Here is a 57,671-nt window from a genome sequence, read left to right as displayed (position 1 = left end):
GAAAGCACAATGCGCATTCATATTTTAGAAGAACCTGAAGCAGAAATCATTTCTTCTGATCTTACACTATGTGAAGGGGAATCAACAACCATTATGTTTTCTGGAACACCAGGTGCTAGAATAAGATATAACGACGGTTCTGGAAATACAAATGTCAACTTAAATGCAAGTGGTAATTACGCTTTAGCAGTATCACCTACTACAACCACAACTTATACATTAAATAGGGTCCGCTACACCAATGGCGCTTTCCCTGGCAACGGAAACAACTGTAATGTATATCTTAACGAATCCGTAACCATTACTGTTAATGAACCTCCAACAGTAACTGCACCAAATGATATTACTATATGCGAAGGTGATACTGTTGATTTATCTTCAGCTAGTATAAATGGCACCAATCACGTAGGTAGCTGGAGTTCTTCTGGAACAGGAACTTTTGGAAGTGGTATGTATACACCTAGTGCGGCCGATATTTTTAACGGCTCTGTGACATTAACCTATACAAATACACCTAGTGATGGCATTTGTCCAGCTGTAAGTGATTCAATGGTAGTAACCATTAACCAACTTCCCATTGTTAATGCAGGCATAAATCAAACTATTTGTAGTGATGGTAGTATTATTTTAAACGGAACGATTGGCGGTAGCACATCTGCTGTTACATGGAGTGCTCCTAGTGGTGTTTTCTCAAACATCAATGACTTAAACGCAACGTACACACCTGCAATTTCAAACGGAACAGTTACACTAACATTAACATCTAATGATCCTGCTGGTCCTTGTGGCCCAGACATTGACACAGTGATTATAACAGTAAACCAAGCTGCTACAGTTTATGCTGGTATTGACAGTGTTATTTGCTCTGAAGACACTGTAGATTTATCAACTGCTAACTTTGGTGGAAGCGCAACATCTGCTACTTGGTCAACAAGTGGTAATGGTATATTTTCTGGATCAGCTTACACACCTAGTGCTGCTGACATATCCAATGGTTCTATAATTTTAACCTATACCACTAATAATCCTGCTGGTGTTTGTGGAGCCGTTTCTGATAGTATGATTGTTACTATTAATGCTATACCAACTGTAGATGCAGGTGTTAACCAATCTATTTGTGAAATCGATACAACCATTAGCCTTAATGCAAGTTTAGGAGGTGGTGCGAGTTCAGGAACTTGGACAACATCGGGCAATGGTACGTTTAACAATAATAATCCAAATGCCATCTATACGATTGGAAGCAACGATATTAGTAACGGTTCTGTAACACTTACATACACAACTAATGACCCTATCGGCCCTTGTAGTAGCGCTGCTGATTCAGTAACTTATACTATAGCATCATATTTAAGTGCTTCGGCGAGCAACTTAACAACTATCTCTGACTGTAGTGATACAACCATCCAATTGCAAGCTAATGGCTCTGGACAATGGACAGCTACTTCTATTCCTGCTGGTAGCGGATATACTTTCTCTAACCCCAATGACCCTAATACAACTTTTACTGGGGAAAGCGGCATTGATTATAATATCACTTGGACTATAGATAATCCATCGCCTTGCTCTGATTCTAGCGATTCCTTTGTAGTATCATTCCCTAATTGCGGTAATTATATAGATTTTGATGGTGTTGATGACTATGTTAGCTTTGGAAATAACCATGACGTATCTGGATCTTTTAGTTTTGAATCTTGGATTAAACCTCATTCAATAAACGGGCAAATACAAACTATTTTCTCCAAAAGAGATGCTAATAATTTATCAACTGGATACGATTTAAGATTAGTAAACAATACCATATCATTTCATGCAAATGGCACATCTATTTCCGCAAATGGTATAACATCAAACAGATGGCATCATATCGCTGTAACATTTGACGGTAGTAACTACAAACTTTATGTTGACGGTATCGATATGAATACAAAGCATGGCCCTAACCCAACACCCAACCCATATGCTATGTTATTAGGTGCTATGTATCAAATTAATGATACACCAACAAATCATTTTAATGGTTGGTTAGATGAAATTCGAGTTTGGAATGTTGCTCTAACAACTGCTCAAATTAGAGAAATGATGAATCAAGAAATAGAAGCAAACGGAACTTCTGTAAGAGGTACTGTTTTAGGATTAGATATTTCAGGGGTAACTTGGACTAATTTAACAGCTTACTACCAAATGAATCAAGGTATTGATATTAATGCTGGAAATTTAGCAGATAACAGCGCTACGTCAACATTAGGAAACCTAGTTAATATGACAACGTTACAAGACGAAACAGCACCTTTACCATATATATCAAACCAAAATGGAACATGGAACAATACTAACACCTGGTTAAATGGTTATGTACAGTCAATACCAAACACAAACGGTATTAATGGAAGTCCTATAAACTGGAACATTGTGCGAGTTCAGCACGATGTTACTTCTGGTAACAGAGCGACAACTGTTTTAGGATTATTAGTAGATGCAAATCGCTATTCAATTACTAATAATCAACGCTTGGATGTTACTAAATATCTTAAAATTGATGGTGTTTTAGATTTAGTTGACGAATCACAATTACTACAACCAAACGGTAGTATGGTTGATTATTCTGCTACCGGATATATAGAACGTGATCAACAGGGTACAAACAATGTATTTAACTATAATTACTGGGGTAGTCCTGTGAGCTCTGCTGGCACAAATAGCGCACGCACATATACAGTTGGAGACATACTATACGACGGTAGCACACAAGCTTTATGGACAGGTGGTAATAATGGCTCGTCATCTCCTTTAACAATAAGTAACCGATGGATTTATGCTTTTGCTGAGGGCTCCGAAAACACTTATTCTGATTGGATTTATAAAGGACAAAATGGATCTTTTGATGCCGCATTAGGATTTACTATGAAAGGTAGTGGAACTGCAACAGCAACTCAAAACTACACCTTTAGAGGACTTCCTAACAACGCTGATATTGAAACTAGTGTATCTGCCTCGGCAACTATAAACCACCAAACACTGGTTGGAAACCCATATCCTTCAGCTATTGATGCCCAAGCATTTATTAAAGATAATATCCCTGGAGGAAATGCTGGAACAACTGGTAGTATTGATGGAACTTTATACTTCTGGAAACAATCATCAACAAATAATACACATCTTACAGTAGACTATCAAGGTGGTTATGCAACATACAACCTATCAGGAGGAAATCCGGCTGTTTCTCCTCCGGAGATAAATGGTGTTGGTGATGCCAGTGCTACCACGCCAAAACGTTTTGTTCCTGTAGCGCAAGGTTTCTTTGTAACCTCTGCCAATTTAGGAGACCAAATTACTAACACTGTTAGATTTAAAAATACCCAACGTGCTTTTGTAAAAGAAACTTCTGGAAATTCAGAGTTCTTTAAAAACGCTCCTGCAGTACAACAAAGAAATGAAACCGATGAAATTACTGATGATATTCAGCGTGTACGCTTACAATTTAAAACCCCTGAAGGTGCTACAAGGCCGCTTCTATTAGCATTTACTCCTGATAATGCTGCTTCTGATGGTTTTGATTATGGATATGACGCCGAAAACGCAGATTTTGTTCCAAACGATATGTCTTTTGTCATAGAAAACAAAAAATACGTAACCCAAGGTGTTGGCAGTTTTGATTCTGAAAAAAGATATCCGCTAGCTATTGATTTAACTAGTAATGGAAACATTGAGGTATCGCTGGTTGACCTTGAAAACTTTGATGAAACCATTACCGTGTATTTACATGATGCACTTTTAGGAACTTATACCTTATTAAACACTATAGATTACAACATAAACCTTGATGCAGGAAATTATGAAAACAGGTATTTTATAACGTTTGAAGAAGATCAAACATTACATGTAACAGAAACGAGTATAGATGATACTATTGTTAATTACTTAAATAGCACTAATGAAATATACATTAAGATACCAAATACAATGATGGTAAAACAAGTATATCTAATTAATATTTTAGGTCAGACTGTTAAATCATGGAATGCAAGTAATGCGCCTATTTCTAATGAATGTAAACTTCCTGTTGAATATATATCTGAAGGAAATTATATTATTAAAGTACAAACCAATAATCAAGCAACAATAAATAAAAAAGTTATTGTTAAGTATTAATCTTTATTAAAAATCATATTGTAAAAGCTCTCAATAATTATTGAGAGCTTTTTTGTTATAAAATAATTCTAAAAATGCATTTCAGCGATTTTTTTTGCATTTCATAGATTTTTATAAAACATTTTTTTATATTGTCACACCCAAACAAATAAAACATTCATTTAAACCCTAAATAAAATGAATAAAACTACCTACTTATGGATCATGGCATTAGCCTTAATTTTGCCATTTACGCAACCTACTCTAACAGCAAAGACTCAAGAGACCATTACAAATAACGTTACACAACGTGTAAGAATTGATTTTACAATGCCAAATGGGTATGTAAGACATTTGTTATTAGCATTTACTCAAGATGGTTCAGCCACAGATGGATTTGATTACGGCTATGATGGGCGCAATATTGATAACTTCCCGGATGATTTAAATTGGATGATTGGAGATGAGCGTTTTGTCATACAAGGCGTTGGTGCTTTTAATGAAAATAAACAATATCCTCTAGGAATGTTTTTAACCAACCCCGGCGAAATTCAAATCTCTTTAAATAGTCTTGAAAATTTTAATTCTGAAATAGATGTATTTGTTTATGATTCTTTAAACAACATTTCAACACGACTTCAAGATACTAACTTTGAAGCAATTTTGTCTTCAGGGACATATCTTAATCAATTCTATATTACTTTTAAAGATAACACTTACCAAAATGCAGCTGCTTTATCTATAAATGAAAATACATTCAGTAACGTTTCAATAAATTACATCATAAACTCAAAACAACTTAATATTAAAACAAAAGAGGATTTTAATACAATAACACTGAATAATATTAATGGACAGAAAATAAAAACTATATCAGTGTCTCCTACTCAAGAAATAAAAATTCCACTTTACAATATATCAGAAACTTATCTAATTGTTACCATTTATAATCAAAATAAAAGCTCAAGCAAGGTAATTATTAATCCATAACCATAATTTTTCACAACTGAAAAGTCCGATAAAATGTAGTAAAATCGTACAAAATTGCATTTCATCGGATTTTTTTTACACTTTATGGATTTTTTAAAAAATTTTATTCTATATTAGCACCATTCAAATTCATTAAAACAAAACATGATGAAAAAAAATACTCTTCTTTTTGTAATAGCATTGCTAGCACTACAAATGTCTTTTTCTCAAGAAGTTTACAAAAAAGTAAGCATCTCAAACACAAACCCTTCTGTAATTCATATTTTAGATATTGAAGGTATAGACTTAACATGTGGAGCTGTTTTTAAAAACAACACATTAGAAATAGAACTTAATGAACATCAATTAATAAAACTAGATGAAAATGATATTAGCTATAATGTGCTTATAGAGAATATGGAACAATTTTATAGCCAACGCGCTATAGCCAATCTTCCGCAAGCTAGTTTAGAATTGCAACAAATGAAACAAGAACAGCAAACCATGTTGCGTTCGTATAGTGTAGACGAAATATTAAATAACGTTGGTCAACATGATAGTTGTGATGAAATAGATTGGAATATTCCAAACAACTGGAGTATTAATGATGCTATAAACTACCCATCAGAGAGTAATCATTTTGGAGGTTGCTTAACCTATGATATGATTTTAGATGAATTAGATGCTATGAAAACCCAGTATCCTAATTTAATATCAACTAGAGCTAATGCCTCACCATCAAACCAAAAAACCTATGAAAATAGAACCGTTTGGATGGTTCGTATTTCTGACAACCCTGAAATTGATGAACCAGGAGAACCTGAAACCTTGTATCAATCACTAATTCATTCACGTGAAGCTGCAACTGTAATGAATCAGTTGTTCTTTATGTGGTATTTATTAGAGAATTATGATTCTGATCCTGCAATTAGAAATTTGGTAAACAATCAAGCTTTATATTTCATCCCTGTTTTTAATCCTGATGGATTTGTACATAACCAAAATGCCTCTCCTAATGGTGGTGGCGAACAACGTAAAAACAGAAACTCTTCTGCTTCAGGATCTTGTTCTACGTATTTAGAAGGTATTGATTTAAATAGAAATTCAGCATATTATTGGGGTAACGGAGGATCCTCTACAAATTCTTGTAGCGATACATATATGGGAACTGGACCTTTCTCTGAAAATGAAACACAAATTATGCGCGATTTCTTTTTAGAACATGATTTTAAAATTGCTTTAAATCATCATTCATATAAAAATGCTGCGTTACATGCCTATGCAGGAATAGATCAAGTTAATACTAGAGCAGATGAATACTCAAAGTACAATTATGATATGACTTATTATAATAGATTTGCTCATGGACCAAGTACCTATATTAGCTACCTAAATAGTGGTAATATGAACGACTGGATGCAAGGCGGTCCTGCTGGAACAAGTGCAAATGGCACACCTAGCGGAACAGGGTCTGGAAAAAACACACTATCGTGGACTCCTGAAAACGGATTATCATCTCAAGGAATAGGTGGAAGCTATGGTGGCTTTTGGCCACAGCCATCACAATATGTTCATATTGCTAAAAATGCAATGCGCATGAATTTTATGGCTGCATACTTTAGTGGTAAATATGCTAAGCTTCATGACTTTAACCAAAGTAATATTGCTAACCTATCAGGTGATTTAAAATTTGCTGTTGAAAATTTAGGACAAACAGCAAGCAACTTCACTGTTACCGTTACACCTGTTTCTTCAAACATACAATCTGTAGGAGCTCCTGTTGTGCTTTCTGGTATGACTGTATTACAACAAAATGATGTGACCATTAACTACACATTAAGCCCTAGTATTCAAACAAATGATAAAATAGAATTTAAAGTTGTACTAACAAATGACTATGCTTCTGACAATGTTTTATACGAAGCTAATATTGTAAAACATTACACACCAACCGTTTTATTTAATGGAGACGCATTGTCTAACTGGAGCCAAACCACAGGAACATGGTATAGCACTTCAAATGCTTATTCTGGCACCGCTATAACATCAACAAATGGAGGTTCTTACAGCAACAATTCAACAAAAAGAATTCAAATGAATGGTTCTGTAGACTTAAGCGGACTTCCTAGTTCTGTTATTCAATTTTATGCAAAATGGGATTTAGAGCGTAGTTTTGATTATGTACAACTAGAAGGGTCTACAGATGGCACAAACTGGACACCACTTTGTGGTAAACTTACAAAGCCAGGAGCACCTGATGCTAATAACACATATTCAGGAAAGTCATCAACTAATAATGATTTTCAACCAGACGGAGAGCCTCTTTATGATGGTGACACTCAAGACAGATGGAATATGGAAGAATATGTTATTGATGCATCAAACAACAGCTTTCTTTTTGAAGAAAACACCGTTTACTTAAGATTTGAGTTTAGAACAGACGGCAGTAACAGACAAGACCGTTATGCAAACATGAACTTTGAAGGGTTTACTTTTGATGAGTTTAAAATAATAGGTATTCAAATTCCTTGTGAAACAACAGTTCCTACAGGATTAATGGCTACAAGTGTTACTGCTAGTTCGGCTACATTAGGCTGGGACAATGTTCCTTCAGCAACCTATACATTACGATATAGAGTTGCAGGCACATCAACTTGGACAGAAGTTACAAACTTAAGCAGCCCAGATAACAACCTAATAAACTTATCGCCTGAAACAATTTATGAATATCAAGTACGCACACACTGTAGCAGTAGTTTTTCTTCATATTCTAGTTTAGAACAATTTACCACAACTGCTATTAACTATTGTGATGCAGAAGGAGGTAATATTAATTATGAATACATTAGTAATGTAAATATAAATGGAACAAATAACAATACCCAATCGTCTACATCTTCTGGATATTCAGACTTAACAGGCACAGTTTTTACATTAGATTTAAATACTTCTGAAAACGAAAACGATATTAGTGTTACCAAATATTGGAGAGGTACTCAATACAGGGAAGCCGTATCTGTGTGGATCGATTTTAATCAAAATGGCACCTTTGAATCGTCAGAAAAAATAATGGAAAGTGAATCTTCTTACACGACACCTGTAAGTACAACCTTTACAGTACCAAACATACCAGATGCTAAATTAGGCACAACTAGAATGCGTGTTATAATGAAGTATTATAGTAGTGCTGGAAATACAGCAGATGACCCATGTGAAACATTTAGCTACGGAGAAGTTGAAGATTACACGGTAGATATTATAGATTCTACATTAAACACAAATACTTTTAGTGAAAGTGATATTTCAATATATCCAAATCCTTTTAATAATACGATACAAGTAAAATTAAACAATATAAATACAAGTGTTGGAATAAATGTATATGACATTAGCGGCCGATCTGTATTAAGTTTAGAAAATCAATCGCCTATAAACAATGAGATTTTGGTAACAAATTTAAGCTCATTATCTAGCGGCACTTATTTTATAAAAGTGACCGAGAATACTACACAATCTCATATTATAAAGAGAATCATAAAAAAATAAGAGGAGTAAACAAACAAGGCTGAAAAAGCATTTTTTCAGCCTTTAAACACCTAAAAAACATAAATTTAAAAACCTAATTGCATTTCATCGATTTTTTTTGCATTTCACGGATATTTTTATTTATATTTGTCTAATTATTAATCAATTAATTAGTCCCAAACACTAAATTAATCTGCTTATGAAAAATTTTACTTACCCAATAAAAAAGTACCTTATACTATCTTATGTACTTTTAATATCAAGTTTTGCTTTTTCTCAAGATTTCAATGTGCAACATCTTGATAGAAATGTGCCAAGAACAGGAGCTACATCATCAATAACAGCTGTTTCTTCTCTAAATAATGCCTTTGTATTAAATAACAACAACAGATTAGCTCAAGCTGGTAGATCTGACGAAAATTCGTCAGCTGCTCCAGGAAGAGATGTATCTGGAGCTGTGAGATTAACAGCAACCAATATGGTTACTTATTACAGAGAAGGTAATTCAACTAACAATATCACTAAATTTAACGCATCTGTTTGGGAGTATACTGGATCTCCAGGAGGTGCTAATGAATTTATAGTTAGAGGTCGATATACTATTACACTAAATGGAAGCACAAACAATGTTACTCAAGCTTTAACAGGTATTAGTAACGCAAACGATTGCATTCCTTTTATTACTGGTATTATAAACAGTGCATCATCGGCTGGTTCAGATTCTGGTTCAGCAATTGCGTATCTTGAAAACGCATCCACGATGCGTGTACAGAAAGGTTCAAATGCTGATAATGTTACTGTTTATATCACTTTGGTAGAATTTACTGGTAGCAATTGGACTATACTTCATGGTGATTCTGGAAGTGTAAATGCAGATACTGGTAGTATCACTTTACGAACGAATGCTAATGGAAGTTCTGGAGGAGCTGCTAGTGTTTCTGATTGGGGCGAAGCTATGATTTTTACGCACCATAGAGGAAACATGAGTGATAATGGTACTGACGAAGCTATTGCAGACAACTGGCCAGTTATGAGTCCAGGAGGCACTAACCAAACTGTATCTTGGACATTTGACGGACAACATGATGCTCGTACCAATGGCAATCGCCAATTTGTTCATGTAGCAAACAACCCAAATTTTCAAGTTACAAGATATACCAACACGAGTAATACTTCTGGAGAAACAAGCATTAATATTTCATCTGCTGGTTTAAGTAGCACTAATGAAGCATTAATCATTGGTACTTCTACCTCTAGTGGTGGTGGTACAGCCTATGGTAGAGGTTGGCGTAACTATTACTTTAACTCAACCACGCAAGCAGCACATTGGGCTCATAGAAATGGTAATACTATGGCTCATGAAATTCAGGTAGTGAATTTTAGCCCTTCAATTACGTATTGTGCCTCTAATGGAATTAGTACAAATGATGAATATATTAGCCGTGTACAATTAAATACTATAGACAATAGCTCTGGAGCTGGTGCTGGTGGGTATTCAGATTTTACTTCTCAATCAACCACACTAGACCAGGGAAATTCATATACAATAACGGTAACACCTACTTGGCCTAATTATACTTATAATGAAGGATATTCGGTATGGATTGATTACAATCAAGATGGCGATTTTCAAGATACCGGAGAACAAGTATGGACACAAACAGCGACAATGGCATCTCCTGTTTCAGGCTCATTCACTGTACCTGTAACAGCAACCACCGGAAATACAAGAATGAGGGTTAGTATGAGCTACAATGCAGAGCCTCCTTTTTGTAATTCTTTTAATTATGGTGAAGTAGAAGACTATACTATAAATATCAATTCAGGTACACCACAACCCGAAATTAACTTAGTTGGAAATGGTAATACCATAAACAACAATGACATAACACCATCGACTACTGATGACACTGATTTTGGAACTATAAATGAAGGCGCTACAAGAACCCATACATTTACAATTCAAAATTTAGGAACTTCAACCTTAAATATTGGCACAATTACAAGTAGTAATAGTAATTTTATTATAACATCTACACCATCAGCTACAATTGCAAGTGGAGCTTCCTCTAACTTTTCTGTACAATATGCTCCTAGCACCTCTGGCATAGTAACATCTGTAATACAAATTGCAAATAATGATAGTAACGAAAACCCATATACATTCACAGTACAAGGCAATGCAAACCCTTTACCACCTATGTATACGGCGTACTATGAAAATTTTGATTCTAATGATGGAGGTTGGACAAACACAACAAGCACCAATGATTCATGGGTATGGACTAATGGCTTTGGAACAGCAAATGAAATGGGAGAAGGTTATTTCTGGAGAAATACAAACTACAATAACTATAGCAACAATACTAATATTGTTGTTCAAAGTCCGGTATTAAATTTTACAGGATTAAAAGATCTTAAATTAAGTATTGACATTAAATATAACACACAAAGTAATACAGACGGAATGCGAATATTGTATTCTGTTAATGGTGGCCCATTTGTTCTGCTGGGCTCAAGCGGTAGTGGGACAAAATGGTATGGCGGCAATGTTAGTGCATTAAGTTCTGATGGATGGAGCGGAGACGGACATTCAGCATCTCCTGCCTTTAGCCCTCATAGTCAATTTGAAAGATCTTCAATACCACTACCTAACGGAACATTCTCTAATGTATCTAATGTAAGGTTTAGAGTTCAATTTAGATCTGACAATAGCACAAATTATGATGGTGTCGCTTTTGATAACGTATTAATTGAAGCCAACCCTATCGCAGCGTTATCAGACGCAACAGTTGCTCCTGCTAACCTTACAGGAAACTTAAGATTATGGCTTAAAACCAATACAGGTATTTCTGTTACAGATGGTAGCAAATTAACTAATTGGGAAGATCAAGCTTATGATACATCATTAGATAAAGAAGATGCTTACGCTTCAAGTGCACTAGCTCCAACATACAGGGATAATATAAATAGAAATATGAATTATAATCCTGTAGCAGACTTTGACCATGACAACATAGAATATATGAATGGTAAAGGCGGATACTTTGCTCAAGATTATTTTGCTGTATTTAGAAGTGATGATGAAGTAGACACCAATACCGGAAGCTATTCTCCTGGTAGAGAATTTGTAATTGGTGGAAGATTCTCAGACGAAGCTTATCACGAAGATGCAACTGGCTTAGCAATGGGAAGTTCAACAGCTCGCTACAACAATGAAGTATTAGCACACAATATTAGTTCTTTTCCTAACGCTTCAAATGCAGGCCCTAATGACACGTCTTATGGTAGAGCTTTTACTTCAACAAGTACTACTTATAGAAATCACCCTATAATAGTTAATGTTAAAACCAACGCTTCAGGTACTCTGTCTGAAATTTATAAAAACGGTAAACGTATTGATAACACTACTGGTCAAGCTGGTAATGGTACTAACCTAAACTTTAATGAATTTAATAATTTACAATTTCTTATAGGTACAGGACGAAGTGGTATCACAGGAAGAACAACATCTCAAATGAATGGAATGATAACCGAAATTATTTCATACACATCGCCAAACTCTGCTATTAATCAACAAAAGATACAAAGCTATTTAGCTGTAAAATATGGAGTTACACTTCAAGATGCATCAAGTGGATTAACAGATCACAGATTAAATGATGTAGATTACATAGACTCTCAAGGGGCTATAATTTGGGATACAAGTGATAATGTAGGCCACAACTATGATGTTGCTGGTATAGGTCGCGATGATGCTTCTTTATTAGATCAACGACAATCGAGAAGTCAAAATGACGAAGCTGATGGATTAGGACCAACAAGCGGATTCTTAACCATGGCACTCACCGACACATACAATACAAACAAAGAAAATATAGCAAATACAACAACATTAAATGACAGAGAATTCTTAATGTGGGGAAATAATAATGCAGACATAAACGGTACTCCAACTGTTGTTAATGTTGATATGAGTGCCAATATAGGAGATCCTTCATTACAAACAATTGTTACCTTTACTGCAATACCACGTATTTGGAAAGTAAAAGAACATGGTGGAGATATCCCAAAAGTTGAAGTTTCTATTCCTGTGAGTGCTGTAAGAACAGCTACGCCTCCTAATGGTAAATATTTAATGTTTATATCTCAAAATGGAATTTTTGATCCTTCTGCAGATTATAGAGTAATGACAGAATCTGGAGGCTATTTATATGCAGACTATGATTTTGATGGCACAGAGTATATCACATTTGGCTGGGCTCCTGAACGTAAATTTATAAGATCTATTTACTTTAACGGCACTACTGATTATGTAGATATGGAAGATGCCTTAGATCTAAACCCAACAGGATTTACAATTTCTGCATGGGTAAACGCAAACACTAATTCGAACAACACCTCTATTCTTTCTAAAAGAAATGCAGCATATACTGAAGGATACGACTTTAAAATAACAAGTACCGGAAAATTCCAAGTATCTTGGAAAAGAGCTTCTGGAAGCATGCAATCAATAACTTCTAATACGACAATTCCAAAAAACCAATGGCATCAATTAGCTGTTATTTATAACGGTACGCGAGCCTACTTATACATTGATGGAATATTAGACAACGAGGCTAACTTATCTGCTCCTGAAGACACAAACCAATCTTTTTATATAGCTGCTGCTGATAAAAATACACCTCAAGCATTTTTCCACGGAAATATTGATGAAGTTCGCGTATGGAATACTGCTTTAACATTAGATCAACTTCATTATATCATGAATCAAGAAATTGAAGAAAATTCAAATTTTGTTAGCGGTTCCTACTTTGAAGCCAGGAGTATCACACCAACAAAAAATGATATTGCAACTTTACCTTGGAGTGATTTAGCAGGATACTACCCTATGTCTATCTATACCTACACAAATACAAAAGATGAATCTGGCAACGGTAATCAAGGCGCTTTAAGAAACCTAAAAACCGTTGATAAACAAACAGCGCCACTACCATATACTTCTACTAATAATGGCTCATGGGATGCAGATGCTACTTGGGAAAATGGAAGCATGCAAACGAAACCGGGTGCAAACTCTATTGTAGACAACACAATAACAGTAGACTGGAATATTGTTGAAACCAACCATAATATTACTATGGATAATAGCGGACTTGCTTCAGGAAATGCTGGAAACAGAAACTTACTAGCTTTATTTGTTGACAATAATGAACTAACAGTAGATGGAGACAATGCAACCGAAAACGGTTACGGTGTTACAATTTCTCATTACCTTAACCTAGATGGCAAAATAGATCTAGAAGGAGAATCTCAACTTATTCAAACTTTAGATAGTGATTTAGTCGTAGGAACTTCTGGGAGCCTAGAAAAAGACCAACAAGGAACACAAGATTTTTATACTTACAACTATTGGTCTTCTCCTGTTGGTACAGGAACATCTGCGTCAAACAACTACAGTTACTCACTAAATAACAACATATTAAAAGACGGAACAACACCTGCTACACCTTCAAACATCACGTTTGTTAGTGGTTATAATGGTGCTACATCACCAAGCTTGAGTATTGCTCATTATTGGATTTGGAAGTTTGGAAATTTACCAAGTGGTGACTATTCTTCTTGGCAACACGTTAGAAATACTGGAACTATTTTAGCGGGCGAAGGATTTACTATGAAAGGTGTTGCTGATACAGGCGGAACAGTGTCATTAGAACAAAACTATGTGTTTGACGGAAAACCTAACAACGGCGATGTTAACCTAACTATAAACGCTGGTAACGATTACCTTGTTGGAAACCCTTATGCTTCTGCCATAGATGCCGAACAATTTATAATTGATAATGGTGCTAGGTTAGATTACACAGACCCATCAGGTTCAGGAACTTACCCTGAAATAGATCCATCTATAAGCGGAACATTATATTTCTGGGAACATTGGGGCGGCGGTTCTCATGTTACTGCTGAATATCAAGGCGGTTACGGAACATACAATTTCTCTGGTGGCGTACCTGCTGCAGCTTATGGCACACCAGACCCTGATGTAGCACAAGTAGGAACCGGAACAAAAACACCTGGACGTTATATCCCAGTAGGACAAGGGTTCTTTGTAACAAGTGACAACTCTGGAACCATAAACTTCAATAACGGTCAACGTGTATTTCAAAAAGAAGGAACTGCTGCCTCTGTATTTATGAGAAACAGCAATTCTACATCTACCACTGAAAACAACACAGAAATTGTTGATGAAAGAATGAAACTGCGCATTGGTTTCAACTCTGTAAACACCATTCATAGACAGTTATTGGTTACAGTTGATGATAGAGCCACAGCTGGTGAAGACTGGGGATTTGATGCTGAAATAACTGATGATAAAGAGTATCAAATAGACGATATGGCTTGGTTAATTGAAGATAAAAAATATACCGTACAAGGTATCAATGAAATAAACCAAGCAACAATTCTGCCTCTGGAAATTCATACAAGTACTGACGGAATGAATAATATCACAATTGATATTTTAGAAAACGTACCTAATGATTTAAATATTTATGCACATGATAAAGAGTTAAATATTTATCACGATTTAAGAGAAAGCAACTATGAAATTTTCCTTTTAGCTGGAGAATATTTAGATCGTTTTGAAATTACATTTCATGATGACAATCTATTAAGTGTTGATGAAAATGAAATTGCAGATACACTGCAAGTTTTCTATGCAAACAGTAAAGAAAGTATTGTTATTCAAAACCCTAAATTAGTAGATTTAAAATCTGTTGAAATATTCAATATTTTAGGACAATCTATCTATACTTTTGATGATTTAGAAACAGCAAATCATTTAGAACTTAAAACAAATAAAATTAGTACAGGAACATACATATTACATCTTAAAACAAATGATGATAATACCACAATCACTAAAAAAGTATTGGTAAAGTAATCCTGACTAAAGTATTTATATTAAAAAAGCCTGAAACTTACATTTCAGGCTTTTTTGTTTTTTTATGATAATTGAGATACTAATTGTGTGAGCGTTACTGATGATTGTTCTCCAGAAACCATATGTTTTAATGCATACGTATTTGTTTCTATCTCCTTTTCTCCTACTATAACAACATAAGGAATATTACGCTTATTAGCGTGATTCATCTGTTTTTTCATTTTTGCTGCATCAGGATAAAGTTCTGCGTTTATGTTATTTGCTCGCAACTCTTTAATAGCTTTCATGCTAAACAAAGCTTCTTTATCTCCAAAATTAATAAAGAGTACATCGATATTTTTGGTAACAGTTTCTGGAAATAAGTTTAATTCTTCTAGAACTAAATAAATTCTGTCTAAACCAAAACTAATACCAACACCACTTACATTTTTTAAACCAAATATACCTGTTAAATCGTCATAACGGCCACCGCCACCAATAGATCCCATGGCTACTCCTTCTGGTGCTGATACTTCAAAAATTGCTCCTGTGTAATAATTCAGTCCGCGAGCTAATGTAACATCTAACTGTAGTTTGGCTGTACTTAAACCTAATTCAGAAATTGCAGCATCAATAAATTCTAATTCTTCAATACCTTTTTTTCCTTCATCAGATGTATTTAATATAGTTTTAAGCTGATTAATTTGTGTTGCAAAATCACCACTTAACGAAAATAAAGGTTGTAATGCATCTATTCCTGTTTGCGGAATACCTTTGCTCAACATTTCTTCTTTTACCTTCTCCTCGCCTATCTTATCAAGCTTATCAAGCGCTACAGTAAAATCTATAAGCTTATCACTTGCACCAATAACTTCAGCAATACCTGAAAGAATTTTTCTGTTGTTAATTTTAATAGTAGCTCCATCTAGCTTTAAAGCAGTAAATACGGCATCATACAACTGTACAAACTCAACTTCTTGCCACAACGATGTAGAGCCTACAACATCTGCATCACATTGATAAAACTCTCTGAAACGCCCTTTTTGTGGTCTGTCGGCACGCCAAACAGGTTGCATTTGATAGCGTTTAAACGGAAACTCAATCTCGTTTTGGTGCTGTACCACATATCTTGCAAAAGGTACGGTTAAGTCATAACGAAGTGCTTTTTCAGATATTTTAGGTGTTATTCTACCAGAATCTTTTTCTGCATAAAGCGTATCATTTACTTTATTTAAAAAATCTCCTGAATTCAATATTTTGAAAATCAAACGATCACCTTCATCTCCATATTTTCCCATTAAGGTATCAGAATTTTCAAAACTTGGTGTCTCAATAGGTTGAAATCCAAAACGTTCAAACTGTGCTTGAATGGTATTAAAAATATAATTGCGTTTTGCTACTTGTTCTGGATTAAAATCTCTAGTACCTTTAGGGATGCTTGGTTTTTGTGCCATAGTAATTTTTCACGTAAGTGAAAATCTCTTTTTATATTATTAAATATACATACCAAATTTGATGTTTCTTGGTATGATAAAACAAAAATAATGGTTTTAATTTGAAAATAGGCGTTTGCCTATTCAGGAATAAGTTTATTAGTTTATAAGCTTATTAAGGTACTTGTATAAGTCGCCTTTTGTAATGACTCCACCTTGCTGAATAAGTTTAAACTTGTCGGCATGTTTATCTTCAGAATAGTCTTTTTTTGCTTGTAAAAACTCTACATTTTCATCCATTAAATTTTCTCGTAGCCAATCAAAGCCTTCTTTAGTTGTTAAGTCTATTGGTGTATTAAGTTTTACGGCAATAACGTGCATGTGAGAGTCTTTCAAGTTAAACAAATGCATTTGTTGTGGTGAAATATGCTCTATATAAGTCACTTTACTTAATACGCCTTCCCAAACCAAATCACTAAAAACGTCTAGTTCTTGCTCTGCAACCTCTGGTTTATTGGTTTTAATATCTTCCCATTCCTCTGCGGTGATAGATTGTGTTGCTAGAAAGTTTATAAATTCTTTATGTAACTCTTCAAATTGTTCTTTGGTAAGTCTTGAATACTTCATGAAAATTTATTTACTATGATTATAGAAATTACGTTAAAAAAAAAGCCTCAACAAGGTTGAGGCTTTTCATATAATGTAAATTGCTTAAGCTTGAGCAATAACCTCGAATGGTAATTCAAAAGTTACTTCTCTGTGTAAACGTATAACAGCATTGTACTGTCCTAAACGCTTAATGTTACCACCAGTGATGCTTATGAATTTCTTGTCAATAGTATGACCTTCTTTTTCAAAAGCCTCTACAAGATCTAATTTAGTTACAGAACCAAATAATTTATCTCCTGCAGATGCACCTTCAGTTGCTTTTGCTTGAATTTTAATATCTAAAGCTTTAATTGCTTCAGCAGTTTTGTTTGCTTCGTCAATTACTTTCTTTTCTTTAAAAGCGCGTTGCTTTAAGTTTTCAGCTAAAACTTTTTTTGCTGAAACAGTTGCTAAAATCGCTTGCCCTTGAGGAATTAAAAAGTTTCTACCATAACCGTTCTTAACTGTTACAATATCGTCTTTAAATCCTAAATTCTCAACGTCTTGTTTTAATATAAGTTCCATTGTTATAGTATTATGTTATTTTAATAAATCTGCTACGTAAGGCATTAATGCTAAATGACGTGCTCTTTTTACAGCTACAGATACTTTTCTTTGGTATTTTAAAGAAGTTCCTGTTAAACGACGTGGTAAAATTTTACCTTGCTCGTTTACAAACTTTAATAAGAAGTCTGGATCTTTATAATCAACATACTTGATTCCAGATTTCTTGAAACGACAATACTTTTTTGTCTTGTTTGTTTCAATATTAAGCGGAGTTAAATATCTAATTTCTCCGTCTTTCTTTCCTTTTGCTTGTTGTTCTATAGATGACATAATTACGCTTTTTGTTTGTTTCTTTCTCTTCTTTTCTCTGCCCAAGCAATTGCATGCTTGTCAAGCTTTACAGTCAAGTAACGCATAAAACGCTCGTCACGTCTAAACTCTACTTCTAGAGGAGTAATTACTTCTCCATCTACAGTGTACTCAAATAAGTGATAGAAACCACTTTTCTTGTTTTGAATTGGGTAAGCTAATTTTTTTAAGCCCCAATCTTCTTTGGCTATCATCTTCGCTCCTTTAGAAACAAGAAAATCTTCGTATTTCTTTACTGTTTCCTTTATCTGTGTTTCAGATAAAACGGGATTTAAGATGAAAACAGTTTCATAATGATTCATAAAAAATCTTTTTTATTGTTAAAAATGGCTGCAAAAATAATTATTTTATTTATATTTCACAACTATATTGCAACATTCTTCTTTTTAAGATATTTACCGTTAAAAATATGTTAAAAACAACGTTTTGTCGGTGTTTTTTGGTTTTTATCCGAAAATTTCGTACTATTGTCGATATCTTAACCGAAATAATGAAATGTTATGACATTAAACTGTGTAGTAGTAGACGACTCAGCGATACAACGTCTTTCAATTGTCAAGTTAATTGAAAACCACCCTTCTCTTAACTTAATAGCTGAGTATAACAGTGCATTAGAAACTAAAAATGGCTTAAATACTCATAAAGTAGATTTAATCTTTTTAGATATTGAAATGCCTGTTCTTAATGGATTTGAATTGTTAGATGTTTTAAACAACAAGCCTCAAATTATTTTTGTAACCGGTAAAACCGAATACGCCTTTAAAGCATTTAATTATGATGCTACTGATTATTTGCACAAGCCTATTACAAAAGAACGTTTTAATACAGCTGTTGACAAAGCCGTAGAACAACACAAACTTAAATTAGACTTTAACGAAACTGAAGGTGAACACATTTTTGTAAAAAGTAACCTTAAAAAACGTAAAGTATATATTAAGGACATTAAGTGGATTGAAGCTCTTGGTGATTATGTAAAACTTGTTACTGAAGAAACAAGCCTTGTTGTATTATCTACTATGAAAGCTTTTGAAGCCGAATTACCTGAAGGTAAGTTTTTAAGAATTCACAAATCTTACATTGTTAATCTAGATAAAATTGACAGATTTAACAGTAAAAACGTAGAAGTTGGTTCTTACGAAATTCCTTTAAGTAGAAATAAAAAGACACAACTTGTAGATGCTTTAAATAACATTTAATAATTATCTACATTTATAATTACGCGTAACGCACGAAAATCTTTTATACTAGAGAAGCTATTGTTTATTTTATCAATAGCTTCTTTTGTTTTTACTATAGATTGCTTTGGCTTCATTTTTACTAATATGTGCTTATGGTACTGATTTCGAATTCGTGCTACAGGAGGAAATTCCGGACCTAATACTAAATCATCAAATACTTGCCTTAATGATTTAGCAAACCATGCAGCTCCCACATTTACGCGGTTATAATCCTTATGCTTTATGGTAATTTTAATCAACCTATAAACAGGCGGATATTTAAAATTATGACGCTCATCCATTTGTTCTTTAAACATTTCAGCAAAATTATTAGTAGACACTTGCTGTAAAATTTGATGATGCGGATTGTATGTTTGTATTAAAACTTTTCCTCTAGTATCTGTTCTACCTGCACGTCCGGACACCTGCATCATTAATTGAAAACTACGCTCATGCGCTCTAAAGTCAGGAAAATTAAGCATATTATCAGCATTCATAATCCCTACTAGCTTTACATGCCTAAAGTCTAATCCTTTAGTTAACATTTGAGTTCCTACCAAAATGTCTATTTCTTGCTGCTCAAATGCAGTTATAATTTTTTCATATCCATATTTGCCTCGTGTAGTATCTAAATCCATTCTAGCAACTTTATGTTCCGGAAACAAAGCGCTCACCTCCTTCTCTACTTGCTCGGTACCAAAACCTTTAGTATCTAAATCGTTGCCTCCACAGGCATCACATTTTTTAAGCATTACTGTATTGTAGCCGCAATAATGACATCGTAATTGATCACGGTATTGATGGTAAGTTAAGCTAACATCACAATTAGGACATTGCGGTGAATGACCACATGTATGGCATTCTATAATAGGAGAAAAGCCGCGTCTATTTTGAAATAAAATAATTTGCTGACCTTCTTCTAATGTTTCTGTCATCTCTGCTATTAATCGGTCACTAAAATGACCTTTCATTCGCTTACGTTTATGCTTATCTTTAATATCTACCAGCTCTATATCTGGCATCATTACATTGTTATAACGCGTAGTAAGTTCTACCAAGCCATACTTTCCTTGTTTTGCATTGTAATAGCTTTCTAAACTTGGTGTTGCAGACCCTAAAAGGGTTTTGGCTTTAAAAATATTGGCTAAAATAATAGCAGCGTCGCGTGCGTGATAACGTGGTGCTGGATCAAATTGCTTATATGATGTTTCATGTTCTTCATCTATAATAACTAATCCTAAATCTTGAAAAGGCAATAAAATAGATGATCTTGCGCCTAAAACTACTTGGGCTTTTGTAGTATTCTGAAAAATATTATGCCAAACCTCAACACGCTCATGCGTTGAGTATTTAGAATGAAACACCGCTACTTTTTCACTAAAGTAATCTTGTAGTCTGTTAACTAATTGGGTTGTTAAGGCTATTTCTGGCACTAAATACAGTACTTGCTTTCCGCTTGCTAACACATCCTCTATTAGTTTTACATAAATTTCGGTTTTACCAGATGAAGTAACACCGTGAAGTAATGTAATATCATGTGTTTTGAATGATTCTTTTATCTCACTTAAGGCTACATCTTGAGGTTTACTTAATGCTTTTGACGCTTCATCATCTCCTCCTGAATACTCAACACGATCATGCTGAATATAATACGCTTCTAAAATACCTTTATCAATAAGTGTTTTTACAATTGCTGATGATGCTTGGCTTTCTTCTATTAACTCCGAAACCTTTACAGGTTTTTTGGTTTTTGCTGACATAGAAAATAGCGTCATTACGACTTCTCGTTGTTTATGTGCTCTACGCAATTCATCCAACAACACCTGAAGGTTTTCTTGAGATGCATGATTTGCATGCAACTTTACATAACGTACTAGTTTAGGCTTGTATTTTTCATATACTTCTTCCTGAATAGAAATTGCTTCTTTTTCTAAAAGTCGTTTTATTACAGGTAGCACATGTTTTTTATCTAAAATACTGGCTATATCGTGTACTTTTAATGATGATTGATGATGCAATGCTTCATAAACCAAAAATTCATCATCTTTTAAATTTTCATCACTTATAACTGTAGACGTATTTTTACTAATTATGGTTTCACTCTCTAAAATAAAAGCACTTGGCAATGCAGCACGCATTACTTCGCCTACTGTACACATATAATATTTAGAAATCCATTGCCAATGTGCTAGCTGATGTTTCGTTACTAAAGGCGTATCATCTAAAATTTGGTGAATATCTTTTGCTTCATAAATAATAGGCTCTTGCTCATGAATACGACATACTATTGCTGTGTAAATTTTACTCTTTCCGAAAGGTACAGAGACGCGCATTCCTACTTGAAGAAATTCTGATTCAGCTTTAGAAATACGATACGTAAAAAGCTTTTCCAGAGGAATTGGTAAAACAACATCTATAAAGTGTGACATACTTTAAAAGCTTTTCTTTAAACGATTTAATGACGCATTTAACTCATAACCTAAAAGTAGAATGTTTGAGTTAAGCCAAAGATAGAAAAGCAAGATTAATAAAGCGCCAATAGAGCCATAAAGCTCATTATATTTTGAGAAATTTTCTATGTAAATACCAAATAAATATGAGGTTAAAATTATTAACAAGGTGGTAAATAAAGCACCTACTGAAAAGAATTTCGACTCTCTACCTTCTTTTGTTCCAAAGTAATACAAAGTTGCTGTTGCCAGATATACCATGAGCACAAAAAAGCCATATTTAGCTAACATAACCCATGTTTGTGAACTTGTTTCATTAACATAACCATGAGTTTGTAAATTATCAATAACATAAATTTGAAAATACCCAAAAACCAAAACCGTTAATATTGATAAGAATGCTAAAATTAGTGCAACGCCCAAAGCATATAAATACTGACGGACAATACTGCGTGTAAGCTGCTCGTGGTAAGAATTCTCAAATCCTGAAAAAATAGCACTTATTCCATTAGCCATTAATGCAATAGACACTATTAAAACTGACGATAATAAACCACCACGTTGTGTGTTATCAATATTTTCAAAAATATTAGTAAAGAAAAACTCGGAAGTACTTGGTGGTAAAAAAGAATTTAGAAATTCTAAAAATTTAATTTTAAAATCATCTATTGGGATATACGGAATAACAATAAGAACAAACAACAAAAAAGGAAAAATAGCTGTAAAAAAACTAAAAGCAATAGCACTTGCTCTAGTAGTTAACGCACCTTTAATAACGCCTGTTATATAAAGCTCAAGAAGATCATATAATGATAAACCCTCTAATGCTGGAAGTTTAATTTTTTTTAAAAACTTAACCAACAGGTTTATTACAGGTATTTTATCAAGTTTATCTTCTATGGGTTTAGACATATTTAAACTGCTTTTAAGCTTAAATCCATATTATAAACAGAGTGTGTTAAAGCTCCTGAAGAAATAAAATCTACGCCGCATTCTGCATATTGTCTAATTGTTTTTTCATTAATACCTCCTGAAGATTCTGTTAGACATTTATCACCTATCAGCTTTACCGCTTTTCTGGTATCTTCAAAATTAAAATTGTCTATTAAAATACGGTAAACACCATCTGTATTTAATATTTCTTGAATTTCATCAAGGTTTCTTGCTTCAACAATAATTTTTAGGTCTCGATTAGTGTCTTGTAAATATTGCTTTGTTTTTTCTATTGCTTTTGTTACGCCTCCTGCAAAATCTATATGATTATCTTTTAACATAATCATATCATACAATGCAAATCTGTGATTTTCGCCTCCACCAATTTTCACAGCCCATTTTTCTAAAGCACGAATACCTGGTGTTGTTTTTCTTGTGTCTAAAATTTTAGTATCGGTACCTTCTAAAAGGTCTACAAACTTGCGTGTTTTTGTTGCAATTGCACTCATACGTTGCATAGCATTAAGCACCAATCGCTCTGCTTTTAAGATAGATTGTGATGGTCCTTCAACATAAAATACAATATCACCATTCTTTACACTATGTCCATCATTTATAAAGGTTTTTATTTTAAGTTGCTTGTCAACATATTTAAACACTTTTTTTGCAAACTCAACACCCGCTATTATTCCATTATCTTTTACTAAAAGTTTAGCTTTACCTATAGCGTCAGCAGGAATACAAGCTAGTGAACTGTGATCACCATCTCCTACATCTTCCCTAATAGCGTTCGTAATTATTAATTCTATTTCGGTATCAAATTGTTCTTGACTTATCATAACATAAATATTTAATGTAAAAATAGGAATAGATTTTTGAATATAGAATGCCTCTCAAAAAATTAAAAGTAAATTGTACATTTGAAGCATGACTATAAAACTACTTGCCATAGGTAAAACCGATAATAAACAATTGCAATCATTAATTGATGATTACCAAAAGCGATTGGGTTTTTATATAAAGTTTGAATTTGAAATTATCCCTGATATTAAAAATTCTAAAAACTTAAGCGAAGCTCAACAAAAACAAAAAGAAGGTGAGCTTATTTTAAGCAAACTAAACGCTACTGACACACTTATTTTACTTGATGAAAATGGCAAGCAATATGACTCTGTTGCTTTTGCAAACTACCTCCAAAAGCACATGAATTCCGGCATTAAACAATTAGTGTTTGTTATTGGCGGTCCTTATGGGTTTTCAGAGGATGTTTACAATAAATCTCAAGGGAAAATATCACTATCTAAAATGACGTTTTCTCATCAGATGATTCGCTTATTTATAATAGAACAACTATATAGAGGTTTTACTATTTTACGCAATGAGCCTTATCATCATAGATGATATTATTTTACAGAAAAAGTATGCTTTCGTTTTTTAAGCTGTTTGTCTAAATCATTGATTGTTTCCTTAACAGCCATTTCAAAATTTTTCTCATTTGAAGTCGCAAAAATTCTAGGACCTGGCAAACTCAATTCCATATTACAAATTTTACCCTGTTCTTTTTGGTTATTATCTATTTTGAATGCTACATCACAGTTTATCAACCACTCATACTTATCAGCTAGTTTTTCTAATTTATCATTGGTATATTGTGATAAAGCATCACTAGAATCCATATTTACGTATCTTATTTTTACTGTCATAACATTAAAGTTTTAAGTTCTATAATCTTGTCTTATAAAGATAACTAAAAAAGGGTATTAAAAAGCTGATTTTAATCATCAATTAACAAAAAAAATATTGGTAAGATTCACATTATTTTTTCACTTTCAATCTATAACCAACTGCTAGTTTTGCATTAGAAAGATTAAAAAGGTAGCGGTTATCAAAGTCTAAATCTGTAGAGTAAACACCGTTTCCGTAAGATACATTTACATAAAACCTATCTATATTATAATTGACTGCCAGTGAAAAATCAAACTTATATAACATAGGATTTGACGGTCTGTAACTATCGTGCTGTAGCTCTACTTTTTTGTTCATTAAGGCAATACCTGGCATTACATTACAAGAAAGCACAATGTTTTTAGGCAAAATAAACACGCCCAAAAGCCCTCCTAAAACACCTATAGCAGCACTATTGTAACGTTTTATTTGAGCTTGACTGTTGTAAAACCCATAATTACTTTCTGGTATGACATTGCCATCAGATGAAAAGTAATCAAACACAGCAAATGTTCCTAAACCTCCAGTAAAGTAAACCGTTTTATTTTTTTTGGCTAAACCCGCTTTTAATAGTGCGTAAGAAAACTCTATTTCTGATAAGGTATATAAGTAATTAAAACCTATTGTTAGTGATTTTACATCGGGACTAAAAACTGTTGGCGCTCCAAAATCATTTTTCACTAAAAACCCTTTATAAGACTGAATATAAAAATTAACATAATTATGTTTTCCTAATATGGTGGTTCCTTGCAAGTCAAAACGCCTAGTTGCATTGTTTTTTTTGCTTTTAATGTTAAACGCTAAATCAATTAACATTTTACTATTAGCAAACCCTAAACCTATACCATATCTATTATTTGGCACATATCTAGATTTAGAATTATCATCTTTTATTTTAAAAACCTTGGCTTTATAATTTGTAAAAACACGTAGTGAGTAATTTGACAAATCACGATCTATAAACGTTCTGTCTATTTTTTGAAGAAGACTTAAAGAATCTTTAGACTCTAGTGTTTGGCTTTGAGCATGCGCTACTAAAAAAAGAAACATCAATAAAACCCAACGACTTTTAATAACTTTTATAGAACATCTGCCCGTTTTAAATATCATTTAAACTAATTTTGTTAAACGCTAAAAATACATTAATTACAACAAAATGCAACTAGTTTTCGCTACTAACAACCTCAACAAACTTAAAGAAGTTCAAAAGTTAATTCCTGAAACAATTACCCTTTTAAGCCTTAAAGACATAGGTTGTAATGAAGATATCCCTGAAACCCAAAATACTATTGAAGGCAATGCTATACAAAAAGCCGAATATGTAAAAACTCATTATGGTTATGATTGCTTTGCTGACGACACAGGTCTTGAAGTAAATGCTTTAAATGGAGAACCTGGCGTATTTTCTGCTCGCTATGCTGGACCTCAACGTGACGCAAATGACAACATGGATAAACTACTTCACCATTTAGAAAATAAAAATGATAGAAGCGCACAATTTAAAACTGTTATTGCGCTACACCTTAATGGCAAACTAGAAATTTTTACTGGCATTTGTAAAGGATCTATCACACAAACCAAATCAGGCAGCCAAGGTTTTGGTTATGATCCTATTTTCAAAGCTGAAGACAACACACAAACTTTTGCTGAAATCACTTTAGAAGAAAAAAACCGCATTGGACATCGCGGAAAAGCAGTTTCTAAATTGGTTGATTTTTTAAATAATTACTAATCATCTTTTAAAAACGTAAGTTGAAAAATAAGTGTTATATTTCTGCTCACAAAAATTAGCATCATGAAAAATTTTAAAATTCTTATAATATTATGCCTTTGTTTAACAAGTTTTTATTCATGCAAGGACGACGCTAAAACGGCTTCTCCTCAAGAAGAGAACACAAAAACAACAATGCCAACAACGACTAACAAGGCAAAACCGGCTAATAGCACAAAAAACAAAAACATTGTATATCATTACACCTGTAACAATGGATGTAATGGCGGATCTGATGCAGCAGGAATGTGCTCTGTTTGCGGAAGTATCTTAATGCATAACCAAGCGTATCACAACAATCAAAATGCAACACCAGCAAATACACCATCAAGTCCTTTTGCTGCGCCTGCAAACACATCCTCAGGACAAAACGCTGCTGGGCTTTGGCATTATATATGCAACAACGGCTGTAGTGGCGGATCTGGCAGTGCTGGAAATTGCAGTAGCTGTGGTAACGCATTAGCTCATAATGCAGCTTATCATCAGTAGAATTTTTATTTATAAAAAAATCAACTTATTAGCTTTTTTAAGCAAAAAAAATCACTTCCCAAATAAAAGTGTATCTTTGCAGCTTGAAACGCAAAATAGTGCGTTGTAAATTCCTCAAGGTGAGGATGTGTTACCAAGAAGTTTCAGGTTAAGTATGTCGATTCGCTTCTTATGTAACACTACATAATATAATCGAATACTTACATAAAACGAATGAACACATTTCAAGATTTAGGTCTTAATGACGACCTATTGCATGCTATTAACGACATGGGATTTGAAACCCCAAGTGATGTACAAGCACAAGCAATCCCTATTTTACTACAACAAGAAGACGATTTAGTGGCTCTAGCGCAAACAGGAACTGGTAAAACAGCTGCTTTTGGTTTTCCTATGTTACAAAAAATTAATGTAGATAGCAGAACAACTCAAGGTCTAATCCTTTCTCCTACGCGAGAACTTTGCCTACAAATAGCTAACGAATTAAAACTTTATGGTAAATACTGTAAAGGATTAAATGTTGTTGCTATTTATGGTGGTGCAAGTATTTCAGAACAAGCAAGAGAGGTAAAAAAAGGCGCGCAAATTATTGTAGCAACGCCTGGTCGTATGAAAGATATGATAAGCCGTAACATGGTTGACATTTCAAAAATTGAGTATTCTGTTTTAGATGAAGCTGATGAAATGCTAAACATGGGATTTTATGAGGATATCACAGATATATTATCACATACACCACAAGATAAAAGCACTTGGCTTTTTTCTGCTACTATGCCCAAGGAAGTAGCAACCATTGCAAAAAAATTCATGCACAATCCTATTGAAATAACAGTAGGAAGTAAAAACGTTGGTAGTGACCAAGTTTCTCATGAGTATTATTTAGTAAATTCTAGAGACCGCTACCAAGCATTAAAACGCCTTGCTGATACCAACCCAGATATTTTCTCTGTTGTTTTTTGTAGAACCAAACGTGATACTCAAAAAGTCGCTGAAAAACTTATTGAAGATGGTTATAGTGCTGGTGCTTTACATGGTGATTTAAGCCAAAATCAACGTGATTTAGTTATGAAGTCATTTAGAAACAAGCAAATACAAATGCTTGTAGCTACTGATGTTGCTGCACGTGGTATTGATGTTGATGATATTACTCACGTTATAAACTACCAATTACCTGACGAAACAGAAACCTACACACACCGAAGCGGACGTACAGGACGTGCTGGTAAAACAGGAGTTTCTATGGTTATTGTTTCTAAAAGTGAATTACGTAAAATAAAAAGCATTGAGCGTATTATAAAAAAGAACTTTGAGAAAAAAGACATACCTAGCGGTATGGAAATATGTGAAGTGCAACTCATGTCACTTGCCAATAAAGTTCACAACACTGAAATTAATCACGAGATTGATAAGTATTTAGATAATATTAATGAATTATTTGAAGATACTACAAAAGACGAATTGATTAAAAAATTCTTTTCGGTAGAGTTTACTCGATTCTTTAACTATTACCAAAAAGCAAGTGATCTTAATGTTTCAGCTCAAAAAAGTAGCGAACGCGATAGCAGTAATGACGGTAACTCAACACGTTATTTTATAAACGTTGGTAAAAAAGATGGTTACGACTGGATGAGTTTAAAAGATTTCTTAAAAGAGATTTTAGAATTAGGTCGTGATGATGTTTTTAAAGTTGATGTAAAAGATAGTTTCTCGTTTTTTAATACCGAGAAAGGTTTACAAGAAAAAGTATTGGCTTTTTTCACAGACTTTAAGCATAATGGTCGATTTGTAAATGTTGAAATTTCTGAAGATAAAGGTCGTGGAACAAGTCGTCGTAAAAGACGTCGTGATGGTGGTGGCGGAAACCGCAAACGTAACGACAAACCAAGAAATGACAGACGCTCTAGCAAAGGCAACAAAAGACGTTCTGATAGTTCATCAAAGTCTAAACGCTCTGAATCATCAGGAAGTAATTTTGGAGCTTCAAGACCAAGACGCTCTAGAAGATAATTTTTTTTGTTAATTTTAAGTCAAATTCTTTAATAGATTAAAGAGTTCGTAGTTTGTTTACTACTTTTACTTTTCAATCCTTAAGCTTGATGAAAAAATTATTGCTCCTTTTTACTTTTATTTTTGCAACCGTAGTAACATATAGCCAAGATGACGACACAACTGTTCAAGGTGTTGTTGTAAATGCATCTGGCGGCGTTCCTATGGAAAGCGTTAATATTGTAAACCTAAATCAAGTAAAAGGTACCGCAACAAATTCTAGAGGAAAATTTGAGCTATCTGCTAAAGTAAATGATACGTTACATTTCTCTTATTTAGGATTTAAATCTATAAGAGTAAGAGTTACTAATGACTGGATAAAATACGGAGAATCTACTATAGAATTAACAGAGTTGGCATTAGCTCTAGAAGAAGTTGTTGTTAATGAGTTTAAACTTACAGGATATCTTGAAGTAGACATCAAACAAGTGCCTATCAACAATAATTATCGTTACAGCATTTCGGGATTACCTTCTACAGGCTATGAAGCTGGAAAATCATCAAATGCTATTACAAAAGTGTTAGGTGCTGTTTTTAACCCAGCAGATTTTTTACATAGTATGTTTGGAAAACAGCCTAACGAAATGCGTAAGCTCAAGAAAATGAAGCAAGATGATGAAATTAGAAATATTTTAGCTAATCGTTTTGATAGAGAGATGCTTACAGCTTTATTACAAGTAGAGCGTGTAGATTTAGACGAAATAGTTAGGCAATGTAACTACTCTAAAGGATTTATAAAAACCGCTAACGATTTACAGATACTTGATGCTATAAGTGAATGCTATGAAGAGTATAAAGTATTGAGCCGAAGTAGACGTTCAGGAAGATTATAATAAAAAAAGCGAAAGTTTATCTTTCGCTTTTTTTAGTTTTATACTTATTTCGTTTTGTAAAATCTATCTACAATTTCATCGTAGCTTTTTATCGTATTCTTTATCCAATCTAGTTGTTTAGCTAAACGTTCTTCATCTGTTAATTGCCAGTCAATAGTTGTCTGCTTTAATTTTGTAGTTACATGCTGTAAAATAATAGCCGCAGACACTGATATATTTAAACTTTCAGTAAATCCTGACATAGGAATTTTTAAATAACAGTCAGCTGCATCTAAAACTTCTTGAGATAAACCTTCTGTCTCTCTTCCAAAGAAAAAACATGATTTTTTAGTAACATCAAATTCATGCAACACACAATCATTAGTATGCGGCGTAGTGGCTACAATTTGATAGCCTTTTTGTTTTAAATCATGTATGCAATCCTTTACAGAATGATATCTGTTTAAATCAACCCATTTTTGAGCTCCCATTGCTATTTCACGGTCAATTTTTTTTGTGTTTTGCTCCTCAACAATATTTACTTCTTGAATTCCAAAAACATCACAACTGCGTATTACAGCGCTTGTATTATGTAATTGATACACATCTTCAGTAGCAACAGTAAAATGTTTTGTACGTTGAGACAGAACCTTATTAAAGCGTGTTCTTCTATTATCTGTAAGGTAGGTTTCTAAATGTTCTAAAAGTTTCAAATCTATCATGCTTCAAATATAAATTTAAAAATAGTAATTTCGTACTATGAAGCATATAGTTGTATTAACAGGCGCAGGAATGAGTGCTGAAAGCGGCATTAAGACATTTCGTGATGCGGATGGTTTATGGGAAGGTCATGATGTTATGGAAGTAGCATCACCACAAGGATTTTCTAAAAATCCTGAATTGGTTTTAGATTTTTATAATCAACGCCGCAGACAACTTTTTGAGGTAACACCCAACCAAGCTCATATAGATTTAGCAAAACTTGAACAGCAATACAAAGTCACTATTATAACCCAAAATGTTGATGATTTACATGAGCGTGCAGAAAGCACTAACATTGTACATTTACATGGCGAATTATTAAAAGCCAGAAGCACATACAACGAACACGATATTACGAACTGGAAAACAGATTTAGTTCTTGGTGATGTTTGCAAACAAGGCTACCAAATGCGCCCGCACATCGTTTGGTTTGGTGAAGCAGTTCCTATGATAGAAAAGGCCATAGATATTTGTGAAACTGCTGATATTTTAATGATTATAGGAACTAGTATGCAAGTATATCCTGCAGCTAGCTTAATGCATTATGTACCAGAAAACACACCAACATATTTTATAGATCCTAAACCAGCTATGAGCAGTAATAAAAACATTGTTGTTGTTCCTGAAACAGCTACTATTGGTGTTAAAAAGGTTATTGATACGTTTTTATAATTAATCTACGCGTTTTAGATTTAAATCTTGAAAGTCAAAACTAAAATCAATATTTGGCGAAATACCTTTCATAGTAAAACCATTGGCTTTTCCATGTTCACCTAATGTAAACATTGCAAAAGCATCGGCATTCATATCTTGATATTCCCATTTTATAGCAAATGTTTCATCTTTATAATATTGTAAAGGTCCGTTAAGGAGCGGCGATCTATGTGATTTTATCCAAAGTTGTTTGTCTTTCATAAACACTTCTATTTTTCCAAACCAAACATCTTCATAAACGCCTAAATATTTATCTTTCTTTACCGCATCTTGATTATTATTTGCTACGGTTTCCCAAACTTTGTCTACAACGGCATCTGCCCCACTTTGTTGTGAAGCCAAATAAGCAGCATATTTATCTATCCATTTAAAATCTTCTAATTCTAAATACATATCCATGATGGTTTGCGTTACAGAAGAAAACAATCCTGCGCCATCATTACTAGTATTGGTAAGCACAACAATACCTAAATCTAAATCAGGAATCATTAATACTCTTGAAAGCATTCCTGGTAAGCCACCTGTATGCTCAACAAGCATATTTCCTTTTATATCAGACAAAAACCAACCTAAACCATATCCAGAAAAATGTGTGTTATAACGTGGATTACTTGTTGTTGGCATAACGGTTTGAATAGTCCACATTTTATTGTGATTTACTTTTGTAAAAAGTTCTTTTTTTAAGCCATCGCCATATTTTCCTTGGTTAAGCTGTAAAAGCATCCAAGTACTCATATCATTTACGTTAGAAAAAATACCACCTGCGGCACCATTAATCATTTCTTCAAATGTTGGAATCACTTTTATTTCGCCTGTTTCGTTAGAGTGAGAAGCTGATAAATTATCCATATCTTTTATTCTAGAAAAAGAAGCAAAAGAATAATCCATACCTAAAGGTTTAAATATTTTAGATTCAACATAAGCTTCCCATGTCATACCACTTAAACGCGCTATGAGTTCGCCTGCCACTAAATAAAGTAAGTTATCATAATCCCATTTTGTTCGAAATGCTGATGTTTGCTTTAAATGCTGAAAACTAGACAGTAAATCACCTATTGTAAAATCTGAACCTTGCGGAAAAAACATTAAATCTCCAGCGCCTAAACCTAAACCACTTCTATGTGTTACTAAATCTACGATGTTGAAATTTTCTTCTACATAATCATCATACATTGTGAACTCTGGAATGTGAGTTTTCACTTTATCTTCCCAAGATAATTTTCCTTCTTCTACCAGCATAGCTAAAGCAGCTGTTGTAAAAGCCTTACTGTTTGATGCTATTGCAAAATTGGTATGCTCATCAACAGGTTCATTCGTTTTTATTGACTTTACACCATAACCTTTTTCATGTAAAATTTCACCATCTATTACTACTGCAACAGCACAACCAGCAACATTAAATTTACTCATAGCATAATTTACAATAGAATCTATTTGTTGTGAACTAACTTGAGCAAAAGAGGAATAAGATAATAGACTTATAAAAAAAGTAGCGTAAACGAGTTTATAAACATTGATTTTCATATAGATAATTTACAGTTAAATTGAATCTTTTTAAAGGTACATATTTGATGGTTTATTTCCTATTAATCAAATTGATAAAAAGGATTTAAATCTGATTTGTAATAACATCTAAAAAAACGACCGTTCAACTTATTCTTAAACCTTGTTACCTTTTAAATGAATATTTTAGTATCGTTTCTAAAAAACAGACAATGCGTATAGGAATTTTAACCAGAGACACTAATAGCCTTTTTAACTGGGAATTACGAATTATTGAACATCTTAAAAACAACCCAGATTTTGAGATTGTTGTATTAATGAAAGATGGCAGGCATCAGCAAGATGTTTCGGAGTCTAAAATTTCTAAAATTTCAAATTTGCTAAAACGTAAAAACCTTTTTGGTAAATTTTTGTTTTATACGCAGATGAATATTGAACAAACTTTTTTTTACAAGAGACCAACATCTGTCAATAAGCCTGAAATCACTTCCTATTTAGAGCAAATTGAAACAATAGATTTATTTCCAAAAAGAAAAGGCTTTCTAGATATTTTTAGCGACGACGAAGCTTCTAAAGTAAAAGCTTATAACCTAGATGTCATACTCCGATTTGAATTTAATATTATAAGAGGAGATATACTAAATGCAGCAACTTATGGCATTTGGTCATTTCATCATGGTGATAATGCTATAAACAGAGGCGGTCCTGCTGGATTTTGGGAAATCGTATTAAAACAGCCTGTGGTTGGTGTTACGCTTCAGCAACTAACGCCTGAACTTGATGGCGGTCTTGTTATTGATAAAGCATATTACAGTAAACATTGGGCTTTTGCTAAAACCAATATGATGCTTACCGAAAACTCGGTTAATTTACTTCTTAAAAACTTGAGACTTCTTAAACAAGGCACATATAATCCTACGAAATCATTGGTGTATTACAATGAGCTATATGTTGCTCCCAAACCACTAATTGCTCTAAAGTATATTTGGCATTTTTACAGTACGTTTTTGAAAAAAGTTTTACAAAGAGTGTCTGAAAAATTTGGTAAACGTATTTGCTGTTGGACCTTATTTATTGGCAAAGGTCAATTTATGCACAGCACGCTTTTTAGAATAAAACCAGTAAAATTGCCTAAAGGAGAATTTTGGGCAGATCCATTTTTCTATAAACATAACGATACAACCTATGTGTTTTTTGAAAACTATTCATACAAAACCAAATTGGGTAAAATATCGTGTGGAAAAGTAGAAAATAAAGTCATTACCAATGTTGTTGATGTTTTAGATTTAGATTATCACTTATCGTTTCCTTATGTTTTTGAGTACAATAATGAATTATTTATGATGCCTGAAACAAGCGAAAATAAACGTTTAGAGATTTTTAAATGCATTGAATTTCCTCACAAATGGGAATTACACAAAACTGCTTTTGAAGGCGAACGCATTGTAGATGCTTTCTTTCACACTGATACTTCAAGTCAAATGTGGTTGTTTTTAAACAAGCAAACTGCTCCAGAAAGTGAAGCCGATTCTGAACTTTATATTTACAAAATTGATTCTCCTGAATTAAACAAAATAGAAAGTCACAGATTGAATCCTGTAATTATTGATGCACGTGTTGCTAGAAATGCTGGAACTACATTTACAAACAACGGTAAAGTTTATAGACCATCACAAAGTAACACGCACGGTATTTATGGTAGAGCATTAAATATTAACGAGATAAAAACACTCACAATAAACGATTACAAAGAGGAAACAATAATTACAGTAGAATCTAACTTTAGAAAAGGTTTAGAACGCATACATCATTTACATCAAATAGATGATATGTTCGTTTTTGATGCGGCTTATAAACGAATGTAAACTACTTATTCTTCGCTTCTATCCATTTACTCATATACTTGGTACTTTGCATGGTTTGATGCTGCAACATTTGTCCGATGAAATTATTCATTCTATGCGTATCTAATGTTTGTATCAATTTCTCTACAACTTCAACAAACGCTTTCTCATGAAGTTCTTTATCAAAACGTTTGTTTATTACTTTAAAGCCTTGTTGTTGTTTTTCTACCCACAATACTTCATCCTGATATAACTGCACTGATTTATTAGCAAATTCTTGAGGATCATCTGCTATAAAGCCATTAGGTTTTAATTCTCCAAACATACCTTCGGCAGCAATAGTACTCATTATACAAGGCGTTCCATTTTGCATAGCGTCTACAAGTTTTCCTTTTAATCCCGCACCAAACTGTAATGGTGCCAAACATATTTTAGACATTTGCATAACTTGGTTTACATCATCAGCAAACCCTTGTATTAAAAAACCTTCTTTTTCATTATGCAATTGATTTACTTTTTGACTAGCATAAGCACCATAAATATGTAGTTGGGCTTTAGGTAATTGCTTTTTTATTAATGGCCAAACGGTTTGTTTTAGATATAAAACCGCTTTGTAGTTGGGCTCATGCAAAAAATTACCAATCGTTATAAAATGTTGACGCTTTTCAAATAAAGGAAGCTTTTTAGCAGCTATTAATGTTACTTCATTCAACATAAAAGGTAAGTAATGCAACAAACTCTCATCAACTTTAAAGTCTTTTTTTAGGATTTGCATTTCTGCTTCAGAAATTATCAAGCTTATATCACAACGGTATATGCTTGCTATTTCACGTTTTGAGGTATCATTAAACAAATAAGTTTTATCAAAAGTGTCTTGAGCTTTTAAAGCTTGTGCTCTGCCCTTTCGTAGACCGTGTAAATCTTCGGTATCTAATATTCGTAATGCTTTAGGGCAAATTTCAGAAACACGCCAACCAAACTGTTCTTCAGCTAAAAATCTATCAAATAAAACAATATCTGGTTGTAACTCGCTTATAAAATCATCAAAACTAGAACTGTTAAGTTGTATAGTTACTTCGTTTATTCCTAAAGATTTTAAGTCATAAGCGTTATCAGTTTTTGACGTAGCTGTGGCAAAAGTAATTTTATAATGTTGTGATAGAAATAACACTATCAATTGCATCATACGACTTCCAGCTGCAGAACTTTTAGGTTCAGGCCAAACAACCCCAATAATAAGTAATCTTTTTTGCATAAAAATTATTCTGGTTTGGGCATTAAGCTATATTTAAAACGTACTTGCTCTGCCCAATCTACAATAGCTTTTATTTGTTTATCAGAAAGTTTTGCGTTAGCATGCGCCCAAGTGTAAGACTCTAAAGGCATTTTTCTATTCTTAACCTCTTCAATTAATTCTTCAAACTTATGGTCTTTTCGTTTTACAGAGTTTCCATCCCAATTTGCCACATTAAATTCTCCTTTACCATGATTTACATGGTCTGCCATCCAATAATTTACTGGTGTTATTTGACTGTACCAAGGATAACGTGTTACATTACTATGACAATCAAAACAGCTCTCTTTCAAAATTACTTTTACATGCTCTGGCGGATTTGTATCAGCCAGAAACTCATCAATAGACGTTATATCTCCTTGATTTTTTTCAGGTCTAAAAAATTGTGCCACAAGAAACACCAACAATAATCCTAACAATATTTTTTTTACAACCTTCATTTTTGATTAAATTTAGTACCTAAAAATATAAAAATCCTTGACTACAGAACAACTTTACGAAGAATTAAATTATGTAAATCACTCGCGTGAAAAGCGTTTATATTATGCAAATTTAGTCTTAAACAATCCAGATTTAGTCCCTAAATTACTTCATATTTTATTTCAAGTAGATGACAAAATATCTTGTAGAGCTGCTTGGGTATTTGAGTTTATGTGTGGTGAAAACCTAGAAGCTATAATTCCTCATTTAGATTATTTTACTGAACACATGCATAAAGTACATCTTGCCCCTGCTGTACGTCCTGTTGCCAAAGTTTGTGAATATATTACTAAAGCTTACTATTCTAAAACAAAAAATGACATTCAACAAGCATTAACGCCAACACATAAAGAACGTATTATTGAAGTTTGTTTTGATTATATGATTAATGATGAAAAAATTGCTCCAAAAGCCTACTCGATGAATTCATTGTATTTACTTGGTCAAGATTATGATTGGATTCATCCAGAATTGGTTTTAATACTAGAACGTGATTTTCAAATGCAAAGTTCGGGCTTTAAAGCACGAGCAAAACAAATTTTACACAAAATAAAAAAGCACTAGCAACTTATAACCAAAACTTCAACTACCATTTTTTCTCTCTTACAGCGAAAAAGAGTATCTTTGCCACTTCTTAAAAAACAACACAAACATGTCATTATCACCACTAAACGCTATATCTCCAATTGATGGTAGATACCGAAATAAAGTAGAATCACTAGCGCCTTTCTTCTCTGAAGAAGCCTTAATAAAATATCGTGTTCAAGTTGAAATTGAATATTTTATTGCCCTTTGTGAAATTCCGTTACCACAACTGGCTGATTTTAACACCAACTTATTTGACAACTTAAGAGCTATTTACAGAGATTTCTCATCAGAAGATGCTCTTAAAATAAAGACTATTGAGAGTGTTACAAACCATGATGTTAAAGCTGTTGAATACTTTATAAAAGAGCAATTTGATGCTTTAGATATTTCAAAACATAAGGAGTTTATTCATTTTGGATTAACCTCACAAGACATTAACAATACTGCTATTCCTTTAAGTATTAAGGAAGCTATGAATGATGTTTATGTTCCTGAATATTTTAAAGTACTTAATGAGTTAAAAAGTTTAGCTACAGAATGGGAAGACGTGTCAATGCTAGCAAGAACTCATGGACAACCAGCATCTCCTACAAGATTAGGAAAAGAAATAGAGGTATTTGTTGTTCGTCTTGAAGAGCAATTTAACTTACTAAATGATATACCAAGCGCTGCAAAGTTTGGTGGTGCAACAGGAAATTACAATGCTCACAAAGTGGCTTATCCTGCTATAGATTGGAAAGCTTTTGGAACCAAGTTTGTACAAGAAAAACTAGGTTTACAGCACTCGTTTCCGACAACTCAAATTGAGCATTACGACCACATGGCGGCTTTATTTGATGCTTTAAAACGCATAAATACCATCATCATAGATTTAGATCGAGATATTTGGACGTATGTTTCAATGGATTATTTCAAACAAAAAATTAAAGCTGGTGAAGTTGGTAGTAGCGCTATGCCACATAAAGTAAACCCTATAGATTTTGAAAACTCTGAAGGAAATTTAGGTATTGCTAACGCTGTATTTGAGCACCTTGCTGCAAAGCTTCCTATTTCTCGTTTACAACGTGATTTAACAGACAGTACGGTTTTACGTAATGTAGGCGTTCCTTTTGCTCATACAATCATAGGTTTTAAAAGCACATTAAAAGGATTAAACAAGCTACTTTTAAATCAACAAAAATTTGCTGATGATTTGGAAAATAACTGGGCTGTTGTAGCAGAAGCAATACAAACAATACTTCGTAGAGAAGCTTACCCAAATCCTTATGAAGCTTTAAAAGGTTTAACTAGAACAAATGAGCGTATTACACAAACCTCTATTTCAAATTTTATTGATACATTAGAGGTTTCTGATGATATTAAAAATGAATTAAAAGCCATTACACCAGAAAATTACACCGGAATTTAATACGTTATGTTTACAGATAAGCAATCTTTAATATTATGTGCCATTGTTATATTAGGCTTTATAATAACAGGGATTACAGGCTTATTAGATAACTATGCAATTCTGTTTGCTTTACTTACATTATTCCTTATTATAATTTTTAATGTCGTTAGAGAGGTTATTTTAAACCACTCAAAAAAACGTAAAGACAAAAATAACTTGTAACAAATAAAAAACGCTTACTAATCAGTAAGCGTTTTTTATAGTTATTTATAGACTTTTGTTATTTAAAAAAAATCTAACACACTTTTTAATTGCTCGTCATCAATATTCGCTGATTGCATGGCTTGAAATAGTGCCATCATTTTTTCTGGACTCATATCATTACCCAAAATTCTTACAACTCCAAAACCTTGCTGTGTAGAGCTACCAAAAACGACAAACTCATCAACATTTTCTTCGCCTAAAGACTTGATAGAAACACTTCCTCCGTTTAAACTAAACTCCATCAATTCAACATACTTTTCATCATTTAGAATATTTTTCACCTTTTGTTTTTCTTGGTTATAAGTATCTAAATTGTTTTCAGAGATTTTATATCCTAAAAAGTTTAAACGTTCTACAGATTTGTATGCTTCTTCTTGTTCTGGTGTTAAGTTTACGTCATCAAAATTCACAAAAGTTGTTGGTATATCTACTGTTGTAAAGTTTGGTATTTCTTGATGATCTACAAAGTATGTTTGTAGTGTTTCTTTACTATTACAGCTAGATAATACAGCCATAATTAGTATACAAGCAATATATTTCATGAATGTACTCATGTGTTGTGTGTTTATTTTTTATTTTTATCTTCTAGGTGCTCTCCTCCTGGAATATTCATTTTTTGTGTAAGCTTTGAGATTTGATTTAAATCTATATCTCCTGTTAAAGATACTACAACCGTTTCAAACTCACGTTTTTTTCCATTAACATTAATGTCAGCGTCTTTAGTTAAAGCACCTAGACCATCAACAAACATTAACAATTCACTTACATGATCAGAATCGCGTCCTTCTTTTACGTAAAAAGTCATATTAACTCCATCGTCTTTAACCTCCATAAGTTCTTCTAAAGAGCCTTTTTTACCTTTTACCCAATTAGAAACATCTTTAGAGATTGCCTTATTTCCTGTAGATACTACCTTAAAACTTGTAATACTATTTACCATTTTTAAATACTCCTGTGTCTCTGGATCATCGGTATTGATATCCATTTTTGCTAACATCTGGAACATTTTTGGCTTAATAGATACGTAAGTTACTTCAGGGTTTTCACTGTATTTAGAGAAAATATCCTGGGCTTGTGAGCTTAATGGAAATAATACGATTGCCATTAAAAATAATAATACATTCTTTTTCATTGTATTTGGTTTTAAATTTATTAAAGTTTTCATAGTTACTCTGTTTTAAAAATTAAACTAGCTTTTTTGTTCATTTCATTAAGGTATTCAACATTTGACACACCTTTTTGAACTTCTTCTAAATAATTGATTTTGTTTGCGCCTTTATTAAAGTTTGATGAAATTAACTCTAAAGATTTCACCACTTCGTTATAGGCTAACATTGGGTCTTCATAAGTTCCTAAATCATCATCTTGGAATAATGATGAGTTAAAATAAAACCCAAATAAAAGAACAACTACAGCTGCGACAGAAATCCATTTATAATTAAATTTGAATGACTTTTTTAATGGTACGTCTTTGGTAAACTGCTCTTTTTCATTTACTAAAAAATAAGCAAACATAGGCTTGTACATCTCTAAATGTGGCGCTACAGTCTCTTTCGAAAAATAGTTTTTTAACTGCTGCTCTTCTTTTAAGGTAGTTTCACCGTTTTCGTATTTTTCTAGTAATTTTTCTATATTATTTAATACCATAATTATGTGTATTAGTTAATTTTTCTCTTATTGCTTTTCTTGCTCTTGATAATGCGACTCTTACCGCTGTCTGGTTCATATCAAGCATTTTTCCTATTTCATCATAATCATACTGCTCAATATCTCGTAACTGAATTACCATTTTTTGTTGTTCTGGCAAGTCTTCAATTATTTTTGCAACCCAATTAACACTATCGTTTAACTCAACTTGCTTTTGTAACGATACATTAGAATCTGTATAGTTATTATGAACAATTTTTAGGTTTTGAGCTTGTTTTGATTTTAATTTATCTAAACAAAAATTTTTGGTCATGGTCATAGAAAAAGCTTCTACATTTTTATAACTTTCTATTTTTGTTTTGTTATTCCAAAGCTTTAGTAAAATCTCTTGAGTAGCATCTTCAGCTTCTTCTCTAGATACTAATAAGCGTTTTGCTAAACGGAAAACTTTATCTTTAAAAGGCATCACAATATTTAAAAATTCTGCCTGATTCATACTTTTGGTCTGGTTTATAAAAGCCCTTTTAAGGCTATTTACTATTACGACGAATAACTATATATTTTGTTACACAAAATTTTTATTATAAGATAAAGTAACTATTTTTATTCTGAAAATGAATTAATTATCACTATGAAAACAATTAAATTATTAGTACTTACTTCAACCCTATTATTAACGCTTACTAGCTGTTTTGAAGATATGGATGATAATCCTGCTTCTTCAATAGAGTTAAATGATTTTGTTTGGCGTGGCTTAAACGCTTACTACTTATATAAAGATGAAGTGCCTGACCTAGCAAACAATAGGTTTAATTCTGATGTTGAATACAACCTGTATTTGAATGGTTTTTATTCTCCCGAAAACCTATTTGAGAGTTTAATTTATCAACCACAAAGCATAGATAGATTTAGTTGGATTACAAGTAATTACAATACACTAGAACAACAGTTAAACGGCACAACACTTAATAATGGTATGGAGTTTGGCTTGTTTAGGTTTAATGATACTGACACCAATGTTTATGGCTATGTAAGATATGTATTACCCGGAACTAGCGCTGAAGCAAATGGCATACAACGTGGAGATATTTTTAATGCTATAAATGGTTCTCAATTAACTGTAAACAACTGGAGTTTGTTACTATCAGCAAATAGTTATTCCGTAAATTTGGCTACCTACAATGACAATAATACACCTGAAACAAGTGATGACACTGTATTACCAACAAATCAATCTATAGCACTTGCAAAGGTCCCATATACTGAAAACCCAATTTTTAAAACAGATATTTTTGAAGTCGCAGGAAAAAATGTAGGATACCTAATGTATAATGGGTTTACAGCACCTTATGACACACAACTTAATAGTGTATTTGGTAATTTTTTAGCAAACAATGTACAAGAACTAGTTTTAGACTTTAGATATAATCCTGGAGGTTCTGTAAACTCTGCAATTCTACTATCAAGCATGATTGCGAATAATACAGGTGAAATATTTAGTACAGAAGAATGGAATAGCGATATACAAGCTTTATTAGAGCCTGAATCACTAATCAATAGGTTTACAAATAATGATGATGGTACCCCTTTAAATATTTTAAACTTAAACAGGGTTTATATTTTAACTACAAGAGGTTCTGCTTCTGCAAGTGAGCTTGTCATAAATTGTTTAAGACCTTACTTGGATGTGGTTCAAATTGGCACAACAACAACTGGCAAATTTCAAGCATCAATTACACTTTATGACGCTCCTGATTTTAGAAAACAAAACGTAAAACAAACCCATAACTATGCCATGCAACCTTTGGTATTAAAATCTTTAAACTCATTAGGTGTTACAGACTACAGTCAAGGTTTAACCCCAGATATTTTACAAGCCGAAAATTATAATAACCTTGGCGTATTAGGAGATATTAACGAACCACTATTAGCCACAGCATTACAACACATTGAAGACTCTAGCAGATCTACTAACAATGCAACAAATATAGAACCCCTTAATTTTGTAGGAGACAGCAACGACCTTACTCCTTTTTCTAAAGACATGCATATAAATAGATAAAAAACATTTTTAATACCAATAAATAAAAAAAGCCGCTCATAGTTGAGCGGCTTTTAATTTAATATAAAACTCTATTATTAGTTCTTAATGATTCTAACAGTTTTAGTTGAATTACCAATAGATACTTTTACAAAGTAAGCACCAGTTTGTAATCCAGACATATCTAAATCATGATCAACAGCATTAGGAGCGGTACGTAATACTTCCTGACCTAACATGTTATAAACAGCCACATTTTGTATTTCTTTAACACCTCTTAAAGATAGTGTGTTATTTACTGGATTTGGGAAATAAGTAAATCCTGTAAGGCCAAAATCTTCAAGGCTTAATGGAGAACAACCTACAGTTGCTTCCCATCCTTCTCTAGTAGAACTACCGTCAGAAGTGAAAACAAACGTTAAACAACCTGATGCATCTGTAGATGATATAGTCATACCCTGTAAGTCACCAGTACCTGAAGGCGTAGTATCATCTCTATCCCAACACCAAATAGTACCTGTAGTAGGGTTTATTGTAGGAGCAGACGTATCAGCACCATTATAAATAGTTAAACCATCATAACATGTACCTCCAATACTATTATCCTCTGTACTAAAAAATGTAAACGTAACATTAACAGCATCTCCTGGTACATCAGGACAGATTGTTGTTGTAATATCCTCATTACTAGAATAATCTGAACTTATTGCTCCTGAATCATAGAAATTACCGCCACATGCTGGTGGTGGTGGTGGGCAAGAACTACTATAAGATCCTATTTCAAAATCACAAGTTGAATCTGAATGTTCAGCAGTTAATGTGATTGTATCACCAAAATTATAAGTTACAGGCAATGTATTAACGCCTGCTACTACAGCATGAGATGTTGTACCATCATTTACAGATACTATATCACCAGCACTTGTCACATCAACATCAATAGTAAAAGTATAAGCACCACAGTCATCAGTAACTGATGCCGTTGCTTCTGCTTGCGTACAACTTAAATAATATCCGCATAAATCAAAAGTACCTGTTTGATCATTACCGTAATCCCAAACTCTTAAGTAATATGTCTCTCCTACTGTTAAACCAGATAATTCCCAAGGCCAACCTGAAGCAAACTCTGTACATCCTTCTTCTACTAATGCACCAACAGTACCAGAATAATAAGCTCCTGCTATAGAAGTTACTACACTATAGTTATCAGTATTTAAAGTAACTGTTGCGTTTTGAGCTACAAAAGCGTACCATAAATCACCTCTATCTAAAGCTGTACCATAACTACCACATGCTGGAGCAGCTTCACCAGAATCTGTAGTAAACGCATTTGATACGCCTGTAATAGCGTTAGCTCCGCAATCTGTACCTTCATCAAGTGTTAATGTAATAGCTCCATTTGGAGTATCATTAACTGGAGGGCAACCACCTATATTGTAAGTCCCTAATTCAAAATCACAAACAACATCTGAATGCATCACCTCTAACGTAACCTCTGTTCCAAAAGCATAAGGACCAAAAGTCATTGTTGCTGCTACAGGTTGTGGTGTTGTACCATCTGTTATAGTTGTCGCATCACCTAAATCACTTACTGTTACATTAATAGAAAACTCTGAATTTACACAATCTTCTACAGCAACTGCTGAAGCAACTGCTGATGTACAGTTAAGACACGTTACATCAAAATCCCATGATGTATAACCATCTGTATCGCATTGACCAGAACCATCTGCTTGTATTTTTACCGTAATAGTATCTCCTGAAGATGTAAACGTTAAACCTGTTAAATCTCCTGAAGCTCCATAGCCATTATAAAGTTCTGTCGTTCCATCAGAATCTAAAACGATTAACTCATCCCAGCTGTTTTCTACCTCACCTGCGTTAAACTCAACATATAATGAAGAACCATCTGAACTCTGGTAAGTAAACTCTGTGTTATCACTTGCTGTATAGCAATATGTTGTGTTAACTGGAGTACCACAATTTACTAATGTTGGACACTCTGTATATTCAAAATCTCCTAAAGAATAGTCACATGCACCATCCGTGTGAACTACATTTAATGTTACCGATGTTCCTACGGCATAAGGACCTACTGTTACAGTTCCTGCTACAACTGAGTAATCTGTAGTACCATCATTTATAACAGTACCTGCATCTCCTGCATCTGAAACCACTACATCAATACTATATTGAGAATTACCACAATCTGGTACTATAGTTTGACTATCTATTACTGCTGCTGTACAGTTTGGTAAACCATCGTTAACAAACTCATCAACATATAAATAAAACCTGTTTGTATCAGTTGCAACAATAGCTACATATACAGATGAGCCTACATAAGCTGAAAGATCATAAGTATATTGTGTATAATCTCCATCAGCATCCGTTGTTGCTGTTTCGCTTGCTATGGTTGTAAAATCTGCTGCCGCTGTACCAGTGGTTGAAATTCTTACATCAAAAGTTTCTGTAAAATAAGTTCCATCAATACCAGCAAAGAATGAAATTCTATCAGAAGTGTTGGCAGTTACAGTAAATTGAGGTGTGATTAAAAAATCATTATGAGCCGCACTTTCATAGCGAACCCTAGCATGACCTGCACCAGCATAAGGGTATTGTGTTTGATGATTCCATGTTTCAGAACCGCCATCTTCATTTAAAATTGTCCATGTGGCTGGAATTTCAGTGTCAAAACTTTCAGTAAATTGCGCATTAGCTTGCCAAGAAAAGGCAAAGCAAAAAATTGCAATACATAATAAAGTAATTTTTTTCATTGATTAATAGTTTAAATTGATAATAGTATTTTTTCAATTAGTTAATTGAAGTCATCAATATATTATAAATCTTAATTTTTTGTTATAAAACCAACACAATAATCGTTGAAAAACAAATAACATCGTTAAAAAATAACAATCACTTTTGATTATTTATTAAATTTTAACACTTACTTAAAATATAGCACAAAAAAACCACTCTGGATTTAGAGTGGTTTTTTTAATATATATCAATAAGAATATGATTAGTTAAAATAAATTTTTGAAGCATTAACACCTACTTCAAAAGTGTTTATTAAAACTGTCGACCCTAAATCATATACCAATAAATCTCCTACAGATGAAAAATCTTTGGCATCTGTTACATATACATTACCATCGTTTACAGCTAAACCATACGTTGTAATAGCTCCTAAATTTATTATTGATGCTGTTGGTAACGTAGTTTCTGTTTCAGACATTGCAAAAACTTCGTTGTTTAATACGTAATAAATAGTTCCATTATCAAAAGCCATTTGACTTGGGTGTGCGCCGTTAGCAAACGTTAAAGTTTCTGAAACTGTATTTGTTGCTAAATCAATTTTAGTTATTGATGCTTGAGTCTCTACAGGTGGTGTTTGCCAATACAAATTAGCTCCTTCACTTAAAACTACTAATTCATTAGAGCTATTTATAATCATTTCGTCTGGTGTATCATTTACTGTTATTGTTGAAACAGAGTTGTCTGATAAATCTATTACAGAAATAATATTGTTCACATTCCAACCCCCTTTGTGAGACACATAAACATTTCCGTTATGTACCAAAACACGCTCTGGTCCTTCTCCTATTGGAATGGTTGTTTCAACTGTATTTGTAGCTAAATCTATCACGGCAATAAAATCATCACTAGTATCACTACCATCTCCCCAATTACTCACATAGCCTTTACCGTTTACAAAATCTATATATCTTGGAGTTTGTAAACCCGTTGCAATAACACCTTCGTTTTCAAATGTGTAACGGTTAACAACATTAATAACATTAACATTATCTGAAACAATGTATGCCTCATTATTGTTAAAACCAATAGACTGTAAATAAACTCCAGGCGCTTCACCGTTAACATTTTCATAAACATTGTTTTCGATAACAGAAAAATCATTAGAAATATATGATATTGAAGCTGGTCCTCCTTCTGCACTTACAATTATTCCATTTGCATAATCGCCCAATGATACAGGTGGGATAACTAAATCATCATCACTGCTACAAGACGTTGTTACTAAAGCTAGTAACAAGCTAAAAGTTAAAAATTTCAATAGGTTTTTCATAGTCTAAAAATTAAAGTTTAAATAAAAATTATAATGAATACCTGGCATAAACCTATTGGCTACGCTTTGGTAGTCTTCGTTAAAAATATTTTTGGCTTGGGCTCCTAAAACATACTGCTGTTCTTTTCCAAAAGCATACTCAAATCCCACATTAGAAACCGTGTATGCGTCAATGGTATATTTAGGATTATTATCTGACAATGTAAAAACGTCACCAACAAATAACACTTGATAATAAAGTGAAACACGTTTATATTGATAATTAAACATCGTAGAACCCTTATGTTCGGGAACATAAATAAGTTGTTTATCGGTTTCTTGGTTTTCAGATATTGTATAGGTATAATTACCTCCTAATGATAGTTTATGAGACTGAAACCTAACATTAATATCAAGCTGTGATTCCAACCCGTATGTTACTACATGGTCTGTATTTATAGGTTGCCATAAATTTCCAGATGGTAACCAGCGAATCATATCTGTAATATCGTTGTAAAAACCTGTTGCACTTAAACGGATGTTTTTAAACGACAGCTCTTGACCTAATTCTACTTGATAAGACGTTTCTGGTTTTAAATCAGTGTTTCCGCTGCCTTCCCAATACAGATCATTATACGTAGGTATTCTGAAGTTTTTAGAACCATTTACTGATATTGAATAATGTTTACCTAGGTTGTATTTAAGTCCTAAACTATACAACAACGGGCTTTCGTAATTATTTGTAACCTCTTGTCTTAACGTAGCTTCATATAGGAAATTTTTTAATTGTTGCTTAAATAGCAAACTAAACCCTGATATGGTTCTATTTGTTTTTCCTATACTTGAACCTTCTCCTGTTGTGTGAGTCACATCAATAACACTTTGTAGAGAAGCATTGTTGAATAATTTATAATCTAAATTATACTTACCTAATAAAGTTTTGGCTTCTCCAAACGTATGTAAGTCTTTTTTTATGTTAGGAAAGTACTTATATGTTTCTGTTAAGTAAGCTACTTTTAAAATTGATGTAAATCTACCGTAGTTTCCTAACCACTCCAACATAGTTCTTGAGTTTACATCTTGATATTTGGTTGGTGTTTCTGTTGAAAATATTAGTGAAAAATGACGTTCGCCATCATATAAGTAACTATATAGTTTCAATATGTTTTTTGAATTCAATTTATAAGCAAAATTGGCAGATAAACTTTGGTTATAAAACGCGCCATTTAGGTTTTCTTTTTCACTATCTACATACTCATAATCGTTATCAGATTGTGCTCTACTTAATGCAATGTCTACACTAAACTTATTTGTTGAAAAACGAGACTTATATCCTACATCCCAAGAATTAAAACTACCATAATTTGAGTAGATTGTATTTTTAAAGCCTGTATTAAATTTAAGCTGATTATTAAGATGTATTGAACCTCCTATAGCGCCACTTCCATAAAGTGCACTACCGCCACCACTACGTACAGTTACATCATCAAAATTTCTAATATTAATCGTGTTAAAATCTGTTTGTCCGTTAAACTGTGAATTGATATTAATACCATTCCAAGTTACTGCCGTTTGTTGTGCTGTTGTACCTCGAAACGACGGCGAAGACACCATTCCTAAACCATTTTCTTTAAAATAAACACCTGAATTGTAGTTGAGCAAATTAGTTAAAGATGATGTACTTCTTGATATAACACTATCTCTAAATACACTAACCGTTTGTGTATTAGAAAATGTTTTTAAATACACATCTGCTTTTACCACAACTTCTTCAAGCTGCTGCAAAGAATCTAGCTTTGTTTGTGACCAAATTGAGCTACTGATAAAAACTAAAGTATAAAATGCAAATTGCCTCATAACCTAAAAGCCTTTTTCCCGAAAGCTTTACTGTTTAATTAAGAAAATTGGCAGGTCTCCTGACTTACATTTTGCTGTGTTACCTTCCCAGTTTACACCAGTGGTTTATTGAAGTGCACAACAACTCTTCGTTAAAGAGATGCCCAATTAAGTTGGGCAATATGCTTACAGTTGCGGGAACAGTTCTGGACTTGAAAAATAAGACTCGCACCAGATTCCCTTTTAATCGAAATCGAAAAACAATCTCGAACCAAAATTCGATGCAAAACTAAACATTTTGTTTAATGTTTTATCAATAAGATTAAATAATATTACTTTTGAATGAAAATTTAACCACCGTGAGAAAACTACTTACACTTGCTTTACTTATAAGTTTTATAGCTTGTAAAAAAGAAAAAAAACTACCTACTGAAGTTAAACAAGACATTGTAAAATCAGAATTTAGTTATGCCAATGGTTTTTCTATAACACATAACGAAAATTTTAAAATTTTAACCATAAACAATCCTTGGCCCAAAGCTGAAAAATCGTTTAAATATGCTTTAATCCCAAGAGAAAATCTTGCAACAATTACTTTAAATAGCGATGAATACGATGGCATTATTGCAACACCTATTGAAAAAATAGTCGTGACATCTACAACACATATTCCTGCATTGGAGTTGTTGGGTATTGAAGAAACCTTGGTTGGTTTTCCTGGAACCGATTATATTTCATCTGAAAAAACCAGAGCTTTGATAAACGCTGAAAGCATTAGAGAATTAGGAAAGAATGAAGGTATCAACACCGAAGTTTTGCTAGAGCTACAACCTGAAGTTGTTGTAGGTTTTGGTATTGATGGTAATAATAAAACTTTTGAAACCATTAAAAAATCTGGTATTCCAGTCATGTACAATGGCGATTGGGTTGAAAAATCACCACTTGCAAAAGCCGAATGGATTAAATTTTTTGGAGCTCTTTACAACAAAACTGCTGAAGCTGATTCTATTTTCAACAGTATTGAAAAAGCGTATAACGATGCAAAAATATTGGCTTCAAAGGTTAAAAACTCACCAACTGTTTTAAGTGGTGCGCTTCATAAAGATGTTTGGTATTTACCAAGTGGCACAAGCCCTGAAGCACAACTTTTAAAAGATGCTAACGTCAATTACCTTTGGCAAGATGTTGCTGGTGAAGGCAGTTTAGCATTAAGTTTTGAAGCTGTTTTTACAAAAGGAAAATCGGCTGATATTTGGTTAAGTCCGTCATATTATAATTCATTAGAAACTTTAAAAAACGCTAACGAACACTACACCGAATTTGATGCTTTTAAAAACAAAACAGTATACTCGTTTGTAAATGTTACAGGAGCAACTGGTGGTGTTACCTACTATGAAGAAGGTACTGCAAGACCTGACTTGGTTTTAAAAGACATTATAAAAGTGTGTCACCCAGAATTATTACCAGAATACGAAACTCATTTTTTTAAACCGTTAGAATAGTTGACTAATCAACCTACATACAAAGTACCATTTACAATCTTAATTGTAACGTTACTGGTATGCTTCTTAGGTAATATCAGCCTAGGTTCGGTATCTATTCCTATAACATCTGTATTTAAAAGTTTATTTACAACCATTGACAACGATTCTTGGCATTACATTATTCACAACTACAGATTACCAAAAGCATTTACAGCGGTTTTAGTAGGTTCTGGATTGGGCATTTCCGGATTGTTAATGCAAACTTTGTTTAGAAACCCATTGGCTGGTCCGTTTGTGCTTGGTATTAGTTCTGGAGCTAGTTTAGGAGTCGCGATTGTGATCCTTGGTGCAGGAATTTTTGGTGGCAGTCTTGCTACACTTTTACTTTCAAAATGGAGTGTGGTTATTGCGGCTAGTTTAGGTAGTTTTTTAGTGTTACTCTCTGTTTTAGCTGTGTCTTTAAAAGTAAGAGATACCATGGCTATTTTAATCATTGGGTTAATGTTTGGTAGCATTACTTCTGCGGTTGTCAGTGTACTCTCCTACTTTAGTTCTGCCGAACAACTACAGCAATACATTTTTTGGGGATTTGGTAGTTTAGGAAACCTATCTTGGAACGAGTTGTTTATTTTCTTCTGCATTTATCTCCTAGGATTATTTATGAGTATCATTTCAATCAAAGCCTTAAATACACTTTTATTGGGCGAAAATTACGCTAAAAGTCTTGGGTTGAACATTAATCAAAGTCGGTTTATCATTATAATTGCAACAAGTTTATTAGCAGGAACTATTACAGCTTTTGCTGGACCAATTGCTTTCATAGGATTAGCAATTCCGCATATGGTTCGTCAAGTTTTTACAACAGCCAACCACAAAGTGTTATTACCTGCTGTGTTTTTGTTTGGTGCCATAGTCATGCTTATTTGTGATAGTATTGCGCAATTGCCTACAAGCGATTACACTTTACCTATTAATGCCATAACTTCATTAATTGGTGCGCCTGTAGTGATTTGGTTATTGGTTCGCAAACGTAAAATGTTGTTTTAAATGAGAAATAAGAATAAAGATAAAAGAATCAAGACTGTCATTCCGCACTTGATGCGGAATCCAAAAAAAATAGATTCTGCGTCGTAGCGCAGAATGACAAAACAAAATATTTGTGACAAAAACACAACCACATACTATTCTAAAAACTGAAAGTCTAACCATAGGTTACACACAAAAAAAACGTCAAACCATTGTTGCAGATAATGTAAACATTGCGCTACAACAAGGTGAATTGGTTGGTTTGGTTGGTGCTAATGGTATTGGAAAATCTACATTACTACGAACACTTACTAAAGTACAACCACCAATTGATGGCTCTGTTTTTATTAACGATAAATTACTTGAAAATTCCTCGCATTTAGAGCTTTCCAAGAGCTTGAGCGTAGTACTTACCGAACAACCTGCATCAAAAAATTTGACCGTTTTTGAACTTGTTGCTTTAGGCAGACAACCTTACACCAATTGGGTTGGTAATCTTTCAGAAAACGATATCTCTATTATTGAAAAAGCGTTATTACAAACCAATATTCAACAATTAAAAGACAAAAAGTGCTTTGAGTTAAGTGATGGCCAACTACAAAAAGTCATGATTGCACGAGCATTAGCTCAAGACACACATTTAATTATTTTAGATGAACCAACAACCCATCTAGACATGTACCATAAAGCCTACATTTTAAAGCTTTTAAAAACCTTGGCAAAAGACACCAACAAAACCATTTTGTTTTCTTCACACGAAATTGATTTAGCCATTCAACTGTGTGACAAAATGATTGTAATGACACATTCACAAGTAATTTCAGACACGCCTTGTAACTTAATTTCAAAAGGTGTTTTTAATGAATTGTTTCCTGAAGACATGATCGCTTTTGATGAGAAAACTGGAAGCTTTAGAGTGAAAAAGTAATGCTTTGAAAATGAAACAAATTTAAAACCGTAATTTAGGTTTCTGTTTCAAATTCGATTTCAATTTCAGACTAAATCATTTATCTTTGATAAAATTCTTTTCACTGTATGACTGAAACACTCATTTTATTTATCGCTATTATTTTTTCTGCTGGAATTGGTGCTTTTTTGGGCTTAAAATTTGCTCAATTAAAAAGCAAAGGGAATACGAGCACGCTTGAAGAACGCAATACCAACTTAAGCAAACAACTTGAAGATTTAAAATTAAATACCGAATCTGAAAACCAAAAACAAAACGCACTTTTTAATCAGCAATTACAAGATTTAAAAGACACTATTTCTAAAATTGAAACAGAACGCGAAACCATTAGAAAAGAAAAAGACCTTTTAAACACCGAACTTTCCAGAAGAAATACAGAGCTTGAAAACCTTCAAGAACAAAATCTTAAACGCGACGAAGAGCTTGCTAAACAACAAGAACAACTGCGTAAAGATTTTGAGTTAATGGCGAGTAAAATTCTTGATGAAAAAAGTGAAAAATTCACCATTCAGAATAAAGAAAACATTAAACAAATTCTGAATCCGCTTCAAGAAAAAATCCAAACGTTTGAAAAGAAAGTTGAAGATTCTCAAAAGGAAAGCATCAGCATGCATTCGGCTTTAAAAGAGCAACTTTTAGGTCTTAAAGATCTTAATCAAAAAATGACCATAGAAGCCAATAACCTAACCAAAGCTTTAAAAGGCGACAGCAAAATGCAAGGTAATTGGGGCGAATTGGTTTTAGAGCGTGTTTTAGAAAAATCTGGACTAGAAAAAGACCGCGAATATTTTGTTCAACAAAACTTTAATCGTGAAGATGGTTCGCGTGTTATGCCTGATGTGGTGTTACATTTACCAGATGGCAAGCGCATGATTATAGATAGTAAAGTATCACTTACCGATTACGAACGTTTTGCCAATGCTGAAGATGATGAAAAAGCAATGCATTTAAAAGCGCACGTTAACTCTATAAACAAACACGTTAATCAGCTTTCAGAAAAGAAATACGAGGATTTATACGATATGGAATCTCCAGATTTTGTATTGATGTTTATTCCTATTGAACCTGCTTTTGCCATTGCTATAAACGAAGACAATACGCTTTATAACAAAGCTTTTGAGAAGAATATTGTAATCGTTACACCTTCTACCCTTTTAGCGACATTGCGAACTGTTGACACAATGTGGAGCAACGAAAAGCAACAGCGTAATGCCTTGGAAATCGCAAAACAAGCAGGTGCACTTTATGATAAATTTGAAGGTTTAGTTTCTGATTTAACAGGTGTTGGCAAAAAAATAGATGCTGCCAAAAGTGACTATTCAGCAGCGATGAATAAACTGGTTGAAGGCAAAGGAAACATTATTGGTCGTGTAGAAAAACTTAAAAAAATGGGTGCCAAAGCTAAAAAATCACTACCAGAACCCATTTTAAAACGCGCTATAAACGATGACGATGAGTAAACACAATTTCAAACCCGTTGATTCTTCTAGAGTTTCTATCTCACAACTCATGCAACCTTCGCATTCTAATTTTGGTGGAAAAATTCATGGTGGTTATATTTTAAGTTTAATGGATCAAATTGCTTTTGCTTGTGCATCAAAACATTCTGAAACTTATTGTGTAACAGCATCGGTTGATACGGTTGATTTTTTAAATCCTATTGAAATTGGTGAGTTGGTTACCATGAAAGCCTCGGTAAATTATGTTGGTCGCACATCCATGGTTGTTGGTATTCGTGTGGAATCTGAAAATATTCAAACCGGAACAGTAAAACATTGTAATTCATCTTACTTTACCATGGTTGCTAAAGATGATAATGGAAAGACTGTTGAAGTTCCTGGTTTAATTTTAAACGATAAAACCGAAGTAAAACGGTTTTTAAAAGCCATAAAACGTAAAGACACTAAAATTCATCGTCAACAAGAGTTTAGTAGTGATTCTTTTGCACTTGACAATTATATTGAAGACTTAAAAGGCTACAAGATTAAGATAGAATTACCTGAAAGCATTTAAAAACGCACTATTCGCCTATTTACTTCCTTTGTATTTTATTCCATAAAAAAGGCATACGTTAAATTATTCCTTAAAAAGGGAATATATTTGAATATTCCATAAAAAAGGAATATATTTGAATATCAAACTCATTTGTGATAACTAAAGAATATCACATAAAATAAAAAAAGCCATGACAAGTGTAATAACTGGTGACATTATAAACTCAACCAAACATAGCAACCCAAATGTTTGGCTAACGTCTTTAAAACAAGCTTTAGAGCAAGTAAGTAGCAACACAAACAATTGGGAAATATTTAGAGGTGATAGCTTTCAAATTGAAATTTCAGATATTAATCAATCCTTTATAAGTGCTGTTTATATAAAAGCTTGTATAAAAATGATAAAAGGCTTGGATGTTAGAATGGCTATAGGTTTTGGCCATAAAACATTTAACGGAAATACAGTAACAGAATCTAACGGAAGTGCTTTTCAAAACTCCGGAAACTTACTAGAAATTTTAAAGCAATCTAAAACAAACTTAAAATTAAAAGGAATTCCTAATATAGACAACGAGCTAAATCTATATTTAAAGCTTATTGGGATTCTTATGGATAATTGGTCTGTTAATTCGGCTGAAATTGTTAAATTACATTTAGAAAACGAAAATAAAATTCAAAAAGAATTAGCAAAAATTATTGGCATTAGCCAGGATGCTGTTAGTAAACGCATGAAACGCGCTTATCTTGATGAAATTTTAGAAGTTAATGAAATGCTTATTTCAAAAATAGCACAGTCAAAAATTATAGCATGATTTTATTAATAAAACTCATATTAGCTCATATTATAGGTGATTTTTTTCTTCAACCTAAAACATGGGTAAAAGAAAAAGAGAAACTAAAACTAAAATCTTCAAAGCTATATTTTCACATTGCAATTCATATTGCTCTATTATTCATATTAGTTTTTGACATTACGCGCTGGCCACTTATTATCATGATAGGTATATCGCACTTTATAATAGACTCTATAAAACTTATGTTTCAAAAAAAGTCTACCAAAAGACTTTGGTTTTTTATAGATCAAGCGCTTCATATTATTAGCATCTTTTGCGCCTATTATTTATTCACTAATCAAGTATTTAATATATCAAATGTCATTAGTGAAAACACGTTGTTATTAATAACTTGTTTATTATTCTTAACACAGCCTGTTTCTATTATTATGAAAGTTATTTTTAATAAATGGAATATTGAAAAGCTTACTAAAGGAAACGAATCTCTTAAAGATGCCGGAAAGTATATTGGAATTCTTGAGCGGTTATTAGTGTTTGTGTTTATAATAACAAATCACTGGGAAGCTGTTGGTTTTTTAATTACAGCAAAATCGGTATTTAGGTTTGGAGATTTAAAAGAAAGTAAGCACAGAAAACTAACCGAATACATCTTGATAGGGACATTAATTAGTTTTGGAATAGCCATTATAACTGGCATTGTATATTTAAAACTTATATGATTAAAATAAAAAAAAGGAGCTTTAATTAAAGCTCCTTTTTTTATTTCCTATTGTATCTTCTTATTTACTTAAGTACATTTTTCTTCTTGTATAAAGATTATAGAATTCGTCATCTTTTAAACTATCTATAAACAAAATACTTTCTCCTGTACTTTTCATTTCTGGTCCTAATTTCTTGTTTACATTAGGGAATTTATTAAATGAAAATACAGGTTGTTTTATAGCATAACCTTCTAATTTTGGATTAAACTCAAAGTCAGTAACCTTCTTCTCTCCTAGCATAACCTTTGTTGCATAATTTACATAAGGTTCGCCATAAGCTTTTGCTATAAATGGAACTGTACGAGACGCACGAGGGTTTGCTTCAATAATATAAACGGTATCATCTTTAACAGCAAATTGAATGTTAATTAATCCAACTGTATTTAAGGCTAATGCAATCTTTTTAGTATGATCTTTTATCTGTTCCAACACAAGATCTCCTAAATTAAATGGTGGCAACGTTGCGTTACTATCACCCGAGTGAATTCCGCAAGGTTCAATATGCTCCATTATACCAATAATGTAAACGTTTTCTCCGTCACAAATAGCATCGGCTTCAGCTTCTATTGCGCCATCTAAATAATGATCTAAAAGTAACTTATTATCAGGCATACCACGAAGTAAGTCTACAACATGCTCTTCTAGTTCTTTTTTGTTAATGACAATTTTCATGCCTTGTCCACCAAGAACGTAAGATGGTCTTACAAGAATTGGGAAATCTAATCTATCTGCAACAGCAAGTGCTTCATCTGCTGATGTTGCAACATCAAACTCTGGATAAGGAATATTATTGTCTTTTAATAATTTTGAGAAACTACCTCTATCTTCAGCTAAATCTAAAGATTGGTAAGTTGTTCCTAAAATTTTAATACCGTAACGATCTAACTTTTCAGCCAGTTTTAATGCTGTTTGACCACCTAACTGAACGATAACACCTTCTGGTTTTTCATGACGAATTATGTCATAAATATGCTCCCAAAATACGGGTTCAAAGTACAGTTTATCAGCGATGTCAAAATCGGTTGAAACTGTTTCAGGGTTACAGTTTATCATGATGGTTTCATAACCACATTCAGAACTAGCTAAAACACCATGAACACAGCAGTAATCAAACTCTATACCTTGTCCAATTCTGTTTGGTCCAGAACCTAAAACAATGATTTTTTTCTTATCAGAAACAACACTTTCATTTGCCGAATAAATATCTCCATTGGCTGTTTCTAACTCGTTTTCAAATGTTGAATAATAGTATGGTGTTTGTGCTTTAAACTCGGCAGCACATGTATCTACCAGTTTGTAAACACGGTTTATTTTTAACTCATCACGCTTGTTGTATACTTCGCTTTCTAAACATTTAAGCATATGCGCTATTTGACGGTCACCATATCCTTTTTGTTTTGCTTCTAGCAACAACTCTCTATCAATGGTATCAATAGTATACGTTGAAATTTCTTTTTCTAATTTATATAGCTCTTCATATTGCTTTAAGAACCACATATCAATCTTTGTAATTTCGTGTATTCTACTTAATGGAATTCCCATTTGAATAGCATCGTAAATAACAAATACACGATCCCAACTTGCATAAGTAAGTTTTTCTATAATTTGCTCGTAGTCTTTGTAGCCTTTTCCATCTGCACCAAGACCATTACGTTTTATTTCTAGAGACTGTGTTGCTTTATGTAGCGCTTCTTGAAATGAACGACCAATAGCCATAACTTCTCCAACCGCTTTCATTTGTAAACCTAAAGTTCTATCAGATCCTTCAAATTTATCAAAGTTCCAACGTGGTATTTTTACAACAACATAGTCTAATGTAGGTTCAAACAACGCTGATGTTGATCCTGTGATTTGATTACTTAACTCATCAAGTGTGTAACCTATAGCTAATTTTGCTGCTACTTTTGCAATAGGATATCCTGTTGCTTTACTTGCTAATGCTGAAGAACGCGATACACGAGGATTAATTTCTATAGCAATTATATCTTCATTTTCATCTGGGCTCACAGCAAACTGTACATTACAACCTCCTGCAAAATCACCAATACTACGCATCATGTGTATTGCCATATCACGCATACGTTGGAAAGTTGTATCTGATAAAGTCATTGCTGGTGCTACTGTAATAGAATCTCCGGTGTGAATTCCCATCGGATCCATATTTTCAATAGTACAAATAATAACAACGTTATCATTTTTATCTCGTAATAGCTCTAATTCATATTCTTTCCAGCCTAATAAGGCCTTATCAATCATTACTTCATGA

General features: G+C 33.1%; 44 protein-coding genes and 1 riboswitch (2 of these 45 cut by a window edge). Of the genes, 22 read left to right on the top strand and 22 right to left on the bottom strand.

The annotated features are described in order from the left end of the window. From ABD690_RS09925 to ABD690_RS09910, 4 genes are all read left to right on the top strand, one after another. A protein-coding gene (locus tag ABD690_RS09925) for an HYR domain-containing protein (protein ID WP_344729985.1) crosses the window boundary here: on the top strand, positions 1-4,152 show its 3' end. Its footprint begins 5,505 nt before the window's first position; the window shows 4,152 of its 9,657 coding nt (coding positions 5,506-9,657); the start codon falls outside the window, past its left edge; its stop codon occupies positions 4,150-4,152. Positions 4,153-4,329: 177 nt separating this feature from the next. Then, positions 4,330-5,121: a hypothetical protein gene (locus tag ABD690_RS09920; RefSeq protein ID WP_344729983.1), complete on the top strand. Its 792-nt coding sequence runs from the start codon at positions 4,330-4,332 to the stop codon at positions 5,119-5,121. A gap of 147 nt (positions 5,122-5,268) precedes the next feature. After that, positions 5,269-8,646, top strand: a complete 3,378-nt coding sequence (locus ABD690_RS09915; protein ID WP_344729981.1) for a M14 family zinc carboxypeptidase — start codon at positions 5,269-5,271, stop codon at positions 8,644-8,646. Between the two features lie 178 nt (positions 8,647-8,824). Continuing rightward, positions 8,825-15,568: a DUF8202 domain-containing protein gene (locus ABD690_RS09910; protein WP_344729979.1), complete on the top strand. Its 6,744-nt coding sequence runs from the start codon at positions 8,825-8,827 to the stop codon at positions 15,566-15,568. 62 nt (positions 15,569-15,630) lie between these two features. On the opposite strand, the gene hisS is transcribed toward ABD690_RS09910, so the two are convergent. The 5 genes from hisS to rpsF all read right to left on the bottom strand — a co-directional run bounded on the left by hisS (position 15,631) and on the right by rpsF (position 18,806). Continuing rightward, on the bottom strand, positions 15,631-17,001 hold the full coding sequence (hisS, locus tag ABD690_RS09905; RefSeq protein WP_344729977.1) for a histidine--tRNA ligase: 1,371 nt from the start codon (positions 16,999-17,001) through the stop codon (positions 15,631-15,633). 138 nt (positions 17,002-17,139) lie between these two features. After that, positions 17,140-17,607 carry a DUF6495 family protein gene (locus ABD690_RS09900; RefSeq protein WP_344729975.1) on the bottom strand — a complete coding sequence of 156 codons (468 nt, stop codon included), beginning with the start codon at positions 17,605-17,607 and terminating at the stop codon, positions 17,140-17,142. Positions 17,608-17,691: 84 nt separating this feature from the next. Next, a complete protein-coding gene (gene rplI, locus ABD690_RS09895; RefSeq protein ID WP_344729973.1) occupies positions 17,692-18,153 on the bottom strand; it encodes a 50S ribosomal protein L9 in 462 nt (153 codons plus the stop codon). 15 nt (positions 18,154-18,168) lie between these two features. Next, positions 18,169-18,465, bottom strand: coding sequence for a 30S ribosomal protein S18 (gene rpsR, locus ABD690_RS09890; protein ID WP_344729971.1), 297 nt, complete (start codon positions 18,463-18,465; stop codon positions 18,169-18,171). A 2-nt stretch (positions 18,466-18,467) separates the two neighbouring features. Next, complete coding sequence (gene rpsF / locus ABD690_RS09885) at positions 18,468-18,806, bottom strand: 30S ribosomal protein S6 (RefSeq protein WP_344729969.1); 339 nt, start codon at positions 18,804-18,806, stop codon at positions 18,468-18,470. A gap of 198 nt (positions 18,807-19,004) precedes the next feature. Here rpsF and ABD690_RS09880 point away from each other — a divergent pair, with 198 nt between their 5' ends. Continuing rightward, positions 19,005-19,700 carry a LytR/AlgR family response regulator transcription factor gene (locus tag ABD690_RS09880; RefSeq protein ID WP_344729966.1) on the top strand — a complete coding sequence of 232 codons (696 nt, stop codon included), beginning with the start codon at positions 19,005-19,007 and terminating at the stop codon, positions 19,698-19,700. On the opposite strand, the gene priA is transcribed toward ABD690_RS09880, so the two are convergent. Genes priA through nadC form a run of 3 tightly spaced genes read right to left on the bottom strand, consistent with a single transcriptional unit; the run spans position 19,697 to position 23,943 of the window. Continuing rightward, the gene (priA, locus tag ABD690_RS09875; RefSeq protein WP_344729964.1) at positions 19,697-22,150 is read right to left on the bottom strand and encodes a replication restart helicase PriA; all 2,454 of its coding nucleotides are present in this window, start codon (positions 22,148-22,150) and stop codon (positions 19,697-19,699) included. The two genes, ABD690_RS09880 and priA, sit on opposite strands and share 4 nt — an antisense overlap. A gap of 3 nt (positions 22,151-22,153) precedes the next feature. Next, the gene (locus ABD690_RS09870; RefSeq protein WP_344729962.1) at positions 22,154-23,083 is read right to left on the bottom strand and encodes a YihY/virulence factor BrkB family protein; all 930 of its coding nucleotides are present in this window, start codon (positions 23,081-23,083) and stop codon (positions 22,154-22,156) included. A gap of 2 nt (positions 23,084-23,085) precedes the next feature. After that, positions 23,086-23,943, bottom strand: coding sequence for a carboxylating nicotinate-nucleotide diphosphorylase (gene nadC / locus ABD690_RS09865; protein WP_344729960.1), 858 nt, complete (start codon positions 23,941-23,943; stop codon positions 23,086-23,088). Between the two features lie 88 nt (positions 23,944-24,031). Between nadC and rlmH the strand changes: the two genes are divergently transcribed. After that, a complete protein-coding gene (gene rlmH, locus ABD690_RS09860) occupies positions 24,032-24,505 on the top strand; it encodes a 23S rRNA (pseudouridine(1915)-N(3))-methyltransferase RlmH (protein WP_344729958.1) in 474 nt (157 codons plus the stop codon). A gap of 2 nt (positions 24,506-24,507) precedes the next feature. Here rlmH and hpf read toward each other — a convergent pair whose 3' ends face one another. Beyond that, a complete protein-coding gene (hpf, locus tag ABD690_RS09855) occupies positions 24,508-24,807 on the bottom strand; it encodes a ribosome hibernation-promoting factor, HPF/YfiA family (RefSeq protein ID WP_344729956.1) in 300 nt (99 codons plus the stop codon). A gap of 112 nt (positions 24,808-24,919) precedes the next feature. Then, a complete protein-coding gene (locus ABD690_RS09850) occupies positions 24,920-25,939 on the bottom strand; it encodes a DUF4421 family protein (protein WP_344729954.1) in 1,020 nt (339 codons plus the stop codon). Positions 25,940-25,985: 46 nt separating this feature from the next. Between ABD690_RS09850 and ABD690_RS09845 the strand changes: the two genes are divergently transcribed. The 4 genes from ABD690_RS09845 to ABD690_RS09830 all read left to right on the top strand — a co-directional run bounded on the left by ABD690_RS09845 (position 25,986) and on the right by ABD690_RS09830 (position 29,968). After that, positions 25,986-26,561 carry a non-canonical purine NTP diphosphatase gene (locus ABD690_RS09845; RefSeq protein ID WP_344729952.1) on the top strand — a complete coding sequence of 192 codons (576 nt, stop codon included), beginning with the start codon at positions 25,986-25,988 and terminating at the stop codon, positions 26,559-26,561. A 63-nt stretch (positions 26,562-26,624) separates the two neighbouring features. Next, positions 26,625-27,089 carry a hypothetical protein gene (locus tag ABD690_RS09840; protein WP_344729950.1) on the top strand — a complete coding sequence of 155 codons (465 nt, stop codon included), beginning with the start codon at positions 26,625-26,627 and terminating at the stop codon, positions 27,087-27,089. Positions 27,090-27,302: 213 nt separating this feature from the next. After that, the gene (locus ABD690_RS09835) at positions 27,303-29,096 is read left to right on the top strand and encodes a DEAD/DEAH box helicase (RefSeq protein WP_344729948.1); all 1,794 of its coding nucleotides are present in this window, start codon (positions 27,303-27,305) and stop codon (positions 29,094-29,096) included. Between the two features lie 89 nt (positions 29,097-29,185). Continuing rightward, a complete protein-coding gene (locus ABD690_RS09830; RefSeq protein WP_344729946.1) occupies positions 29,186-29,968 on the top strand; it encodes a carboxypeptidase-like regulatory domain-containing protein in 783 nt (260 codons plus the stop codon). Positions 29,969-30,012: 44 nt separating this feature from the next. Here the strand turns inward: ABD690_RS09830 and ABD690_RS09825 are convergent, their stop codons facing one another. Then, on the bottom strand, positions 30,013-30,669 hold the full coding sequence (locus ABD690_RS09825) for a TrmH family RNA methyltransferase (protein ID WP_344729944.1): 657 nt from the start codon (positions 30,667-30,669) through the stop codon (positions 30,013-30,015). Positions 30,670-30,706: 37 nt separating this feature from the next. Here ABD690_RS09825 and ABD690_RS09820 point away from each other — a divergent pair, with 37 nt between their 5' ends. Beyond that, on the top strand, positions 30,707-31,381 hold the full coding sequence (locus ABD690_RS09820) for an SIR2 family NAD-dependent protein deacylase (protein ID WP_344729942.1): 675 nt from the start codon (positions 30,707-30,709) through the stop codon (positions 31,379-31,381). On the opposite strand, the gene ABD690_RS09815 is transcribed toward ABD690_RS09820, so the two are convergent. Beyond that, a complete protein-coding gene (locus tag ABD690_RS09815; protein WP_344729940.1) occupies positions 31,382-32,947 on the bottom strand; it encodes a serine hydrolase in 1,566 nt (521 codons plus the stop codon). 191 nt (positions 32,948-33,138) lie between these two features. Between ABD690_RS09815 and ABD690_RS09810 the strand changes: the two genes are divergently transcribed. Next, a complete protein-coding gene (locus tag ABD690_RS09810) occupies positions 33,139-34,791 on the top strand; it encodes a glucosamine inositolphosphorylceramide transferase family protein (RefSeq protein ID WP_344729938.1) in 1,653 nt (550 codons plus the stop codon). 1 nt (position 34,792) lies between these two features. Here the strand turns inward: ABD690_RS09810 and ABD690_RS09805 are convergent, their stop codons facing one another. Continuing rightward, the gene (locus ABD690_RS09805; RefSeq protein ID WP_344729936.1) at positions 34,793-36,025 is read right to left on the bottom strand and encodes a glycosyltransferase; all 1,233 of its coding nucleotides are present in this window, start codon (positions 36,023-36,025) and stop codon (positions 34,793-34,795) included. A 5-nt stretch (positions 36,026-36,030) separates the two neighbouring features. Next, positions 36,031-36,504 carry a heme-binding domain-containing protein gene (locus ABD690_RS09800; RefSeq protein WP_344729934.1) on the bottom strand — a complete coding sequence of 158 codons (474 nt, stop codon included), beginning with the start codon at positions 36,502-36,504 and terminating at the stop codon, positions 36,031-36,033. A gap of 37 nt (positions 36,505-36,541) precedes the next feature. Between ABD690_RS09800 and ABD690_RS09795 the strand changes: the two genes are divergently transcribed. Further along, positions 36,542-37,108 carry an adenylosuccinate lyase gene (locus ABD690_RS09795; protein WP_344729932.1) on the top strand — a complete coding sequence of 189 codons (567 nt, stop codon included), beginning with the start codon at positions 36,542-36,544 and terminating at the stop codon, positions 37,106-37,108. Positions 37,109-37,196: 88 nt separating this feature from the next. Next, positions 37,197-38,540, top strand: a complete 1,344-nt coding sequence (purB, locus tag ABD690_RS09790; RefSeq protein ID WP_344729930.1) for an adenylosuccinate lyase — start codon at positions 37,197-37,199, stop codon at positions 38,538-38,540. Positions 38,541-38,806: 266 nt separating this feature from the next. On the opposite strand, the gene ABD690_RS09785 is transcribed toward purB, so the two are convergent. Genes ABD690_RS09785 through ABD690_RS09770 form a run of 4 tightly spaced genes read right to left on the bottom strand, consistent with a single transcriptional unit; the run spans position 38,807 to position 40,929 of the window. Further along, a complete protein-coding gene (locus ABD690_RS09785) occupies positions 38,807-39,340 on the bottom strand; it encodes a DUF4252 domain-containing protein (protein ID WP_344729928.1) in 534 nt (177 codons plus the stop codon). An 11-nt stretch (positions 39,341-39,351) separates the two neighbouring features. Next, entirely contained in the window at positions 39,352-39,951 is a 600-nt protein-coding gene (locus tag ABD690_RS09780; RefSeq protein ID WP_344729926.1) for a DUF4252 domain-containing protein, read from the bottom strand. 2 nt (positions 39,952-39,953) lie between these two features. Beyond that, positions 39,954-40,433, bottom strand: coding sequence for a hypothetical protein (locus ABD690_RS09775; protein WP_344729924.1), 480 nt, complete (start codon positions 40,431-40,433; stop codon positions 39,954-39,956). Next, a complete protein-coding gene (locus ABD690_RS09770; RefSeq protein ID WP_344729922.1) occupies positions 40,420-40,929 on the bottom strand; it encodes an RNA polymerase sigma factor in 510 nt (169 codons plus the stop codon). Before ABD690_RS09770 ends, ABD690_RS09775 begins: the two co-directional genes overlap by 14 nt. 135 nt (positions 40,930-41,064) lie before the next feature. On the opposite strand from ABD690_RS09770, the gene ABD690_RS09765 reads away from it, so the two are divergent. Next, on the top strand, positions 41,065-42,495 hold the full coding sequence (locus ABD690_RS09765) for a S41 family peptidase (protein WP_344729920.1): 1,431 nt from the start codon (positions 41,065-41,067) through the stop codon (positions 42,493-42,495). Between the two features lie 77 nt (positions 42,496-42,572). Here the strand turns inward: ABD690_RS09765 and ABD690_RS09760 are convergent, their stop codons facing one another. From ABD690_RS09760 to ABD690_RS09750, 3 genes are all read right to left on the bottom strand, one after another. Beyond that, positions 42,573-45,251 (bottom strand): T9SS-dependent choice-of-anchor J family protein, encoded by a 2,679-nt coding sequence (locus ABD690_RS09760; RefSeq protein WP_344729918.1) that lies wholly within the window; start codon positions 45,249-45,251, stop codon positions 42,573-42,575. 245 nt (positions 45,252-45,496) lie between these two features. After that, positions 45,497-46,564: a YncE family protein gene (locus ABD690_RS09755; RefSeq protein ID WP_344729916.1), complete on the bottom strand. Its 1,068-nt coding sequence runs from the start codon at positions 46,562-46,564 to the stop codon at positions 45,497-45,499. 3 nt (positions 46,565-46,567) lie between these two features. After that, positions 46,568-48,400, bottom strand: coding sequence for a TonB-dependent receptor plug domain-containing protein (locus ABD690_RS09750; RefSeq protein WP_344729914.1), 1,833 nt, complete (start codon positions 48,398-48,400; stop codon positions 46,568-46,570). Between the two features lie 32 nt (positions 48,401-48,432). Continuing rightward, positions 48,433-48,670: riboswitch (cobalamin riboswitch) on the bottom strand. 68 nt (positions 48,671-48,738) lie between these two features. On the opposite strand from ABD690_RS09750, the gene ABD690_RS09745 reads away from it, so the two are divergent. From ABD690_RS09745 to ABD690_RS09715, 7 genes are all read left to right on the top strand, one after another. Continuing rightward, a complete protein-coding gene (locus tag ABD690_RS09745; protein ID WP_344729912.1) occupies positions 48,739-49,881 on the top strand; it encodes an ABC transporter substrate-binding protein in 1,143 nt (380 codons plus the stop codon). Beyond that, positions 49,882-50,910, top strand: a complete 1,029-nt coding sequence (locus tag ABD690_RS09740) for a FecCD family ABC transporter permease (protein ID WP_344729910.1) — start codon at positions 49,882-49,884, stop codon at positions 50,908-50,910. 112 nt (positions 50,911-51,022) lie between these two features. After that, positions 51,023-51,817 (top strand): ABC transporter ATP-binding protein, encoded by a 795-nt coding sequence (locus ABD690_RS09735; RefSeq protein WP_344729908.1) that lies wholly within the window; start codon positions 51,023-51,025, stop codon positions 51,815-51,817. 107 nt (positions 51,818-51,924) lie between these two features. Next, the gene (locus tag ABD690_RS09730) at positions 51,925-53,316 is read left to right on the top strand and encodes a DNA recombination protein RmuC (protein WP_335976512.1); all 1,392 of its coding nucleotides are present in this window, start codon (positions 51,925-51,927) and stop codon (positions 53,314-53,316) included. Beyond that, entirely contained in the window at positions 53,303-53,869 is a 567-nt protein-coding gene (locus ABD690_RS09725) for an acyl-CoA thioesterase (protein ID WP_425554974.1), read from the top strand. Before ABD690_RS09730 ends, ABD690_RS09725 begins: the two co-directional genes overlap by 14 nt. A gap of 172 nt (positions 53,870-54,041) precedes the next feature. Next, entirely contained in the window at positions 54,042-54,662 is a 621-nt protein-coding gene (locus ABD690_RS09720) for a SatD family protein (protein WP_344729903.1), read from the top strand. Next, on the top strand, positions 54,659-55,363 hold the full coding sequence (locus ABD690_RS09715) for a DUF3307 domain-containing protein (protein ID WP_344729901.1): 705 nt from the start codon (positions 54,659-54,661) through the stop codon (positions 55,361-55,363). Before ABD690_RS09720 ends, ABD690_RS09715 begins: the two co-directional genes overlap by 4 nt. A 60-nt stretch (positions 55,364-55,423) precedes the next feature. On the opposite strand, the gene carB is transcribed toward ABD690_RS09715, so the two are convergent. Continuing rightward, positions 55,424-57,671, bottom strand: the 3' portion of a protein-coding gene (carB, locus tag ABD690_RS09710) for a carbamoyl-phosphate synthase large subunit (protein ID WP_344729899.1). The gene runs 605 nt beyond the window's last position; the window shows 2,248 of its 2,853 coding nt (coding positions 606-2,853); its start codon lies off the right edge, out of view; it ends in the stop codon at positions 55,424-55,426.

Origin of the sequence: Corallibacter vietnamensis, assembly GCF_039537875.1 — a bacterium.
Classification (GTDB): Bacteria; Bacteroidota; Bacteroidia; order Flavobacteriales; family Flavobacteriaceae; genus Corallibacter; species Corallibacter vietnamensis.
The sequence above is the reverse complement of the archived record's forward strand: the minus strand, read 5'-3'. Positions and strand labels throughout refer to the sequence as shown.

Bases quoted from the DNA above. Each gene is read 5' to 3' on its own strand.
- ABD690_RS09920 (WP_344729983.1), top strand. From the start codon at position 4,330: ATGAATAAAACTACCTACTTATGGATCATGGCATTAGCCTTAATTTTG.
- ABD690_RS09915 (WP_344729981.1), top strand. From the start codon at position 5,269: ATGAAAAAAAATACTCTTCTTTTTGTAATAGCATTGCTAGCACTACAA.
- ABD690_RS09910 (WP_344729979.1), top strand. From the start codon at position 8,825: ATGAAAAATTTTACTTACCCAATAAAAAAGTACCTTATACTATCTTAT.
- hisS (WP_344729977.1), bottom strand. From the start codon at position 17,001: ATGGCACAAAAACCAAGCATCCCTAAAGGTACTAGAGATTTTAATCCA.
- ABD690_RS09900 (WP_344729975.1), bottom strand. From the start codon at position 17,607: ATGAAGTATTCAAGACTTACCAAAGAACAATTTGAAGAGTTACATAAA.
- rplI (WP_344729973.1), bottom strand. From the start codon at position 18,153: ATGGAACTTATATTAAAACAAGACGTTGAGAATTTAGGATTTAAAGAC.
- rpsR (WP_344729971.1), bottom strand. From the start codon at position 18,465: ATGTCATCTATAGAACAACAAGCAAAAGGAAAGAAAGACGGAGAAATT.
- rpsF (WP_344729969.1), bottom strand. From the start codon at position 18,806: ATGAATCATTATGAAACTGTTTTCATCTTAAATCCCGTTTTATCTGAA.
- ABD690_RS09880 (WP_344729966.1), top strand. From the start codon at position 19,005: ATGACATTAAACTGTGTAGTAGTAGACGACTCAGCGATACAACGTCTT.
- priA (WP_344729964.1), bottom strand. From the start codon at position 22,150: ATGTCACACTTTATAGATGTTGTTTTACCAATTCCTCTGGAAAAGCTT.
- ABD690_RS09870 (WP_344729962.1), bottom strand. From the start codon at position 23,083: ATGTCTAAACCCATAGAAGATAAACTTGATAAAATACCTGTAATAAAC.
- nadC (WP_344729960.1), bottom strand. From the start codon at position 23,943: ATGATAAGTCAAGAACAATTTGATACCGAAATAGAATTAATAATTACG.
- rlmH (WP_344729958.1), top strand. From the start codon at position 24,032: ATGACTATAAAACTACTTGCCATAGGTAAAACCGATAATAAACAATTG.
- hpf (WP_344729956.1), bottom strand. From the start codon at position 24,807: ATGACAGTAAAAATAAGATACGTAAATATGGATTCTAGTGATGCTTTA.
- ABD690_RS09850 (WP_344729954.1), bottom strand. From the start codon at position 25,939: ATGATATTTAAAACGGGCAGATGTTCTATAAAAGTTATTAAAAGTCGT.
- ABD690_RS09845 (WP_344729952.1), top strand. From the start codon at position 25,986: ATGCAACTAGTTTTCGCTACTAACAACCTCAACAAACTTAAAGAAGTT.
- ABD690_RS09840 (WP_344729950.1), top strand. From the start codon at position 26,625: ATGAAAAATTTTAAAATTCTTATAATATTATGCCTTTGTTTAACAAGT.
- ABD690_RS09835 (WP_344729948.1), top strand. From the start codon at position 27,303: ATGAACACATTTCAAGATTTAGGTCTTAATGACGACCTATTGCATGCT.
- ABD690_RS09830 (WP_344729946.1), top strand. From the start codon at position 29,186: ATGAAAAAATTATTGCTCCTTTTTACTTTTATTTTTGCAACCGTAGTA.
- ABD690_RS09825 (WP_344729944.1), bottom strand. From the start codon at position 30,669: ATGATAGATTTGAAACTTTTAGAACATTTAGAAACCTACCTTACAGAT.
- ABD690_RS09820 (WP_344729942.1), top strand. From the start codon at position 30,707: ATGAAGCATATAGTTGTATTAACAGGCGCAGGAATGAGTGCTGAAAGC.
- ABD690_RS09815 (WP_344729940.1), bottom strand. From the start codon at position 32,947: ATGAAAATCAATGTTTATAAACTCGTTTACGCTACTTTTTTTATAAGT.
- ABD690_RS09810 (WP_344729938.1), top strand. From the start codon at position 33,139: ATGCGTATAGGAATTTTAACCAGAGACACTAATAGCCTTTTTAACTGG.
- ABD690_RS09805 (WP_344729936.1), bottom strand. From the start codon at position 36,025: ATGCAAAAAAGATTACTTATTATTGGGGTTGTTTGGCCTGAACCTAAA.
- ABD690_RS09800 (WP_344729934.1), bottom strand. From the start codon at position 36,504: ATGAAGGTTGTAAAAAAAATATTGTTAGGATTATTGTTGGTGTTTCTT.
- purB (WP_344729930.1), top strand. From the start codon at position 37,197: ATGTCATTATCACCACTAAACGCTATATCTCCAATTGATGGTAGATAC.
- ABD690_RS09785 (WP_344729928.1), bottom strand. From the start codon at position 39,340: ATGAGTACATTCATGAAATATATTGCTTGTATACTAATTATGGCTGTA.
- ABD690_RS09780 (WP_344729926.1), bottom strand. From the start codon at position 39,951: ATGAAAACTTTAATAAATTTAAAACCAAATACAATGAAAAAGAATGTA.
- ABD690_RS09775 (WP_344729924.1), bottom strand. From the start codon at position 40,433: ATGGTATTAAATAATATAGAAAAATTACTAGAAAAATACGAAAACGGT.
- ABD690_RS09770 (WP_344729922.1), bottom strand. From the start codon at position 40,929: ATGAATCAGGCAGAATTTTTAAATATTGTGATGCCTTTTAAAGATAAA.
- ABD690_RS09765 (WP_344729920.1), top strand. From the start codon at position 41,065: ATGAAAACAATTAAATTATTAGTACTTACTTCAACCCTATTATTAACG.
- ABD690_RS09760 (WP_344729918.1), bottom strand. From the start codon at position 45,251: ATGAAAAAAATTACTTTATTATGTATTGCAATTTTTTGCTTTGCCTTT.
- ABD690_RS09755 (WP_344729916.1), bottom strand. From the start codon at position 46,564: ATGAAAAACCTATTGAAATTTTTAACTTTTAGCTTGTTACTAGCTTTA.
- ABD690_RS09750 (WP_344729914.1), bottom strand. From the start codon at position 48,400: ATGAGGCAATTTGCATTTTATACTTTAGTTTTTATCAGTAGCTCAATT.
- ABD690_RS09730 (WP_335976512.1), top strand. From the start codon at position 51,925: ATGACTGAAACACTCATTTTATTTATCGCTATTATTTTTTCTGCTGGA.
- ABD690_RS09725 (WP_425554974.1), top strand. From the start codon at position 53,303: ATGACGATGAGTAAACACAATTTCAAACCCGTTGATTCTTCTAGAGTT.
- ABD690_RS09720 (WP_344729903.1), top strand. From the start codon at position 54,042: ATGACAAGTGTAATAACTGGTGACATTATAAACTCAACCAAACATAGC.
- ABD690_RS09715 (WP_344729901.1), top strand. From the start codon at position 54,659: ATGATTTTATTAATAAAACTCATATTAGCTCATATTATAGGTGATTTT.